Origin of the sequence: Clostridium sp. MCC344, from assembly GCF_018785365.1 — a bacterium.
In the GTDB taxonomy this organism is placed as follows: domain Bacteria; phylum Bacillota; class Clostridia; order Lachnospirales; family Lachnospiraceae; genus Pilosibacter.
On the sequence record NZ_WQPQ01000024.1, the window covers coordinates 1 to 57,671 of the forward strand.

Sequence of the window (57,671 nt, forward strand, 5' to 3'; positions counted from 1 at the left end):
TCGTGAATGCTTTGCCCAACGGGGGAATCGAACGAGAAGCCCCCACTTCAAGCGTGAGCTAAGTGGTGGGAGTATGTCACAAGCGTCAAGGAACAGAGCAAAAAGATCAAAGAGTACGGCTCCAATGCCATGGTCATGACTGTCACTTTATTTGCTGTCGGAATCTTCATGGGAGTTATCAAGGACTCCGGCATGGTGGAAGCGATGGCAGAGACGATCGTCAATGCACTTCCGGCAGCGATCGCACCGCACATGCACTGGTTCATGGCACTCTTCTCCGTACCGCTCCTGATGATCCTTGGAACGGATGCCTTCTACTACGCACTTCTCCCGATCATTATCGGCGTAGTACAGCCGTTCGGCATCACGCCGGAAACGGTAGCGGCAACCTTCCTTTTATCAGCCACAATGGCAACTCCGATCAGCCCGTCCGTTGCAGCTGTATACGTGGGCCTCGGTCTTGCAGACGTCTCCATCAGTGAACATATCCGCTACTCCCTGCGCCTTGTATGGCCGGCGAGCATTGCGGTACTGATCTTATCAACGCTGGTTGGCGTGATTCAGTTCTAAGAAAAAAGACCACCCTGTCTGGCTGAAAAGCCGGATGGAGGTGGTCTTTTTTTATGTAACAGGAAATCCCGAGGAATTTCCTGTTACATAAAAAGGCACTGACGTGCCAAAGATGCGCACTCGCGCGAAGATGTAGACTGTCGCAAGCGACCGCGGGAGGCGCGAGAACGTGCCGAGGCACATTCTTTTTCACTTGTTGTGCAAAAATCGATCTAATTTGTCAGAGTTCTTCTTCCGGATGAAAATCTGCCATGAATCGTTTCAGGAGATAGGTGCAGAAATACGGGAAGGTGTAAGTACAGTTTTCGTGACCAATATTCTGGGATGAAAATTTAAAGCCATAGCGGATATCCGGATAGCGCTCCGAATTAATCAGGGTGTTCATGGATTTTGCTCTTCCGCTGGCAGCTTTCACTTCCAGTGGAATCAGGGAAGTCATGGAGCGGATAAAGAAATCTGCTTCAAGTGTAGATGTTTCTTTTTTATAATAATAAAGCTTATAATGCTGTTTGACTAAAGCTTCCCCGACAATATTTTCATATAAGGCACCTTTGTAGACTCCGAGATTCTTGTTGGCGCGCAGATCTTCCTGGGATTCATCATCCAGCATGGACACAAGAAGACCGGTGTCGGCAAAGTATAATTTAAAAATATCCGGATCATAATTGCCGCCCAGAGGAAGTTCCGGAAACTCCAGACAATAGCAGATATTTACCATACCGGCATCGACAAGCCATTCTGCACACCCGCGGTAATCACGGAACCGCGCACCGGACGCCACTTTTGAAATCTGGAATTTCTTGTTTTCTTTTGCGAGCTGTGGAGCAATCCGGTTGAAAACATTTAAGATTCTCGTCTGATCGATCCCCTGCGCGTATTTACGGATATCTTCTTTATAGTCGGCGATCAGCTGTCTTTGCGTGTCGAGAGAGTTTTCGAAAGTGTTTCTCTGGATATATTCCGCCACTACGGCAGGCATACCGCCCAGAACACAGAAATCAAGAAACAGGGAATGGTACACTTTCATTTCCAGCTCATTAAACGGGCGCAGTTCCCTCATATGAGAAAGCATACTCTGGACAGTTGCATCATCATAGCCTTTTGCCCATAAAAATTCTTCGAAGTCAAGAGAGAACATTTCATAATCTTTCTTATATCCAACACTGTTGCTCTCGATTTTGCGATGGTTTACACCGAGCATGGAACCGCTGCAAATGACGTCAAACCGCCCGTCAATGCAAAAAAATTTCAGAGAGGTAGCAATTTCAGGAAATTCAGTAATTTCATCAAAAAAGATCAATGTTTTTTGCGGAATGAATTTCTTTGACGGATCGATCAGGGAAATATTTTTTATGATATCAGCTGCCTCGTAACCGTCAGAAATGATCCCCTTATACTTCTCGTCTCTTACAAAATTGATCTCTATAATACTTTCATAGTTTTCGGCCGCAAAATGTTTGATGGATTCTGTTTTGCCAACCTGGCGGCTTCCTTTGATGATCAGTGGTTTTCTGTGCGGGTCGGATTTCCATTCACAGAGAAAATTGTCTACCTTTCGTTTTAAATACATGTGTGCACCTCCGTTCTTTATTATGAGTATACACAAAAAAACAGCGAATATCAATTATAATATCACAAAAAAATAGCGAATAATTTTAAATATAACACAAAAATAAATTATATGATGGGTATACGTGTATTTGTCAAGAAAAGCAGACAACAAGAAAGACCGCAGCAATCGATACCTGGATTGCTGCGGTCTCTAAAATTAAGCCAGATCGTCTGATCAACAACAGTCAGCCTGAAATCACTGATCAGCCATGCTTTTCATCGCAATATCTGCACCGATACACCTCATGATCTTTATCATCGAGATAGAAGATATGCGGAAGCTCCTGCTCGATCGAGGTGATGCAGCGCGGGTTCTTGCAGTGGATCACGTTCTTTAAGATCTTCGGGAGATGAAGGCTGCGCTTTTCGGCGATCTTGTCATCGCGGATGATGTTGACGGTGATGTTGTGGTCGATGTAGCCGAGAACATCGAGGTCGATGGCGTCGAGCGGTCCCTCGATCTTGATGATGTCTTTCCGGCCCATCTTGTTGCTCTTCGCGTTCTTGATGATTGCGACGGTGCAGTCCAGCTCGCCTAAACGCAGGTAGCGGTAGATATCCATACTTTTTCCTGCCTGGATATGGTCAAGGACAACACCTTCCCGGATTCCGCTGATATTTAACATGGTTTTTCTACCTCCAGTAATGTCATAATGAGAGCCATACGGACATATACGCCGTTCTGGACCTGTTTAAAGTATGCGGCACGCGGATCATCATCGATTTCGACGGAAATCTCATTGACACGCGGGAGCGGGTGCAGAACGTACATATCCGGTTTTGCGAGTTTCATCTTTTCTTTGTCGAGAATGTAGCAGTCCTTCATGCGGATGTAGTCTTCCTCGTTGAAGAAACGTTCCTTCTGGACTCTTGTCATGTAGAGGATATCGAGGTCGGCGATCGCATCATCCAGGCTTGTTGTCTCTCTGTATTCGATGTTTTTCGCGTCGAGAACGCTCTCCTTTATGTAATCCGGAACTTTTAACTCCGGCGGGGAGATCAGGATAAAGCGGATCCCCTCATAGCGGGAGAGTGCATTGATCAGAGAGTGGACCGTGCGGCCAAATTTTAAATCTCCGCAGAGTCCGACCGTCATATTGGAAAGTCTGCCCTTTAAGGAACGGATCGTATATAAATCAGTTAAAGTCTGTGTGGGATGCTGATGACCGCCGTCTCCGGCATTGATAACAGGAATCGAAGATTTGGTGGAGGCAACATAGGCTGCGCCTTCTTTTGGATGTCTCATTGCGCAGATATCTGCGTAACAGGAAATAACACGAATTGTATCGGAAACACTTTCACCCTTGGTCGCGGAACTGGAATCGGCGGAAGCAAAACCGAGAACGGAACCTCCGAGGTTTAACATGGCCGCTTCAAAACTTAAACGGGTTCTTGTGCTTGGCTCATAGAAAAGGGTTGCTAATTTCTTTCCGTCACACACGTGTGCGTATCGGGAACGGTCTTTCTCAATGTCGGCGGCAAGCTCTAAGAGATTGTCCGTCTCCTCAAGAGAAAAGTCAAGAGGATTTAACATGTGTCTCATGATGTTTGTAATCTCCTTCCAAGTGTTTTGCGTTACCATGCTGGGTAGGAATTTTCTGAACTGAAAATTCCGTACAGTTATAGTAGGGGGAGTGGATTTTGCCGATTCGGAATGCGAAGCATCGGCAAAATCTGTTATCGTTCATGCAGTGCAGGAACGATAACATTTTTATTATTATAGCGAATCCGGAGTGGAATTTCCACTATTTTTTTGAAGAAAATTATGATAAAATGAAGATCAGTGAGTGCAATGCACAAAAGAAAAATAAGCGGATGCCTCTGGAAGGCCTGTGTTTCCGGGAAAAAGGAAGCCGGAGCGAAGGCGCACCGGGCAGAACGGATCGTTGGAGGAACCATGAAAAAGACGATGGAGCAGATCATCCTGGAAGGTCAGGTCGCAAAATGCCGCTCCCTGGAGGAACTTTATGTGCTGTGGGAGCTGATGCAGCAGATGGAGGAAGATCCGGACGGAAAGACCTGTTATCCGGAACTGGATCAGAGAAATTTTCATATTGACGGAATCGTGGACCCGGTGCACTATGACGGGACCCTTTATATATTAAAAGAGACGAACATGCGGAAAATGATCCAGAAAGGCGAGACGATGCCGGTGGTCTCGGATATCCGGGGCGACTTTCTCTCCGGAAAGAGTCCGTCTGGCCGGGTGGAATATCTGGAGTATCTCACTGGCATGCAGAAGGTCCTCTGGGAGGAATGTCATCCGGGGGAAGAGTGCAGACTTACCGGGAAAAAGCTCCGCGAGAAGGCGGCGGTCCTCTATCTCAATAAGCGCGGCGGAAAGGGCGCGGCCGATGAGGTCAGCCTGGATTATGGTCAGTACTATATGGAGTTTATCAAGAAGCAGATCCGGCTTTTAAACCCGAAGACCGTGGTCTGCTGCGGAGAGGACCTCTTCCGCCTGATCGTGATGGAAGTGTTCCAGAATAAGAAACAGAAAAAGAACCGGGAGATCTACATGAAATGGAAAGATCTGATCCAGGGAGATGTCTTTTTTGCAGACCGGGAATACCGTCCGATAAAAGAGGCAAAGAAAGATGAGGCGGCTGTCCGCGTTGTGAGGATGTGGAATCCGTCCTACCGGGTGAATAATGGACAGTATGTGTCGCTGGAGGAGTATCTGAAGGAGTTACGGAGAAGACTTTCCGGCGGGAAAGAGGATGAGCAGGAGAATCTGCAAAGCGCGGAGCCAGATGAGGAAAACACGGAGTCCCCGATGACGGAGGATCCGGCTGTGGAGAAATCAGAATAGTGCAGGGATACAAGGGAATTCTGGAAGTTTGAAAAAATGGACAGAGTTCCTTTTTCTATGACAGAAAATTTCAAAGGAATTTCCCGCTGCACAAAAAATGCAATGTATGAGAGATGTACACTTGTACGAAGAGGAAGGTCTTCGCTGGAGACTGCACAAAGAGCCCGAATGTGACAGGTCATATTTCTGATCTGTAAGAATTGCTTTTCACAGGAAGAAACTTTCTGAACAGATGATTTTAAAACAGACAGGAATCATCATGGATTTCGCCAATCTGAAATATGGTAAGAAATTGTAAGAATAATTAAGTAATTTTATATAGTCAGAACATGATGCAGACAGTATACTTGAGGTACAAAAAGAACTTTGACGTCAAGATGAAACGTCAGGGATGACAGGCGCGGCGGAAAAGAATGCTGTGTAAAAATTGTAGAAAAAGGAGGCGGACGGATGCAGCAGAGCGACGAAGCGGTGATCCGGGTAAAGGATCTGTACAAGGTATACCGCATGGGCGAAGAAAAAGTGTATGCGCTGAACGGGGTCAGCTTTGAGATCCACAAAGGCGAGTTCTGCGCGATCACAGGACCGTCCGGATCCGGAAAATCGACACTTTTAAATATGCTGGCGGGACTGGAACATCCGACAAAGGGCGAGATCGTGATCGCCGGAAAACATATCGAAAAGCTGAATGAGAAACAGCTTGTAACATTCCGCAGGGAGCGGGTCGGGTTTATCTTCCAGTCCTACAACCTGATCGGGACGATGGATGCGGTGGAAAATGTGGCGCTGCCGTTATCATTCCGGGGAATGCCGAGGGCAGCGAGGATCAAGCGGGCGAAACAGTATTTAAAGCTTGTGGGACTTGAAAAATTTATGACCCACATGCCGAACCAGATGTCCGGCGGACAGCAGCAGCGAGTCGGAATCGCGAGAGCCCTGGCGATGAACCCGCAGATCATCTTCGCGGACGAGCCCACGGGAAACCTGGATTCGAAGACAACGATGGAAGTATTAAAACTCATGCAGAAGGTCGTAAGAGAACAGAAACAGACGCTTGTTATGGTTACCCACGACAACAATCTGGCGACCTACGCGGACCGGATCTTTAAGATTATCGACGGAAAGATCGTGAGCATCGAGGAGAATCACCACGAGGTGGATCTTGTGCAGTTAGAGGAATCCATGCAGGCAGCGGCAGAGGCGCAGGCGGAGGGAAAATCTAAGAATCCGGCAGTAGAAGAGCAAATAGAGACAGTTGTGGAAGCAGAAGAACACCGGATAGAGGGAAAGTCAGAATAACAATCGACAAAATTTTGGAATAAACGCAAAAATATGGAAAGCTGGCACAAATAACTAAAATAGAACAGCCAGGAGGAGAGGAACAGTATGAAAATAAAAGGATTACGCTGGATGGCAACATTCCTTGCTGCGTGTATGCTGATGGGCGCAGTCCCGGCAACTGCATTCGCGGCGAAGGAGACAACAGAAGCGGCGGAGACGATCCCACAGGTATACCGGATGGATGACGACAATGATACAGTCCGCCTTGTGATCGGAAAGACGCCGACCTTATATATCGGAAAAAACGGAACCGTCTCCGTGACACTCATGAACATGGAGGACAAAGACTGGGTCGAGACAGAGATCTGGATCGCCTCCGAGGATGATTTCCGGAACCATTATTCCGATGAGATCACAAAGACGGAGGACCGCGACAGCGAGGAGAGCAGCATCGTCCAGTCCATGAAGACGATCTATCCCTTTGAGGTGACGGATTCCTTAAACCGCCATTATAAGGTCGGTCATGTAAACAAAAAAGCGAAAAAGACCGTCAACCTGAATGTCAATGTAAAAAAAGGTCTGGAAGAGGGCTATTATCCGATCCTGATCTATATCTCAAAGCGCGCTCAGGGCGAGGACGGAATGTCCTCCGAGTACGCAAAGACCATAATGGCGTGGATCGAGACAAAGAAGACAACGGGAACCAGCGAGACAGATGAGGACAGCTCCGAGCCGGTAGCATTCGCCCTCGGTGAGAATCAGTCCACCCCGTCCGCGAACTATTCCGAGGTCATGAATTTCGATGTAAACGTGAGAAATACCGGTTATAAGACTGCCTATGATGTGCGCGTCGATATGGAGCTCTCTGAGGATATCACGAAGTTTCCGTTTGAGATCAATGACGGAAATTATGACCGGCAGATGGGAAATATGAATCCGGATCAGACGGTGGCGGTTCCGTTCAGCATGGCGGTGCGGGAAAAGGCGAAATCCGGCTATTATCCGATCAAGTTTAAGATCCGTTACCGGGAAAATGAGAATGGAAACTTTGCTGCTCCTGTTGAGGACACCTTTTATGTGCGGGTCTATGGAAAAGACGAGGCTGATTCTCTGGATTCTGAAGCAGGCGAGAACGAAAGAACAAAGGCGCGTATCATCGTCGACAGCTTTGAGACGGATCCTGCGGAGATCTATGCCGGACAGGATTTTACGCTGAAGGTGCGCATGAAAAACGCTTCCAACAGTATAGCAGCCAGCAACATCCTGTTTACCTTCGAGTCGGAAGCAGTGAGCGACAGTCCGGTATTTACGACGGTGAACGGTTCAAACTCCGTGGTTGTCAATTCTCTGGCACCGGGAGCATCTGACACGCTGACGATAAAATTTTCCTCAAGTCCTACAGCGGAACAGCGTTCCTACACGATCACGATCAATGAGCAGTATGACAGCCCGGAATTCAAGAACGCGAAGGAAGCCGTAAAGATCGCGGTTGGATTAAAGCAGGAGGCACGGTTAAATACCGGTACCATCGAGGTCATGCCGGATGCTATTTCCGTAGGCGAAGAGTCAAACGTGATGTTTTCCATCAACAACACCGGAAAAGTCATGCTCTATAATGTGAACGCGGTCTTTGAGGCAGACTCTATCCAGAAGAATGAGGCTTATGTTGGAAATATCGAACCCGGAAAAAGCGGAAACGTGGATACGATGATCAACGGAATTGCCCCGACCACGGATGATGGAAAGGTAAAACTCTCCATTACATATGAGGATGAGAACGGAAAAGTCTCCACGGTCGAGAAGGAGATTCAGCTTATGGTAAATGAGGATCAGAGCATGGATGAAAGCAATGTTGACGATACCTGGAACAGTGACGATGTACAGCCGGAACCGTCCACGACGGATAAACTGAAACATCTCGCAATTCCGGTGGGAATCGTGGGAGTGGTCCTTGCAGCTGTGATCCTTGTGGTCATCAGACGCAAAAAGAAGAAAGCGGGAATGGACGATGAGATTCTTTGATCTGCTCATCATGAGCATCAATAACCTGCGCAGACGGAAACTCAGGACGGGACTTACCGTTCTGGGTGTTGTCATCGGCACGGCCTCCATCGTAGTCATGGTCTCTCTGGGAATCGGATTGAAGGAAAATACCGTGGAATCCTATGCTTCCTTCGGAAGCCTCACAAGGATCCAGATCAGTTCCGGATACGGGAACCAGTCCGAGGACGATTACCTCGTGGACGCCACGGTGACGAAGCTTGCGAAGATTCCACATGTGAAGAGTGTGTCCCCGATTCTGGAGACAGATGTGAATCTGAAGCAGGGAGTTTATCAGGGATATTCGAACATTGTGGGAATGCCCAGAGAGGAGTTGGAACAGATTCCGCTGGCGGAGGGAAAACTTCCGGACAAGAATGCGGCGACTCTGGAATTTATCGTCGGAAATATGGTTTCCGACAACTTTTATAACAGTAAGACCGGAAAGGGAAGCTGGGATGGCGAGGATCTTTCCAAAGTGGATCTTATACACAAGCCGTTTTTTACCATGCTCCAGAATATGGGAAACGGGGATGAAAGCAGCCAGAAAAAGTATCTTTTCCCGGCCTGCGCTCTGGTGGATGGCGGTGAGAACGGATTTTCTGAGTATGGATACCAGATCTACACGGATATTGATCTGTTAAAGACCCAGCTGAAAAAAATCTACCGGAAGAACCCGATCCCCGGACAGCCGACAAATAAAAAGGGAAAACCCTACAATTATTTTGTCTACAATATGATTTACGTGAATGTGGACGATATGGAGCATGTGACGGAGGTCCAGAAAGCGATCACAGATATGGGCTACGAGGCCTACAGCAGCATGCAGTGGCTCGAACAGGCCCAGCAGCAGACGGATATGATCCAGGCGGTCCTCGGAGGCATCGGTGCTGTATCGCTGTTTGTGGCGGCCATCGGAATTGCAAACACGATGATGATGTCCATCTATGAGAGAACGAAGGAGATCGGTGTGCTGAAGGTTTTGGGATGTGCGCTTGGAGATATCCGGACGATGTTTTTGATGGAGGCAGGATTTATCGGATTTATGGGAGGCGTTCTGGGACTTGGCTTAAGCTACAGCGTCTCTGCGGCCATCAATAAGTTTCTGGGAGCCAGCCTCTCCGGTATGACCGGCGGTTCCGGAGCGATCTCAAGGATCCCGTTATGGCTTTCCGGATCCGCAGTGGTCTTTGCGGTCCTGATCGGCATGCTGGCCGGACTTTTCCCGGCACTGCGGGCGATGAAATTAAGTCCGCTGGCGGCGATCAGAAACGAATAAGATAAATGAGTCCTGGGTGCGTTGACACCTTAAAAATCTGACGTTTTAGCCAGTTTGCAGGCTGGAAAGTAGCAGAAAAACTCCGCAGTAAAGCCGCATATGGAGAGGCGGCTGGTTGACAGACAACAGAAAAATCGGGATTAAAAGATCCGGTAAAACAAAAGACACGCCATCCAGGTTTCACTTAAAACCTGGATGACGTGTCTTTTTTAATTCTTAAAATATCTGATCATTTACCCGGCACTTAAGCCTTGGCCGCCTTCTGTCTGGACAGTGTCTGTACACCTTCAATAACAAGGATGATCGCAAGGAAGATCAGAAGGATTCCGAGGATCGTCTGTGCCCACGGACCCCAGTCAGCGCCGCCTGCGGCAATCATGCCGATCTGGTTCTTAACTGTGAGTGCAAGGGAGGTGATCGTAACGATGATCATGAATGCCATCGGGATCAGGAACATCTTGTTGTTTTTGCCCATGTTTCCGAGCCATGTGGCAACGGCTAAGAGGCCGATACCCGCGAGAAGCTGGTTGGCAGCTCCGAACAGCCCCCAGATCTTTCCATATCCGTTCATGCCGAGAAGAATGCCAAGAACAACCGTGAGGATCGTAGCGAAGTACGGATTTACCATAACCTTTTTCCAGCCCTCTTTGATGTCGGCAGCAGTTTCACCCGGCTCAAGCCAGAATTCCTGGAACATGAAACGCGCAAGACGTGTTGCGGTATCAAGAGAAGTAAGACAGAACGCGGAATATGTAAGTACCAGTAAAGAGTTTAAGATGCTGTAGCTTCCCGGGATGATATCGTCGATCATGTGAGCGATACCGCCTCCGAAGATCGCTGTCGCGCCTTTTAATGCCTGATCCGGATGAACTGCGTTCCACTTGTAAGCATAACCGATCGCGCAGAGAGTTAAAACTGCAAGAACACACTCAAGGAGCATTCCGCCGTAAGCGATCGGCTTCGCGTCAGTCTCTTTGTCGAGCTGCTTGGATGTGGTACCGGAAGATACCAGAGAGTGGAAACCGGAGATCGCGCCGCAGGCAACTGTTGTAAACAGTACCGGGAACATGTACTGAACGCCGTTTCCGTTGTCAACTGCAAAGCTTGTCACAGCCGGGAAGGTGGAGTCGAAGGTCGGATGAGCGACGATGACGCCGAATGCTGCAACTGCTAACATTGCGTAAAGCAGGAAGGAACTTAAGTAGTCACGCGGCTGGAGAAGGATCCATACCGGTGTTACAGAAGCGATGGCGATGTAAAGACCAACGATCCACATCCATGCCTTTGTGGAGAGGTAGATCGGATGAAAGTTCATTCCGATCGCCATGATCAGAACGATCGCAAGAACGCCGAATACGGAAGCGATACCCATCGGCATGTTGCGGCGGTATACACAGAAACCGAATACGATTGCGATCAGGATGAACAGGATCGAGATCATCGCTACGGTTGCCGGAGTCGCGGATTTCGCCATATCAAGTGCGCCGCTCTCATCGTAAACTGCACCGAAGGTGGAAGCAACGATCGAAGCGAAGGCTGCTACGACTAAGATCAGGGTCAGGTAAGAGAAGATGATGAAGAGCTGCTTTGCGCGTTTGCTCATGTTTGCGGAGATGATCTCTCCGATGGATTGTCCTTTGCTGCGGACAGATGCGAACAGTGCGCCGAAGTCATGGACACCGCCGAAGAAAATACCTCCGATGAGGATCCATAAGGTCACCGGAAGCCATCCGAACATAGCGGCGCCGATCGGTCCTGTGATCGGTCCTGCACCTGCGATGGATGAGAAATGGTGTCCCATCAGAACCGGGGCTTTTGCCGGTACATAGTCAACACCGTCTGCCATTGTATGAGCCGGTGTCTCTGTTTTGCTTTCGCCTACGCCCCACTGCTTGCACAGCCAGCCGCCGTAGCAGACATAGCCGATGCCAAGAATGGCAACACAGACGACGAGAAGTACTAATGAATTCATTGTTACTATCTCCCTTTCTTTTAAAATATAATAATGTTGGGGTCAAAAGTTTTTGACCCCTTTGATACCGTATTGTTCCGCACTTTATGCTCTCACAATACTCAAAAACATTCATAATCCGCTCATTTTTCTGCGAAAAATGGCTGCTTATTCATGTTTTTGGCGGGGTCCAAGGTCAAAAAACCTCTTGCAGGCAAGCCTGCATCGGATTTATGACCTTTTCCCCCTGGTATCATATAATACTTTTTTCAAAATTTTCGCAACATGGTGACCGCTTGCGTTTGAAGTGACCTTCCCGTCAGCCACCTCCACCAACGCCGCATGAAAATTCATCCAGCCATGCAGGGAAAAATGAAAACTTTTGTAAATACGGCATTTTTTTAGGGCTTTCCTTGCGTCCTCATCACAGGTATCGCAGACAAAGACTGCCGTAATATAGGAAGCCATATGGCCCGGACCGACATGGATCCGTTTCATGCCGTCAGCATGGATCTCGGATTTTAATTCCTCGAAGGTCTCTAAAGTCAGATGCGGAATGTTGACGAGATAGAGAAATTCCTCGTTTTCCGCGGACCATAATTCTGCCTTTTTTGAGATGACATACTGTCCGGAATGCTCAAAAAAATCGCAGCGGGCTGTGATTGGAGAGCGATCGCCATTGATCATCATATGAATATCGTAAAAAGGTTCGTAGTTTTTTAACAGCCGCTCGATCGCGGACTCTCTTGTGTATTGCATTCGGCTTCCCATTTCTAATATTGATTTTGTGCATGAATTATTATACTTTTATGAAAAATATAAAAATTTTATAAAAAGCTTTATTATTATAACTCTGAATACATAATTATGCAAGTTTTTTACGAGATAAATAGGGAAAGAAACAAAAAATTAGTTTTATAAATTAAGTGGAGGGGAAAATGGATAGGACACCGTGTGCGGGTAATTTGGAAACCAGGAACGCATTTGACAAATATTTGTGAAATTCCTATACTACAATGTAAGTACAGAGTTCCGATCCGGAACCAGGATATATCGGTTAAAGAAGGAGAAAAAGAGATGTTTATAAATTTTTCAAATCATCCGAGCAGCATGTGGGGCGAAAAACAGAAGACGGAAGCAGAAAAGTACGGACTGATCGAGGACCTGCCTTTCCCGGCGGTGAGCGCCCATGCAGACAGGAAAGCGGTTCAGGATCTGGCGGAACACTATGCAGCCATGATCCTTGAAAAGCAGCCGGAATGCGTGATGTGCCAGGGAGAATTCTGCCTCAGCTATCATGTGATCGAAAGACTGAAGAAAGCCGGGGTACGGGTTGTTGCTGCCTGCAGTGAACGTGTGGTGGAGGAAGTATATGGAAAGACGGGAACGGAGAAGAAGAGCGTCTTTCAGTTTATCCAGTTCAGGGAATACTAAAGGGTTCTGTCTGAAGCAGCAAAAATGACTGGCTGTTTTGAAATATGACCAGAAATTAGGAGTAACGATATGAGAAAAAATGAGGAAAACATGACCTGGATGGACATCCCGTATATCACGCTGACGTTTTGTCTGAGATTTTATCAGAGAGTCGCGGTGCCGGAGAACAAGGTTTCCGCGCTGCGAGGAGGTCTTGGGGAGATGCTGCTCCGGAAAAACTGTATTGCGGACCGGGACTGTGAAGCGTGCCGGTTTCAGGACAACTGCATGGTCTGGAATGCTTTTTACACACCGATGCGGCTGAAACCCGGGTATGTGACGGGAAAGGAGAGTCTTGGGTATCTGATCGAATGCGACAATCTGGATACGGTGATGGACGAGGGGCACGGGTTCGTGTTCCGCCTGAAGCTTTTCGGGCGCAATATCCCGCTGTTCGCCCAGTATCTGGATGCGTTCTGGCGCCTCGGACAATGCGGACTCGGGAAAGAACAGGCGAAGTTTGAGATCGCGGCGGTCTACACGGAAGAAGAACAGCTGCTTTTGGATGATACAGAGATCCATATGGAACATTTCCGGGTACACACGGTCGGAGAGTATATCTGGAAGAGAAAATGGGAACTTTCGGGAGAACAGCCGGCGCAGAACGGCGATTATCTGGTCCATTTCCTGAGACCTCTGGCACTGCGGAAGGACCGGATCGATCTGAAATGTTTTGATGCGGAAGCGATCTGGCGCGCGATCCACCGGAAGATCCAGATGATGAGCGCCTTCGATGAGATCGGGACAGAACTGGAAAAACCGCAGACGTGGCCGCAGATCATCGACGCGAGATCGGCAGAGACCTCGGTCAGACGATATTCCAGCACGCACAGAAAAGGAATGGAATTAAGCGGAGTTCAGGGATATGTGATCTTTGAAGAGGTTCCGGAGGAGAGACTGGAAGAACTTCTGGCAGGAGAAGTGTTCCATATAGGAAGAAATAACAGCTTTGATTTTGGGCGGTATGTGGTACAGAGACGATAACCTTTATGCCTTTGCAGGCAGAAAGTGCTGAAAGCCTGTGAGGTGAAGGACATAGCCCAGACACTGGGAAGAGAGCTGGGATATGAGCTGGCCGCAAGCGGAGAAAATAAGGAAAAGATGTAAAAGCACCCGCCGCGCGTCCACCGCATAAAATAAAGTAATGAAGCTTAAGGCGGCTTTCTTTGAAGACATTTCCGAAACCACTGAGCGCGCAGGAAGAGCGGGAATACTTAAGACGCTGCAAAGAGGGCGACCTGGAAGCCAGAGAGGTGCTGATCAGCCGGAACCTTCGGCTGGTCGCACATGTGGTCAAAAAATACCAGCAGTCCGGATATGAGACGGACGATCTTCTGTCAGTTGGAACCATCGGCCTGATCAAGGCAGTCAATACGTTTAATGCGGAAAAAGGATCAAGACTGGCGACCTATGCCGTCAAATGCGTGGAAAATGCTATCCTCTCACGGATGCGTTTATGGTTCCAAACCAGTATCCCCAGAGCCGAAAAGAACCGAGATGGCGTATTTTGGCACAGGTATCCGAGAATATGTATATCCTTTGCTCTGCTTTGGACGGCTGCGTAAGGTATGCACCTATGTATATCCATAGTTTCCGACCGATCGCCCCTCGCAAGATCTTGGAAGCACAGCTGTTCAATCAGCAGTATCAGAACTACGAAGATATTCCCAATGTACCGGACAGGCTCCGTTGGTGCCGTCATCACATGGGCCTGATGCAAAAGGAAGTTGCAGAGCTGATCGGTATCAGCCGTGGACATTACATAGATTTTGAAGTCGGATATGTTGACTACTATCCAAAGGAGATTGTGGACAAGTTGGCAGAGCTATATGGAGTACCGGTGGATGACCTGCTGGATGATTACAATCGCTTCTTATATAAAGGACAAGGAAAGATGATACGAGAATATCGTGAAAGTTTGGGACTAAAAAAGAAACCGTTTGCTCGGCTGATGGGAATTTCACCTAATCTGCTTCGAGCATGGGAAGATCATCAAAAGCGAATGAACATCAATTCCTGGAACAAGTATTTCAAAGGGAAAATAAAAGCATAAGAAAAGCAGGTGAGGGGGCCTTAATCGGTTTGCTCACCTGCTTCCTTTTTTGCGGATGCGATAACCGCACCCAGCAACTCCGCCTTTTGATCGGATGGACAATTTAATTTTTTGATATACTGATTGACCATATCTGCGTGGACACCGGCTACTCGCTCTGCCAATTCACGTTTCCCCTGTTCTGTTTTAGGATAATGGACAATTACATTGATTGGAGCACTCTTTCTTGCGATACCACGCACCTCCCTCGGTATTTCAGTTTATGAGAGAGAAGTTGTCCGCTATAACCACATTACTGCAGCCGCTTTGCTACTTCAAAAAATAGGAATTGATGCTATAATAAAAGGTAAGATATTCGGAACTTCTTTCGTGATATCATTCTATCAAGAAACTGTCAAAGGCACATTGAGTGCCAATTGACCATAAATTGACTACTTTTCGAAGGGAGGGCTGTTTATGGAAAGATGTGATTTCAGTTCAGTCATGACCATTGTTCGACGCTTTATCAGCGACGATTACGATACAAACCAAACTGCATTGTTAGAAGATGTTTTTAGCTCCTTGTTTACCCAAACAAAGGAAACGATTACATTTGATATGGCATTGGTCTGCCGCTGGTTCACCGGGCAGGCAAAAATCAGTCCGAAAATAACGCAGTTTTATTCCAGAGATGGCAATCGTGAAAAACTGGCAGCAGATTTGGAAAACAATGTACTGCTTTCAATGTATGATAGTTCTATGGCTGCACAGGAAGTATACCGACTGCTAATGCAGGATGATACCATTTCGGAACGAGTAAAAAAAGAATGCTCCCGGCACTATCCTTGTGATAGCCGAGAGGATGAAGCATCGTTTATAGCGGATGTTCTTTGCTTCGGCATGGAGCGTGAGTTTATCAAGCGTGACCCAAAGGTAAAGAATCTCCTTGCTGACGGAAAGCTTTCTCCAATTCTCAGTGATTTCATTGCTGATGAAGGAGCACCAAAGCCTTGCCGACATTTCTGCGGACGTGAAAAAGAACTGGAAATGCTTCACGAATTGTTATTGGAGCATGGAAAGGTATTTCTTCATGGCATCGCCGGTATCGGTAAGAGCGAACTGGCAAAAGCCTATGCAAAGCAGCACCGCAAGGAATACACCAATGTTCTGTATCTGACCTATACCGGTAATCTGATGCAGGATATAGCGGATATGGATTTTGCTGATGACCTTCCGGATGACAGCGAGCAGGAACGCTTCCGCAAACACAATCGCTTCCTGCGTACATTGAAAGAAGATACGCTGTTTATTGTAGATAATTTTAATACTACGGCTTCTCAGGACAGCACTCTTTCTGTTGTGATGAAATATCGCTGCCGTATGTTGTTCACGACCCGCTGCAGATTTGATAACTACGATTCCATGGAAGTAACCGAAATTGCAGGCAAGCAGGCGTTATTATCCATTGCCGGTTGCTTTTTCTCGGACGCAGAAAAATACCAGAGTGTATTGGAACAAATCATTGATACGGTTCACAGTCACACGTTGGCGGTAGAACTGGCAGCTCGACTGCTTGAAACGGGTATTCTGGAGCCGATGGATTTGCTGGAAAAGCTGAAAGAAGAAAAAACATCCTTGGATGCTGATGATAAAATCGGCATCACCAAGGACGGTCAGAGCCGCAAGGCAACTTACTATGACCATATCCATACATTGTTTTCCTTGTATCAGCTTGCCGGTGATGAACAGGATATTATGCGGAGCATGGCGTTTGTACCGACAACCGGTATCAGTTCCCGTGTGTTTGCAGGCTGGTTGATGCTTCGGAATATGAATACCATCAACGATCTGGTGGAAAAAGGATTCATACAGACAAAGTCCTGTCATTCGATTGCCTTGCATCCGATGATTCAGGAAGTAGCAATTACAGAAACCAAGCCTTCTGTCCGGAACTGCCACACCCTGCTCAACAGCTTGCAGGAACTTTGTCTACGGCATGGCGAAGAAGTTTCCTATTACAAACAGTTGTTCCAGACGGTCAATAATATCGTGACTTCGATTGAAAAAGACGATACTGCATCCTATCTCCGGTTTTTGGAAGATTCCTTTCCGTATATGCAGAAGTATGGCTATGAATCTGGAATGGAATTGATTTTGACAGAACTGGCTTCTATGCTGAAAGACAATACCATTGGTTCTGTTTCTGACCGTGCTTTGCTTCTGGACTTCCGTGCCGCTAATGAGAAGAAACCGGAAAAGGCAATCAAGCTGGAAAAAGAAGCTGTGACGCTGATCTCCGAAGTGACCGCAGAGAACGCCCTTCTTGCAGCGAATCTCCATGCAAACCTTGGCGGTCTGTATAAGCAGACCAGTAAGTTGGAACTGGCAAAGCAGCATATGGAAACGGGTATTCACTTGCTTGAGCAATACGGCTTGGCGCCTTATCATGACAGTATTCCGCAAATCACCAATTATGCGGTACTGCTGACGGATATGGGTGAGCCGTACCTCGGGTTATCTGCATTACAAAGGCTGTCTCGTGTCATCAAAGAATCTAACTCTGATGTGTCCGGTGATTATGCCGTTGTACAAGAAGCTATGGGCAATATCTGTCTGTCAATCGGCGATGTGCTGCAAGCTACCACACACTTTAAGAACGCTCTGGCTATCTATGAGGTGCTGTTTGATGCTGAACCGGAACTGATTGAAGAAAAGAAGCAGGACATATTAGAAACTTATACTCAGGCTGGGGTGCAATTAGGTAGACAGTGGTTGGATGCGAAAAATTGAATTTTGTGAGGTGTTGGCATGAGTGAATTCATGAAATTAGCGATTGTATTTATTTCAATGTTGGTTTTGTTTTATTTTTTATGGGTCAACGGATATATGATTTTGAACGCAAAACGAGCCTTATTATTTGTTGTTTCACTCAGAGGGAAAAATAAATGCGAAGTTTCTTTTTCATCTTGTAGCGGATATGTAAAAAAGGTAATAAAATTTAACGAAAGTCGTTAATATACTTTTAAGTTGGATGGCGATGTCTCAAAAGGAAGTATCCATGTTATTGTAGAAAATGAAAATAAAGAGACCATATTAGATTTGACACCAGAGATAAAAACCGGTATGTTGACTGTCGATGAAAAATGTAGATATTTTCTAATACTATAAATGAGCAAATTTGAAAAATTGCACAAAACTACGCTATAGATTTCATAAAAGTGCTAAAGTCATGACTTTCCTTTGCACATCGGAAAAGATAATGATACTTTTCCAACTGGATAAGGGAGCTATAGAAAATATTGATGAGCGATTAAAAGAAAGTTTGTCAATTTATTTAAAAAGAAAAGAAAAGTTACAATTCCTGAAAAAAGCATTGTATTTTGCACCTACATTAACTGAGACAAAACAACACATTTTGCTTTCAATATGCCACATGCTCTGTAACCGCTTAACTGGAAAGAGAAATTTAGAAGCAAAATATCTGCAACTAATCAGGATTGCTATTCGAACATTAAAGAAACGTGAAGAGTTTTTTAATAAGTTATAGTATAATTTTTGCTTAAAAGTTGCAAGGAGCAAATTAAAACCAGGAGGATAATTATGGGACATTTTTATATGGAGAATATATGCACGATGGACGAACAAAGGAAATGTGAATTAAAAATAATTGCCGGCAAAATAGGATGGATCTTATTGATTGCGTATTTGGGTTCGCTAATACTTATGCGAATAATGCCGATTTTTGCTGAAAATATGGCTTTTTATATATTTTGGGCTGGTATCGTATGGGTGGGAATGAAAAAATGGGGAAGGTTGTCTTTGCTGGATACATGTTATTCTAAAAACAAATATGAATTATCCGTATTGGAAAAAGGTTTATTAACGGCATTTGTAATATTTTTATCCCATGTTTTTTGTGCATTCTTTTTGTTTTTGTATGCAAAAGTATTTCAAGACATCGTAATGATGAATGATAAAAGTTTACACAGTGGTTTAGATATTTTCACAGGTGTAATACTGGGACCTCTGGTAGAGGAATGGATTTTTCGGGGAATTCTATGGTCTAAGCTGAAGTCTTATGGGGAGGGATTTGCAATTTTAGCAACAACTATACTGTTTGCTATAATGCATGGTCAGGGGTTATTATTAATATTTCTTTTGATTGGTTTTTTTTCAGGTGTTTTGGTCTGCCTCACAGGAAATTTATGGTATGCTATTACTTTTCATGTTATTCATAATCTGGGGATTTTCTTGTGGGAAAATAAATTGTTTTCCTTTTCAATGAATATGGTTTTAACCATGTTATTAAATGCAGGACTCTTTTTAATGCTTTTAATCCTGCTATTGCTCTGTAGTAAGAAGAATATACTTTTACATTTGTATTATTGTAAAAAGAAATTATTAGAAAAAATTATTTCTGAAAAAAGTAGATTAGTAGTTTTTTTTAATACAGCTGGAATTATGTCATTTGTTTTTTATTTTGGAGTTTCATGGCTGATATCGTTGGTTTCTTTTGGACTAAATTTATAAAGGTAGGTGTTATTTCATGAAAGGTAGTGAGTCGCAGAAATGGTCTGTCAACTTTATTGATGGCTATTTTGAGTATATTTTGAGTTTATATAAAAAAGAGGAATCATCACCCAAATGCTATATGGATTTGCTTATTATTATTTCGGATGCAATAGATTATCTAAAGGATCCTGTTTGGGAAGAAGTTGGTTATTCTATATGTAAAAAAATATAGGTTCCTTTGCAAGTGCAACACATATAATGGACAAATGACATCATCAGCCAGTATCTCTGGATTCCTTTTTGGGAACGCAGCTGATATTTATCCAGACCAAGCTTTTTCTTGCTTTGTCGGAAAAACAGTTCAATTTGCCAGCGTTGGGTATAAAGTCTCAGGATTTCCTGCGTGGATAATGCTGCATTCGTTGAAACAAAGATCCGCAGTGCTTTTGGAATCCCAAAACATGGTGTTGGATAGCTCAGTAGAACCACTGTATTGGGAACATCATTCAGATTCCCTTCATACCGATATACGTAAAACTGCCTTTTATCAACGGTCACAAGGCTGATGTTTGGATCTGTTTTCCGCAAGTGAAGGGCAAATGCACTGGCTTTCTGACGGATTCCGCAAGGATAGAGGATTCGGTTGGTTTTTAAAGCCCCTATGGTGTAGAATCCTTTTTAGCAAAGCAATCCATGACTTTGGCTGAAGTATACCAGCTGTCACAAAGGAAGTAGGAAACTATCGGTGCAATAGGAAGTTCTGCAGCAATATCCTGTATGATCTGGATCTTTGATTTTGTTTTATCATACAGAATAACGGCATAATTCAGAGTGATTCCATTGCAGAAAGCATGACGGACACGATCTGGTGCCCATAATCCTGTCTGCCTTTCAGATGAGATTGATGAAAATACGCAGCTTCGATTGGATGCAAAGCCTGTGACGAAAGCTTTGTATGGGAAGCAATCGTATCATCCACAATGCAAAAGATAGGCTGACCGGAAATAGTCGCCTCCCGGTAGATCAAATATGCAACGCTGTTTCTTAGGGCATCCTGAAAAAGGAAATCATTCCACTTTCCCTGATTCAGGAAGTGAGCCACAATCGTTCTATGATGTTGGCTGGTCAAGGCGAAATCCGTTGTTTTGCCACGGTATCCACGCAAAAAGGTAGAAAGAATGATAGCCATAAAATGCTGCAGGTAAATATCGGATAAAAAACAGTTGAGGTTGAGAACTTTAAAGTAATTGTAAATCTTATTGGAATGATGTATAATGTTTGCAATAGGCACCCCCTTGTTTGAATGAGTAGGTTGTTGGTCGCACTTCAATTATACATCATTCAGCAGAGGGTGTCTTTCTTTTGTGCAAAATTTAGGATTTACTCATTTATAGATCTAATACTTAAATTTGAAAAAGCAGATGGCAAGATTAAGTTACAATGGGATTAGTGGGTATATAGTTTATAAAATCATCATTTTTCAAATCGCAGTCTGTCGTAGCCTCAAATTAAATAAAGAACTGCCTTGGGCAGCCATGTACTTAACGGTGTGTGGCTGCTTTTCCTTTGTTGAAACAGAATAAAACAATGAGAGAATACAGGGATAATATCCTGATTGAAGCATATAATAGGCTTTAGAACGGAAAACTGTGTTAAGTTGCAAAAATCTTTCCTAAAACCGGTTATACATATTGATTTGAAGGTTGCGATATGGTAATATAGAACAGAAAACTGTATTAAGTTGCAAAAATCTTTCCTAAGGAGGTTATCGTATGGAGATTCGCAGAGATTTTTACTTAGACAAATTGATTAGAAGAAAGAACAATGGATTGATTAAGGTAATTACAGGTATTCGCAGATGTGGAAAGTCCTATCTGCTGAATAATATTTTCTATAATCACTTGTTAGAGTCCGGTGTCCCTGCTGACCATATTATTCGTTTTGCGTTTGATTCCGCAGATGACCTGTATTTGATTGGAGAAAGCCTTATCAAAATTGAAAAAGAAAAACGTGGAGTTGATCCGGAGAAATTTATGGCATATATCCGTTCCCAAGTTACCACGGATGGAATGTATTATCTGCTTTTGGATGAAGTTCAGCTGATGGACTGCTTTGAATCTGTATTGAATGGTTATCTTCGCAAAGATAATATGGATGTATTCGTAACCGGAAGTAATGCAAAATTCCTGTCCAAAGATATTGTTACGGAGTTTGCCGGACGTGGAGATGAAGTCCATATGTATCCACTGAGTTTTTCGGAATTTATGTCGGTTTTCAAAGGCGACAAGTATATGGGATTGTCTGAATATATGCTTTACGGAGGCATCCCGCTGGTCGTTCTTCGTGAAAGTAGCAGCGATAAGGCGGCAGCATTGCAAAACCTGTTTAGCGAAATTTATATTCGAGATATTTTCAAACGTAACCGGATTAAAAATATTGGAGAACTGGAAGACCTGCTGAATATCCTTTCCTCTGCTATTGGTTCTCTGACCAATCCTGAGAAGTTAAAGAATACCTTTAAGACTGTAAAAAAATCTAAAATCACTTCAAAAACGATCAAGAAATATCTGGATTGTTTTGAGGATTCTTTCCTGATTGAATCAGCACAGAGATATGACATCAAGGGTAAGGCATATATTGAAACTCCAAAGAAATACTATTTCTCTGATCTTGGGCTTCGCAACGCAAGGATTAACTTCCGTCAGTTTGAGCAGACACATTCCATGGAAAATGTGATTTATAACGAACTGCGTATGCGTGGATACAGCGTGGACGTTGGTGTTGTTATTATTGCGGAAAAAGACCAAGAAGGAAAGGTAACCCGTAAACAGCTGGAAGTTGATTTTGTATGCAATCTCGGTTCTTCCAGATATTATATCCAGTCAGCTTATTCATTACCTGATGAAGCGAAACGTACTCAGGAAATCAGACCGTTTAGAAAGATAGACGATTCTTTCAAGAAGATTGTTATTACAAAAGATATTGTACAGCCGTACTATGATAACTATGGTATTTTGACCGTGAATATCTATGATTTCCTTCTTGACCCGCAAATTCTTGAAAAATAGTACAATGTAAACTCTTGTTGCGGATATGCAAAGTCGGTGTGGTGGTGAATTATAGTGATTTTAAGTACAATGAAGTCACCAAGCAAAGGAGGATTTCATATGAAACTATCTGATAAAATTGTAGGACTGAGAAAGTCCAATGGAATGTCTCAGGAGGATTTGGCTGAAAAACTGGATGTATCAAGACAAGCTATTTCTCGTTGGGAATCAGGAGCTGCGATGCCTGATGCAAATAACATTCTTCAACTTAGCAAGCTGTTTGATGTTACAACAGATTACTTACTGAACGATGATTACCAAAGTGATAATGACTTGCCGAAGATAAAAGAAGTTCAAAACGATAATCTCGGTCAGATTATGATCTATCTGGTGACACTTGAAGTGATGATACTTTTGATGCAGTTTATGACAATGTTCATTCTTCAAAATGTGTTTTTTGCATTTCTAAGTTTCCTGCCGTTTGTTGCAGCCATTGGCGGGTTTGAATATGCGTATCAGAAGAAAGTATCCAGTGCAACAGAAAAAACAAAGAACTTCCGTAGAAAGTTTTACAAAATTTCTGCTTGGTTGGGACTTTATTTCCCGATTAGATTTATCGTAAGTGTTGCGGCAGGATTCTACCCTCGTCCGTATAATACTTTGGTATTAGAGGCTATTATTTTAGTAATCTATATTGCAGTAGCAACTTGTGTTAATCTTTCAATAGACAAAAGTTATTTGCCAAAAGAATAAAAGGAAAAATGATTTTGTATAGCAGTCATGCACTACGGTGTGTGGCTGCTTCTTTTTTTGCTCAATTTCCACTCAATCCACGCTCAATGTGCTTTTGCCCTCTTTCCAGTAGAATGAAATTGCAATGAAAACAGCACCAAATTCAAAAATCCGGTGCCACTTCAAAGCAAACCTACTGAAAAGAGGGCATTTTTTATGACTATCAAATTTTTTGAGGAGGAATTAAGCAAATGAAAGAACTGAAAAGCATCAAAATTATCGCCGTAGATCATGGCTACGGCAACATCAAAACAGCAAACACCGTCACCCCTACCGGCATTACTGCCTATGACACAGAACCGATTTTCTCCGGTAACATTCTGGAATACAACGGCACCTATTACCGCATCGGAGAGGGACACAAGGAATTTATTCCGGACAAAGCCATGGATGAGGACTATTATCTTTTGACTCTGATGGCAGTTGCCAGAGAGCTGAATGCGTATGGCATCCGTGAAGCAGATGTTCATCTGGCTGCCGGTCTGCCGCTGACCTGGGTTCGCAAACAGCGTGAAGATTTCCGAACTTACCTGCTCCGCAATGAATATGTATCTTTCCATTTCAATGGTAAGGAGTACAAGCTCCATTTTGTCGGATGCAGTTTGTTCCCTCAAGGTTATCCCGCTATTGTCAGCAGATTGGGCGATTTCAAGGGAACCAATCTCCTTGCAGACATCGGAAACGGCACCATGAACATTCTCTATATCAACAATAAAAAGGCGGTGGAGAGCCGTTGTTGGACAGAGAAGTTTGGTGTGAACCAGTGTATGATCGCTGCTAAAAATGCCGTGCTGGACAGCTTTGGTGTCAAAATCGAAGAAGTCACCATTGAGCAGGTGCTTCGCTATGGAACAGCGGACATCGGCAAGCCTTATCTGGACTGTATCACTGCCATTGCGAAAAGGTATGTAGCGGATATTTTCGCCACACTCCGCCGCTATGAATACAATCCGGAACTGATGCGACTGTATATTGTTGGCGGTGGTGGCTGTCTGGTCAGAAACTTCGGGCAGTACGATGAAACCCGTGTAACCATTCTGGATGATATTTGTGCGACTGCTAAGGGATATGAATATCTCGCCCATGCCAGCCTTCGCAGGAAGGAGTAAGCATGAGTGAGAATATCCGCAGCACAAATCTTCGTTTCAATCTGGACAAGGATGTGCAGAACCGGGCGTGGCAGTATCTGCAAACGATGGATAAAAAGAAATTCAAATCCTACAGCCAGATTATCGCCATTTCTCTGGTGGACTACTTTGACCGTTACTACAAGAAGCAAGATGAGCCGTATCTGGAAACCAGAGAGCGTGAGGAACGCTTCGTGGAGCAGATTGTAACAGCGGTGGAAAATGCCATGAACAGGACCCTACCGGTATATTTGGCAGGCTGTATGGTTGGTATTGCTCAGATTACACCGCAGGTAGCTGTTGCAGCATCCGAACCGGAAGATGCAGACCTTGACTGGGATTTTCTTGGGGAATAACCGGTATCTATTCTGACAACGGAAGGAGGTGAACGCATGACACAGTTTCTAATAAAGGATACCCTGATACCGCCGTATATGGCATTTCCACGATTTTTACTGGATATGGAGCAGCTGAGTGAAACCGCAAAAATACTGTATGTACTTTTGTTGGATAGAGCAAGACTTTCACAGAAAAACGAAGGCTGGGTAGATGAGCGTGGGCGTGCGTTCATATTCTTTCCAATCAAGGATTTGGCAGAAACCATGCACAAAAGCGAAATGTCTGTTAAGACCGCTCTGGCAGTTCTGGAAAAAACGGATTTGATTTTCCGCAAGCGTCAGGGACCGGGATTGCCAAACAAAATCTATGTAAAAGTCCCACCGGAATATCTGGTGCAGACGGACAGAAATCTTTCCCTGATACAGACAGAAACCTATCCGTCTGACGGACAGGAAACTGTCTCTGTAAGGGAAAGAAAAGTGTCCGGAAGTAATAATGAAAAGAACAATAACAAGATAAAGAAACAAGGGAGTAAGGCTGACCGCACCGCTTACGGAAAATATCAAAATGTTTTCCTGAATGAAAAGGAGCTGGCACAGCTTCAAAAGGAAATACCATTATACCGGGAATATATCGAAAAGCTGTCTGGCTATATACGTTCCAGCGGGAAGCGGTATCAAGACCACGCTGCTACGATTCACAGCTGGTATACGCAGGATCACCCGGCTCCCGTAAGACGCAGCTATGAATGTAAGGAGGATGAAAGCCTATGAACCAAATCACTGGCACCATTCAGAATATCTTTTCTGACCGCCCTTTGCAGGAAGATGAATACCGCAATGAATCAGACAACCTCATCCACTGCGCCAAATGTAAAACACCCAGGCAGCACCATGTGGTTGTTCTTGGAAAGGAAATGGTGGTTCCCATTCGCTGCCGCTGTCAGCAGGAAGTCCAGGATAAAGAGGAAGCGGAGAGAAAGCACCGTGAATTTCTGGATCAGGTGTCCCGTCTGAAAGCCAACGGCTTACAGGACAAGTCCCTGCGGGAATACACCTTTGCCAATGATAAGGGTTACAACCCGGAAATGCAGAAAGCCCATGACTATGTTGTCCATTGGAGCGAAATGAAGGCAAAATCCATCGGCTTGCTTCTCTGGGGCGATGTGGGAACCGGAAAATCCTTTTTTGCCGGATGTATCGCCAACGCTCTGCTGGAGCAGGGTGTTCCGGTGCTGATGACCAATTTCTCCCGGATTCTCAACGCCCTGTCCGGGCTGTATTCCGAGGAGAAGAACCAATATATCGACAGCCTGAACCAGTACAGTCTGCTGATTATTGATGACCTGGGAATTGAGCGCAGTACGGAGTTTGCCTTGGAACAGGTATTCAATGTCATTGATAGCCGATATCGCAGCAAATTGCCACTGATTGTGACAACTAATATGACCTTGGAGGAACTGAAAAATCCGCAGGATCTGACTCGCTCCCGTATCTATGACCGAGTATTGGAACGGTGTGTGCCGCTGAGAATCAACAATCAGAATATCCGGCAGAGAAATGCCGCTGAAAGCATGAAAGAAGCACGGAAAATACTGGAAAGCGGTACTGGAACGTAAGACCGGCGGTGCCGGATTGTCTCCTAATCAGCGGTGCATTGATAATTCCGCTCATGCAGCAACAATCCCGGCACCATTCTTTTCTAAAACAAGTACCAAATAAAAATCAGTTAGACCGGATATGGTCAGAAAGGACGTAAATATGACCGAGGATGAAAAGAAATTATTGCAGGCGAAACACAGACAGGAAGCGGTTGAAGCCAGAAACCGTCAGAAAGAGAGAAAACAGCGCACAAGAAGATTGATTCAGCAGGGAGCTATTCTGGAAAACGTATTCCCGGAAGCACAGATAATGGACTTGGATAATCTAAAAATGGAGCTGGAAAGACGATTAAGTGCAGAAGTTACGGAAAAACATTGAGGTACGAAAGTATCTCTATTCCCGAAGGGCGCACTTACTCACCACCCGATAACATCGGGCGGTGGTATCCCCTTCGGGGCCGTGCGCTCTGCGAGGCGGATGCGGCTCCTGCGGGAGCCTTATGGACAATGCCACAATCCTGCGAGCTTGCTGTCATTGTCCACGCAGCTGGTGGTCGGTGTTACCACCTATAAAAAATACCGTCGCTTTAACCGACGGTATTCCACCAACTGTCTGCAAAAACCTGCCACCGGCAGCTTTGTTGCAGAGATGGGCATTGTTGCCAAGCCCCATTTGCTTTTTCTAAAAAGCAACAAAAACAAAAGCGAAAGGACGGTGATGAAGAATGGCAATCTATCATCTGGAAGCAAAGGTCATCAGCCGTGGAGCCGGGCGCTCCGCTGTGGCGGCTTCCGCATATCTGAGCTGTTCACAGATATACAACGACTACGATGGGATTCAGCATGATTACACCAGAAAACGAGGGCTTGTCTGGCAGGAAGTATTTCTTCCGCCAATCGCTCCGGCTGCGTGGAGTGACCGAAGCATTCTGTGGAATGCGGTGGAGGAAAACGAAAAGACCAAGGACAGCCGCCTTGCCCGTGAATTTGTGGTAGCACTTCCCATAGAACTGGGAAAGACAGACTGGCAGAGCCTTCTCACAGAATTTATTCAGGACAATTTTGTGGCCGAGGGAATGTGTGCGGATGTTGCAATCCATGACCCATATCCGCCCGGACACAATCCACACGCCCACATTATGCTGACGATTCGCCCCTTACAGGAAAACGGTAAATGGCAGCATAAAACCGAAAAAGAATATCTGTGCGTGAGGGATGGCGCAGAATGGGGATTTACCTCTGCTGAATATAAGATCGCACAGGCGGAGGGCTGGGAGAAACAGTATCAATATCTGGTTGGCGAGCGAAAGGTGTATATGGCACCTTCAGAAGCTGAGAAGCAAGGTTATGAACGAGCCAACAAGTATCCCAAAAGTACAAAGTATGGCAGACAGAATCCAATTTCTCAGCGTTGGAACAGCGATGAACAGCTACTCATCTGGCGGGAAAAATGGGCAACCGTTACCAATCGGCATTTGGCACAGTATCCGGAGATAGATGCCCGGATCGATCACCGCAGTCACGCCGCACGGGGATTGGATGAACTGCCAACCATCCACGAGGGCTATCACGCACGAAAGCTGGAAGCGATGGGTATCGTTTCTGACCGCTGCGAAATTAATCGCCAGATCAAGGCGGACAACGCCCTTCTCCGGGAGCTGAAAGCGAAGGTCAAAAAGCTGGCTGCTGCAGTAAAAACTTCGATTCCGGAGCTGGCAAATGCACTGGAATCCCTGCGTGAGAATATGATTGTTCTTATGTACCGCATCAGCCATATCCGTATCAGCAAGCAGAAAATCTCTGACTATGTGGATGCTGTAAAACCGGTCGTGGAACGATATACGGAAATCAAACAGGAAATCAAAGAGAAAAACACAGAGCGAAAGCAGCTCCGTGCAGAACAGGATTCTCTACCCTTTATTCATGTGATAAAGCATCAGAAATTGTCGGAGCAGGTTGCTACGCTGACTGAGGATTTGGAGGAATTGAAATCCGAAAAGTCCATGCTTCTGAACAGTATGGAATGTGCGGATGATGCAGCCTTCTCCAAATTCAAAAAGGAAGTCAAGAATCTTGATACACAGATGGACGCACTGGAACAGGCAGAAAATAAATTCACTGCCGAACTGGACAGAACACTGGAGAGATACAGGGATTTGGAAAAAACCGTTGCCGATGTGGATGCAGGCGAATTGACCGACACCAGAATGGAGCTTCGCACTGGCAAAGAGCAATCCGCAGCCAGTCAGCTTCAAAAAATCTACGGCGTTAAATATGATTATGATATGATGCGTCAGAGCAAGCTGGAAGTGAAGAAAATGCTTGGGGAAGTTACCAGAAAGCCTTCTATTACTCAAATGCTTCAGCGCAAAGAACCAGAATCACAGATGCAAAAACCTCCCAAAAGAAAGCAAAAAGATTACGAGCGATGATAACAAAATCCACCATTACCACTCCGATTTTGGAATGGTAGTGGTGGATTGCTGCTCTACAATATATCTGAGCCAGTGAAAAATATACTGTCCTTCCTGTGTACATATCGTACTACACAGTATTTTCAACAGAAAAAATACCATCGCTGCTACTTTGGAAGTATCTGCGATGGTATTCCTTTACTAAGGATGCAATAATTATATTTGACATTGTACTTGGACAGTTATCGAATTTCAAATTCTACTGCCAGATAATGAGTATGGATTTCATCTTCTATCGTTTCATATATTTTCTTTATGATGCGATATTTACCGTCTGACAAGTCGCCATACCACGTTTTCCAATTCGTAGAAAAAGCCGTAATTTCTCCCGCTGGAATCTGGTATAGAGTATCTGTCCACAATCCATCCGTCAGCTGATCCAGCCTGTGTCATTCACCGTTTTCCCACTTCTGAATATCATACCATTCCCAGGTTTTCAGTCCTTTTCCACTTTGATTTGAAATTTCAATATCGCCTTCCCGGGATTTATACTTTTCCATCATCATAGTCACGTTAGGCAAGGTATTCATCGCTATATGCCTTTTTTCCAGTAACTGTTTTCTGTTCTCCGGTATTGCCGTTGGTTACAGCAATGCTGGCAATCTTAGAAGCATCCACCATTGAAACTCCTGCCACTACTGATGTAGTTTCTCCCGACTCAGCTCCGTTTGATCCGTTAACATCTCCATCAGCAACAGGAAATTGAATATCCTGTCGCACTTCTTCAGTAGCAAAGATGCACCATTTACCATCCATGTAGATTTCAATGGTTCCTTCGGCAGCACCGTACTGATATGCGTATCCCTCGCCAAAATTCGATTGATCATTTACGGTAGGCTTGGTGTTCCCGTGAACAGAGGATGTGATCTTGCCATTCATCACATCGTGGTGAGCATCTGTATTTTCAAATCCTGTGTACAGATAGAGTGTGTCATTCACCATAACCATCGGAATCACAGCACCACTATCTGCTGAGTGAGAAGTATGTTCCGAATTTTCATTGCCCAAGTTGGTACTATCAAATGAAGCACGAATCACGATTGCATAATCTACATTTTCCAATCTTTCAGGTTCATTGACAAGCACTTCGGGACTAAATACCCTCACTCCATTTCCCACATCAAATACCATAGCTGCCAAAATTTTTTCCGCCTCGGATTGGATTAGAATAGGTTTATTCAACTCATAACCGTTGCAGCTCCATCCGAGGATGGAATAATTCTCAGGGAATGCAAAATATGTGATGAAGGAACCACCATGTTCGTTGGTATCGACTTGAATATCAACACCTACTGAATGACCGTTTTCACGACGAACATCCAATAAGATGTTTATCTCATCGACTTCACTCGTTAATACGGCAGGCGTAGATTTTGTGCAAGTGCCATTACTCCACTGCTCGGCATAAACAGTGCCGCTCATTACACTTTGACCAAAGGTAGTATCATAGGTAAAAGTATTACCATTTCCGGGTGTAGACTGTTCAACAAGTGTTATAGAATCACCAATCGTTTTGGGATTTGTCAGGAAACAAACCGCCGTAACGATAGCAGCAATTATTGCTACGACAACAATCCAGAACGCAGGCTTTTTATAATTCAACACACGCTTCACCCTTTCTTTTACGCCAACCTCGCCAAAGGCAAGCGGGCAAACCAAAATCGTTCTTCTATTTACGCTACAAGAGAGTAATGTTTCGGAATAGGAAATAGACTCGCTCTGATTTAATTCTCGAATGACTTTCTCGTCGCAAGCCAACTCAATATCTCTGCAAAGTAAAATATACGCAATCCATACAAGCGGATTGAACCAATGGATTGCTAAAACCAGATACCCCAGCGGCTTCCACCAGTGGTCACAGCGTTTTAAATGAGCGTTCTCATGGGCGATGATATGGGGAAGCTGCACTTCATCCGTTCCGGACGGAATGTAGATTTTTGGCTTAAAGCAGCCTAGGATAAATGGTGTTTGGATATCATCGCAAATCCAAATGTTGTCCCGCACATTTAACGATGGACGAACCTTGTTGTGGATTTTTCGGTAGCTCACAAGAGCAAATACAGCAAAAGTGAAAATGCCAACTATCCATGCAACACTGAGAATCGTTGTTATGTTAGCTCCGTTGTTTGCAGGAACCGTCACACCTTCAAAGTAGCGGTCGCCAAGGTAATCATTGATTTGTGTATCTACGATATTGAAACCTGTATTCACATCAAAGGATGGTCCGGAAACGACCTCATTCGGAAAAACCTCTGCGCTTGGCACCATGCTCAAATTGCTTTCGATGGTAATCGGGCATAAGAGTCGAATTGCAACAGCACCCCAAAGCAGAACATTGATCCACTTAGGTGCCTCTCTCAAAACTACACGCAAAAGTACGACCGCAAGGATCAGCCAAGATGCGGCGATACTCATATTTACAATTTTCAAAAAGAGTGAACTCATAGATTACTCCTTTCCGGCGGCTGCATCAATCATGTGTCGAATCTCCGCAGCTTCCTGTTGAGAAATACCCTTCCTTTGTGTAAAAGCCGCAATGAAAGCAGGGAGGGAGCCTTCAAAGGTTTCATCTACAAACTGCTCGCTCTGAACAGCATAGAACTCGTTCTTGGTCAGCACAGAGGAAACAGTTCCTCCGTTGTTTTGGAAAATCCCACGCTCACAGAGTTTGCGTAACACGGTATAAGTGGTAGAACGGTTCCAATTCAGTTCCTTCTCACAGAGCTTTACCAAATCTCTGGAGTGCAAAGGCTCATTCGCCCAAATAATATCAGCGAAGTGGGATTCCACTACGCCCATTTTAATCTCAGCCATAAAGATTTCTCCTTCCAGTTGATAGTCAATAAACTAATTATAGTTTACTCTCAATAAACTGGAATATCAATAGGAAACAGTCATGTTCATAATAGTTTCACAAGTATTTAGGTTTCTGCATTTTCTAACTTTCCGACAAGCTGGTGGGATGTCAAAAAAACTTCTGTCCAACTCGGATTCAAGGGAAAAGAGAGAACTTGTACCCATGATGTGTACAAGCTCTCTCCCTTGGCGTTAGCAATATATTAGTTCATTCAAAACAATTTCCTCCGCAGCATTGCGGATGTTATTGCAGGCACCTACCCAGATCATCTGATCAAGAGCTTTTAATTCCTCGTTTACACCATGCTGCTCCTGCATTTGTCGAGTCAGCAGCTCCATCCGTTGACGAGCCGTATCATCAATGTCGTTCAAGTGTGATACCAGCTTTCCGTCGAACAAAAGCTCCGTATACAACCCCGGGCGATGCTCTTTTATGTAATTCATTCGCATACGACCATACTTACCGTAATGTGGTTCTTCTTCAACCGGAAGCTCCAGGTTCGGATAATACATTCCGTCCTCGCCTAAAGTGTAGGTGCCGCCTAATTCTTCAAAAATCGATTTCATAGAAAACCCTCCTGTCATGTTTACTTGGTGCTTACTTTATGTTATAATAGCACATGATACATCACATAGCAAGAGAAGGAGGAAAAGCAGATGCGACAAAATGAAGATGTTATCGCCCTCTATTCCCGTAAATCAAAATTTACAGGGAAAGGCGAGAGTATTGGCAATCAGGTTGAACTTGGCAAAGAGTATGTTCGTGTGCATTTTGGTGATGCCGCTGTAGATAAAATCGTAGTATATGAAGATGAGGGATTTTCCGGAGGGAATCTGAACCGTCCGGCATTCAAACGAATGATGGATGCAGCAAAAAAGCGACAGTTTAAGGCAATCATTGTCTATCGTCTTGACCGTATCAGCCGTAATGTCAGCGACTTCTCTGGATTGATTGAAGAACTTGCCCGTTTGGATATTTCTTTTATTTCCATCAAGGAGCAGTTTGACACCAGCACCCCGATGGGACGAGCCATGATGTATATTGCATCTGTTTTTTCTCAGTTGGAGCGTGAAACCATTGCCGAGCGTATCCGTGACAATATGCATGAGCTGGCAAAGACCGGACGCTGGTTAGGTGGTACAACCCCTACCGGCTTTGAATCCGAAGCTATAAAAAGCATTACAGTGGACGGAAAGACAAAGAAAGCCTGCAAGTTGAAACTTGTTCCGGAAGAAGCAGATATAGTCAAAACGATTTTTGATTTGTATGTGGAAACGGATTCTTTGACTTTGACAGAAGCGGCGTTGATTAAGCAAGGGTTCAAGACAAAGAACGGAAAATATTTTACCCGTTTCTCGGTCAAAGCGATTTTGCAGAATCCGGTCTACATGGTCGCTGACCAAGAGGCGTATGATTTCTTTATAAAGAATGATACAGACCTGTTCTCCGAGCATGATGCCTTTGACGGTGTTCACGGCATGATGGCATATAATCGTACCGATCAGGAAAAAGGCAGAGCGAGTATCTCGTTACCGCCGAGTGAATGGATTGTGTCCGTTGGCAAACATCCCGGACTAATTCCCGGCAAGGTGTGGGTGCAGGTTCAAGAGTCATTGGAACGCAACAAGTCCAAGTCTTTCAGAAAACCACGCAGTAACGAAGCGTTGCTGACCGGTCTGCTGTTCTGCAGCTGCGGTGAGCGTATGTATCCGAAGATGAGCAAGCGAAAAACTGCTGACGGCAAGGTGATTTACACCTATGTGTGCAAAATGAAAGAGCGCAGCCAGCGTACCGTGTGCAACAGCAAAAACGCAAACGGCAATACACTGGATATGGCAATCATCGAACAGGTAAAAATGCTTGCAGATGATAAGGAGACTTTTGTCAGTCAGTTGGAGCAGAGCCGAAAATTCTATACCGGCAATCGCATGGACTACGAACAGCGGATTTCCGATATGAGAAAAGAGAAGGCAGAAACAGAGAAGAAAATCAATTCACTGGTGGATTCTCTCGTGGAAATGGGTGACAGCCCTGCCAAGGCTCATGTAACAAAGCGAATTGAGCAACTGAACGAAGAATACCAGTCCCTTGAAAAACGTATTCAGGAGCTGGAAGGACTGACTACGCAGCACGCTCTCAGTGATGTTGAATTTGACTTGATGCGCCAGCTGCTGACTGTCTTTAAGGACGGCATTGATGAAATGACCATAGAACAGAAACGAGCAGCCATCCGCACCATCGTGCGTAAGGTTATCTGGGACGGAGTCAATGCCCATGTGGTTCTGTTCGGTGTGCAGGACGATGAAATCGAATACCCGGAAATCGCTTCTGCTGCTTCTGATAATACAGACGATGAGGACGATAATGATGAATTGGTGGCATTTTCCGATGTAGATTACGAAGATGATGATACGGAGGATGACCGCCTGGGAAAAACTAATCCCCTCAGTGCATCAAAAACGCATTGGGGGGAGGATAGCAAATGAGATCCTGATGATGTTCCGGTCGGGGAAAAAGTTCTCCAGGGAAGTCTCCATCTATGACCCGATCGGTGCGGATAAAGACGGGGAGACGGTGAGTCTGTTTGATGTTCTGGAATCCGGAGACCGGGAAGTGCTGGAGACGGTCATCATCGGACAGGATGTGAAGATACTCTATGAGGCATACCGGGACCGTCTGACGGAGACGGAAAAAAAGGTGATTCGGATGCGCTACGGCCTGTTCGGGGAAGATGAGCACACGCAGCGGGAGATCGCCGGACAGCTTGGAATTTCCCGATCCTATGTATCCAGGATCGAGAAAAAGGCGGTTGCCCGCATGCGGGAGGCGTTCGGATACGGAGAGTGAAACGGACGGTATGAGTCCGGATCATGGAAAAACAAAAGACAGGATCGGGAGAACAGCATGATGGTCTGGAAAAGGATCATTGTGCTGTTTTTGTTTGGAAAGAAATTATAAAAATGCAAAAAAGAATAAAAAACCCTTGCATAAATATACATATAGGATTATAATTATGCATAATTATTCAGAAAATATTCAGCTTTATGCATCTGCCCCCACAAAAACACGCAGAGAAGAAAAGCTCCGGTCCCTTTTTTAACACGGACCGGAAGGAAAGCTGACTGGGATCCAGCAAATTATGACCGAGAGGAGAAACGATTATGAAGCCAAAGGTATACATTGACGGAAAAGAAGGAACCACCGGACTCCAGATTTATGAGAGACTTGCATTGAGAGACGATATTGAACTCCTGCTGATCGATGAGGCAAAGAGAAAAGATGCGGATGAGAGAAAGAAACTCATCAACGCCGCGGATATCACGTTCCTCTGTCTGCCGGATGCGGCGGCAAAAGAGGCGGTGAGCTTTGTGGAAAAAGATTCCGCAAGGATCATCGATGCATCGACGGCACACCGGACAGCTCCGGGCTGGGCATATGGAATTCCGGAACTTTCCGACGCACATAAGGATGCGATCGTTCATGCGAAATATACGGCAAACCCGGGCTGCCATGCATCGGGATTTGTGATCCCGGTCTATCCGCTCGTTGCGGCGGGGATCATCCCGAAGGAGACACCGCTCACCGTATTCTCCCTGACCGGCTACTCCGGAGGCGGAAAAAAGATGATCGCGGAATACGAATCTCCGGAGAAACCGACTCTCTACAATACCCCGAGGATCTACGGCTTAAGCCTGAAACATAAACACCTGCCGGAGATGCAGAAGATCTGCGGACTCGACGTTCCGCCGGTGTTCTGCCCGATCGTGGATGACTACTATAAAGGAATGGCGGTCACTGTGATGCTGCAGAATTCAATGTTAAAGGGAAATCCGACTGCAAAGGATATCCATGAGGCACTTGCAGCTCATTATAATGGAAAGAACGTTGTAAAAGTCCATCCGTTCGGCTGGGACGATCCGATGATCGCGGCGGGAACTATGGCCGGAAAGGACAGCATGGAAATCGTGGTCAACGGACATGAGGACCAGACGATCATCACGGCGCTGTTTGACAATCTCGGAAAAGGCGCATCTGGTGCAGCTGTCGAGAACATGAACCTGATGCTCGGATTTGAGGAGACGGCAGGATTAAATCTGTAAAAAGGAATGGATGTCTGCAGAAAAAAAGATGCAGGCGAGTCCGAAACAGTCAGAAACGTGATATAGATGATAAGAGGGGAGAAAAACGTTATGGAAAATCTGAAACCGGAAACAAGAGCTGGCGTTCTCGTTGAGGCGCTCCCATACCTTCAGGATTACTATGGAAAGATCGTGGTCGTCAAATACGGCGGAAATGCCATGATCAATGAAGAATTAAAACAGGCGGTCATCCGCGACATTGTTCTTTTAAATCTGGTCGGCATCAAGGTCGTTCTGGTTCACGGCGGCGGTCCGGAGATCGGGGAACTCTTAAAGAAGACAGGAAAAGAGTCCAAATTCATCAAGGGACTCCGCTACACCGATCAGGAGACCATGGAGGCAGTCCAGATGGTCCTCTGCGGAAAGCTCAATAAGAACCTTGTGACGCTCTTAAAAAATGCCGGAGGAAAAGGCGTCGGCTTAAGCGGTATGGACGGCGGATTATTTGAGGCAGTCAAATTAAATGATCCGGACGGCACCGAGTACGGCTATGTGGGCGATATCGTAAAGACAAACCCGCAGATTGTTCTCGATATGCTGGAAAAAGGCTACATTCCGGTTGTCACCTGCGTTGCAGCGGGAATCGATGACACCTGCAACTACAATATCAACGCGGATACGGCGGCGGAGAAACTGGCGATCGCGCTGAAGGCGAAAAAGCTGATCATGCTGACTGACGTGCGCGGACTGTTAAGAGATCCGTCCGATGACACGACACTTATCAAGCGCCTGAAAGTTTCGGATGTTCCGTCCCTGGTCAAGGAGGGCGTCATCAAGGGAGGAATGATCCCGAAGGTCAACTGCTGCGTGGAGTGCGTCCGTCAGGGCGTAGAGCGTGCGAACATCCAGGACGGCCGTGTGCCGCACTCGATCTTAATCGAGCTGCTCACAAACGAAGGCGTTGGAACCATGTTTTCATAGGAGGAACAAGGAATGACTGCAGAAGAGATCAAGAAAAAAGATTCAGAATATATCATGCATACCTACGGACGGTTTGACATCGTCCTTGACCACGGAAAAGGCGCGACGCTCTGGGACGCAGACGGAAAAGAGTATGTGGACCTCACGTCCGGGATCGGCGTCAACAGCCTGGGACATGGAAATGAGAAGATCGTCGGTGCGATCACAAAACAGGCGGAAAAGCTCATGCATGCGTCAAATCTCTACTACACGGAGCCGATGGTGAGTGCTGCTGAGAAGCTTGTGACGGCAACCGGCATGGGAAAGATCTTCTTCGCAAACTCCGGAGCAGAGGCGAACGAGGGCGCGATCAAGGTTGCGAGAAAGTATTCCTTCGATAAATACGGGGCAGGGAGAAACAAGATCGTGACACTGATCCAGTCCTTCCACGGAAGAACCGTGACGACCTTAAAGGCAACCGGACAGGAGAAGTTCCACCAGTATTTTTTCCCGTTCACGGAAGGTTTTGACTATGCGAAGGCAAATGACCTGGCGGATGTAACCGCAAAAGCGGACAAGTCCTGCTGCGCGGTCATGATGGAGATGATCCAGGGCGAGGGCGGTGTTCTCCCGCTCGACAAAGAGTTCGTCCAGGGGGTTGCAAAGTTCTGTAAGGAACATGACATCCTTCTCATCGTGGATGAGGTCCAGACCGGCATCGGAAGATGCGGAAGTCTTTTTGCATACGAGCAGTACGGGATTTCCCCTGACATCGTGACGATGGCGAAAGGACTCGGCGGCGGACTTCCGATCGGCGGCGTGCTCACATCTGCAGCATGTGCCGACGTGATGGGACCTGGAACCCATGGTTCCACATTCGGAGGAAACCCGGTGAGTGCAGCGTCCGCAAATGTCGTTCTCGACACGGTGAATGATCCGGAATTCTTAAAAGAAGTTCAGGAAAAAGGCGCTTACATCAAGGAAAAAGTCCTGGGATTCCACTCCTCGGCAGTCAAAAATGTCCGCGGCATGGGACTCATGCTCGGCATCATCGTAGATCCGGAAAAGCGTGCCGGATACGTTTCAAAGCTCATGGAAAAGGGCATTCTCGTGCTGACAGCTGGAACGGACGCGATCCGTCTGCTTCCGCCGTTAGTCATTACATATGAAGAGATCGATAAGGCACTTGAGGCCATGAAGGAGGTATTTTAAATCATGAATCATTTATTAAAATTACTGGATCTGAGTACGGAGGAGATCACCGGGATCCTGGATCTCGCGGACCAGTTAAAATATGAGAGAAAGCACAACATTCCGCACAGACACTTAGAGGGACAGACTCTGGGAATGATCTTCCAGAAGTCTTCCACAAGAACGAGAGTTTCCTTCGAGACAGGAATGTATCAGCTGGGCGGACATGCCCTGTTCCTCTCATCAAAAGATTTGCAGATCGGCCGCGGAGAGCCGGTTCAGGATACAGCGCGTGTATTATCCCGCTATCTTGACGGCATCATGATCCGTACCTTCGAACAGAAGGAAGTCGAGGATCTCGCAAAATTCGGCTCCATCCCGGTCATCAACGGTCTGACTGATTTCTGCCATCCCTGCCAGGTACTTGCAGATCTTATGACGATCCGTGAGAAATTCGGAAGCTTCACAGGTCTTAAGATGTGCTACATCGGCGATGGCAACAACATGGCAAACTCCCTGATCGTCGGCGGCTTAAAGGTCGGCATGAATGTTGCAGTTGCGACACCGGACGGTTATAAGCCGGACGGAGAAGTCCTTGAGTTCACAAAGGGCTACGCAGATAAATTTGCCCTGGAGACAGACCCGTTCATGGCAGCATCCGGCGCGGATATCGTGATCACGGACACATGGACTTCCATGGGTGAGGAAGCGGAGAAAGAGGAGAGAAAGAAAGTATTTAAGGATTATCAGGTCAACAAACAGCTCCTCGCAGCCGCAAATGCAGGTGCGATGGTCCAGCACTGCCTCCCGGCTTACCGCGGACAGGAGATCACAGAGGAAGTCTTCGAGGAACATGCCGACGAGATCTTCAACGAGGCGGAGAACCGTCTTCATGCACAGAAGGCTGTTATGGTCAAGCTGATGAAGAAAGACTGAGCGGAAAAATAAAAATCAGAAAGTTCCCTGTGGGTGCGGGAGTACCTGCGGGGGATTTTTTGTTCAACAGGAAAGTTCGATGGAACTTCCCTGTTGAACAAAAAGGCACTACGTGCCAATGATGCGTACTCGCGCGAAGATGAAGATCGTCGCGAGCGACCGCGCTCGGCGCGAGAATGTGCCGAGGCACATTCTTTTTTAGGTTTATATAAACTTTATGAAATTTTAACAGATGTTTCCTGGGGAAAATACGGTATGCGTGTTATACTTATAGATAAGCTGAACACGTATGAAAACTGGCGGGGCATTGATCCTGACCGGAGACCGGATCCCGTCTGCGGATCCTGCCGACGGCAAAAAGATCTGGTGTGAGGAGGGAGAAAAATGGAAATTCATGAATTTTATATTCCGTCCAGCAGTGGGATCGCGAATCTTCACTGTATGGAGTGGATCCCGAGCGGTGAGGTGAAAGCGATCGTTCAGATTGCCCACGGAATGATGGAACATGTCGGAAGATACCGGGAGTTTGCGGAATTTTTAGCGGGACACGGGATCTATGTCCTTGGAAATGATCATCTTGGACACGGAAAGACCGCAGCGGCAGCGGAAGACCGCGGATACTTCGGGGAGCATGGCGGAGCCGTCTCGGTGATCCGCGATATGCGCCGCGTGACGGTCCACGCGCAGAGAAAATATCCAGGTGTGCCGATCTTCCTTCTGGGACACAGCATGGGATCATTTTTCGCGAGACGATATCTGACTGTCTATAAAGACGGGATCGACGGAGTGATCTTACTCGGGACCGGAGCTCCGAAGGACGCGGAGGTCCGGCTTGGCTATCTGCTGGCGGACACGATCTGCAGACAGAGAGGAACACGCTGCCGGAGCAAACTGCTCTATGAGATGTCCCTCGGAAATTACAACAGGAAATTTAAACCTGTGAAGACGCCGTACGACTGGCTCTCCAGGGATGAAAAGAAAGACCGGGATTTTGGAGACGATCCGCTGACAGATTTTATCTTCACAGCCGGGGCGTACCGTGACTTCTTTGAGGTGATCTTAAAAACGGCAAAGCTTGAAAAAACCGGAAAAATGCGGACAGATCTCCCGATCCTGATCCTGTCCGGAAGCAAAGACCCGGTGGGAGAGGAGACAAAAGGCGTGCGCCGCGTCTATGAGCGATACGACAAGGCAGGAGCGGAGGATCTCTCCATCGGCTTCTATGAGGATGCGAGACATGAACTTTTAAACGAACTCAACCGCGACCAGGTATCCGCGGATATCCTGGAGTGGATCGGGGAGCATGAGGGCTGATTCCTGTCAATGACGGCGAAAACATGGATGAAAGCTCAAATGGTAAGGCCACGCGGCGGGTGTTTGCCCGCGCGGTGGGAGGACGATGCATATGGGGCTGGCGGAAATAGGAAGGAATCCTCCGCCGGACGCCCCATATTTGAGAGGGAATCCGCTCTCTTCTGCAGGCGTGAGAGGGGAACGGATACAGGGTTCACAGTCTAAATTCTTAAAATTCTTAAACCATATCTATTTTATCAAAAACGGTGAAAATATTCTCGATTTCAGGGATGATTTCAACTAACAACATCAAGGATTCTCCTATCTCTATAGGTGGTGAGATGACAACCAAAGACTGGAAAGGAGTATTTTTTGTTCAGCAAGATCAACAGCATATATCTCCTCGGAATGGAGGGGAAAAACGTGACCGTGGAGGCGGACGTCAGCGACGGACTTCCGGGGCTGATCCTTGTGGGATATCTGGCCTCGGAGGTCCGGGAGGGCGGAGACCGGGTGCGGACGGCGATCAAGAATCTTGGACTCTCCCTGCCGCCAAAGAAGATCACGGTCAATCTGTCTCCGGCAGATTTTAGAAAGGAAGGAACCGGCTTTGATCTGGCGATCGCCGCGGCGATCCTGTCATCATACGGAGGATTCCAGGCAAAGGACCTGGAGGATGCGGTATTCTTCGGGGAACTGGGGCTGGACGGGACTGTGCGGGGGATCCCGGGCGTTATGGCGCTCACGGCACAGGCACGGGAGAGTGGATTCCGACGGGTATTTCTTCCGGCTGAGAACGTGAAGGAGGCATCCTTTATCGGCGGGATTTCGCTCTACGGTGTCCGGGATCTGAAACATCTGGTGGATATGTTATCCGGAAAACAGTCGATGCGCCCGGAACCACCGGTAAACATGAAGGAGCTGCAGGATACGATGAACCGCTATGATGTGGATTTCGCGGAATTATCGGGACAGCCGCTCCTTAGGCGGGCGGCGGAGGTGGCAGCCGCCGGAAAGCACAACCTTCTGGTCGTGGGACCTGCGGGGGCCGGAAAGACCATGCTTGCGAGGAGAATGCCGACGATCATGCCGGGAATGGACGTGGCGGAGAGCATCGAGATCTCGAAGATCTACAGTGTGAGCGGACTTCTGACGGAGAAAGAGCCGCTTGTAAAGATCAGGCCGTTCCGCGCACCCCACCACACGGTATCGGTCCAGGCACTGACGGGAGGCGGGAGGAGACCGAAGCCGGGTGAGATCTCGCTTGCCACCGGCGGGATCCTGTTCCTCGATGAATTGCCGGAGTTTTCCAGAGCGGCACTCGAGACACTCCGGCAGCCGCTCGAAGACCGGGAGGTGACAGTCTCGAGAGTGGAGGCCACGGTGACATATCCGGCCAACTTTCAGCTTGTGGCTGCGATGAACCCATGTCCCTGCGGTCATTTTCCGGACCTTGCGAGGTGCCGGTGCACGGAGGGACAGATCACGCGGTATCTACAGAAGATATCGGGACCACTGCTGGACAGGATCGATCTCTGTGTGGAGGCATCCCCGGTTACTTACGGGGACATCAGAGGCGGCGGAGAAAATGAAGCTTCCGGCGCGATCCGGGCGCGGGTGGAGCAGGCAAGAGAGATCCAGAAAGAGCGGTTTATGGAGGAAAACATCCGCTGCAACGGGGAGATGGCGGGGCGGCATATCCGGAAATACTGCGTTCTGGGGAAGGAGGAGGAGACCTTTATGGAGGAGATCTTCGAAAAGCTTGCGCTTTCCGCCAGAATGCATGACAGGATCTTAAAAGTCGCAAGAACGACGGCGGATCTTGCAGGTGCGAGTGAAATCCGGCTTTCAGATCTGTGCGAGGCGGTGTCCTATGTGAAGAGCCGGGAGAAGTTCTGGGGGAATTAATGCCTGAAAACGAAGCTTGTCCGGAACTTTTTGGGTGCGGAACAGTTCTATGAATGAAAGGAAAGGGGTACATAAGATCATGGCTTACAACACACTTACCGAGCGGGAAGCGTTTTACTGTCTCTGCCATGTTCCGGGGTTCGGCAGTGCGACGATCGGGAAGTTAAGGGAAAGGTTCGGAACATATCAGGAGGTCTGGACGGCAAAGGAACAGGAAATCCAAAAAGCGGGAGTTCTCACAGAGAAGCGCGTGACGGTCTTTTTGCAGGCAAGAGAGCAGGAATCTGCATGGCTGAAGGAATTTTATGGGCTGGAACGGACGGGGATCCGCTTTATCGCTGAAGGAGACACAGACTATCCGGAACGTTTCCTTCCATATAAAGACCGCCCGGCGGCGCTTTTCGTAAAGGGAAATCTTCCGGAAAACGAGGTCCCGGCGGTTGCCATTGTCGGCGCCAGAGCCTGCACGGAATATGGGAAGGAGGCGGCCGGATTTTATGCCGGGGAACTTGCCAATGCGGGAGTCAACATTATCAGCGGCATGGCGGCGGGAGTGGATGGCTGTGCCCACAGGGGCGCGATCGAGCGCGGGAAACCCACCTACGCGGTTCTGGGATGCGGGGTAAATATCTGTTATCCGCGGGAAAATTACATAATTTTTCATGCCATGGAGGAAAACGGCGGTATCCTCTCAGAGTTCGTCCCGGGGACCCGCCCTGTGGCAATGAACTTTCCGCTGAGAAACCGGATCATCAGCGCTCTTGCTGACGCGGTCATAATAATAGAAGCGAGGGAGAAGAGCGGATCGCTGATCACAGCGGATTTTGCTTTAGAACAGGGAAAGGAGGTTTTCGCCCTTCCGGGACGTGCAAATGACCCGTTGAGCGGGGGCTGCAACCGCCTGATCCAGGGCGGTGCGAGCCTGCTTTTGAGCCCGTCGGATGTGCTGGAATTCCTCGGGATGAAATACGAAAGAAAATTAACGATTCATAAATTTTCACAAAATAGGCTTGCCAAGAACGAAAATTTGGTGTATGCTTCGGTTGATTCGCGCCCCAGACATCTGGAAGAGGTCGCCGCATTGAGCGGACTCTCTGTGACAGAATGTATGGAAGCCCTTTTAAAGCTGGAGCTTGCGGGACTTGTTTTTGGAACCGGGAATCAATATTATAAAGCGGAATGATTGCAGAAGGATGTGAAAAATATGGCGAACAGTCTTGTGATTGTGGAGTCTCCTGCAAAGGTTAAAACAATTAAAAAATTCCTGGGAAGCACATATGAGGTGGACGCGTCCAACGGACACGTAAGAGATCTTCCGAAGAGCCAGCTCGGAATTGATGTGGAAAATGATTATGAACCGAAATATATCACGATCCGGGGCAAGGGCGATATCCTTGCGAAACTCCGGAAAGAAGTGAAAAAAGCAGATAAGATCTATCTCGCAACTGACCCTGACCGTGAGGGAGAGGCGATTTCCTGGCATTTGATGAAAGCGCTGAAGCTCGATGAGGTAAAAGATAAAAAAGTATACCGAATCAGCTTCAATGAGATCACGAAAAACGCGGTAAAGGCGTCCTTAAAGGCACCGAGAGATATCGATATGAATCTTGTGGATGCCCAGCAGACGCGGCGTATCCTGGACCGTATCGTGGGCTATAAGATCAGCCCGATCCTCTGGGAAAAGGTAAAACGCGGACTGAGTGCCGGTCGTGTCCAGTCGGTGGCACTCCGAATGATCTGTGACCGTGAAGAGGAGATCTCCGCGTTTATTCCGGAGGAATACTGGAGTCTCGATGCGATGTTGAAAGCACCGGGGACAAAGAAGCCGGCAGCGGCCCATTTCCATAAAGATAAGGATGGAAAGACAGAGATCAGGAGCCGTGCCGAGCTGGATGCCCTGTTAGAGTCCTTAAAGGGACAGAAATTTATCGTAAATGATATCAGGAACGGTGAGCGCACGAAGAAGCCGCCGCTTCCGTTTACAACGAGTACCATGCAGCAGGAGGCGTCCAAGGCGTTAAACTTCTCCACCCAGAAGACGATGCGTCTCGCACAGCAGCTCTATGAGGGCGTTGATGTGAAAGGACACGGCACGGTCGGTCTGATCACTTACCTGCGTACCGATTCCACCCGTGTCGCGGAGGAAGCGGAGAAGATGGCAGGCGAATTCATCGCTGAGAACTATGGGGAAGCATATCTGTCAACGGGAGAGAATTCAAAGAAGAATAACGGAAAGATCCAGGATGCGCACGAGGCGATCCGTCCGACGAATCTTTCTCTGACACCTGTCAAGGTGAAGGAATCTCTTTCGAGAGATCAGTTCCGTCTTTACCAGCTGATCTGGAAGCGGTTTACCGCGAGCCGGATGTCTGCAGCTGTCTATGAGACGACTTCTGTTAAGATCATGGCGGGCGGAAATGAATTTACGATGACAGCGTCCAGACTGAAATTTGACGGCTTCATGTCTGTCTATATCGAGGCGGATGAGAAGGAAGAGAAGAATCAGATCCTCTCGAAGCTGGAAAAGGGCGAGGAGCTGGAGCTTGCCGATCTTGTAAATGCCCAGCACTTTACCCAGCCGCCGGCCCACTATACGGAGGCATCGCTTGTAAAGGCGATGGAGGAACAGGGCATCGGACGTCCGAGTACCTACGCTCCGACGATCACAACGATCCTTGCACGCCGGTATGTGGTGAAGGAAAATAAAAATATTTATGTGACTGAGCTCGGCGAGGTTGTCAACCGGATCATGAAGCAGTGCTTCCCGAGCATCGTGGATATCGCTTTCACGGCGAACCTGGAGTTCCTGTTAGACAGCGTCGGAGAGGGACTGACCCCGTGGAAGACGATCGTCAGAAACTTCTACCCGGATCTCATGGCAGCGGTGGATGAGGCCCAGAGAACGCTTGAGACGGTTCATATCGCGGATGAGGAATCGGATGAGATCTGTGAGGTCTGCGGAAGACGGATGGTCATCAAGTACGGTCCTCACGGTAAGTTCCTCGCATGTCCGGGATTCCCGGAGTGCCGGAATACGAAGCCGTATCTGGAGAAGACCGGCATCCCGTGTCCGAAGTGCGGAAAAGAAGTCATCATCAAGAAGACGAAAAAAGGCAGAAAGTATTACGGCTGTGAGGCCAACCCGGACTGTGATTTCATGTCCTGGCAGAAACCGTCCACTGAGAAATGTCCGGAATGCGGAAGCTACATGGTGGAAAAAGGAAACAAACTCGTCTGCGCAAATGAGCAGTGCGGTTTTGTGATGCCGATGAAGGAAAAGGAAGAGGAAAAGACTGCAACTGAATAATCTGCTGCCGGTTACAGGATGAACGGCAGTGATAAAAAGGCTCTGGCGGGATGTGCGAGACACATTTGCCGGATGTTTCTTGTAAGAGCTGTGAATCAAACCTGCATACGGCGGATGTTTGGAAGAAGATGCAGGCATCGGGTCAGCTGGTGTGGAAAGGTGAAATGTCTCTTCTGACAGTGAAATTTGCCGATAAATGCACTGAACTGCATAATTATCGCTACAAATGATACAATTCAGACAGTTTGAACTTCAAAAAATTGATAAGGACTTGACAATTTATTTCGATTTATCCTAATTATCCGAAAAAGTCTTGAAATTCTGGAAATATCGTGTTACAATTTAATCGATCAAATATTATTCGTACGATATCAGAAAGTAAAGGAGGTTTTCGGAAATGAGTGTTGAATTATTGGATAAGACCAGAAAAATAAACAAACTGCTCCACAACAACAATTCGCACAAGGTCGTATTTAACGACATCTGTAAAGTTTTAAGCGAAATTTTGCTGTCGAACATTCTCGTGATCAGCAAGAAAGGAAAAGTCCTGGGTGTAAGCATCTGTCCTGGTGTCGATGAGATCCATGAGTTGATTGAGGACAAAGTTGGCGGCTATGTCGATAAAATGTTTAACGAACGCCTCTTAAGTGTCCTTTCCACCAAGGAAAATGTAAATCTTGCGACTCTCGGTTTCGCTGAGGAGAACGTGAAGAAATACCAGGCGATCATCGCTCCGATCGATATTGCGGGAGAGCGTCTTGGAACTTTATTTATGTACAAATCCGACGAGCAGTATGATATCGATGATATTATTCTCTGCGAATACGGTACTACGGTTGTCGGCCTTGAGATGATGCGTTCTGTAAATGAGGAGAACGCGGAGGAGACAAGAAAGGTACAGATCGTGAAATCTGCGATCAGCACGTTATCGTTCTCCGAGCTGGAGGCAATTACCCATATCTTCGAGGAGCTTGACGGAAACGAGGGAATTCTTGTTGCCAGCAAGATCGCAGACCGGGTTGGTATTACAAGATCCGTTATCGTGAATGCGCTCCGGAAGTTTGAGAGTGCGGGTGTTATCGAGTCGAGGTCTTCGGGTATGAAGGGAACATACATTAAAGTTTTGAATGATGTGGTGTTTGATGAGCTGAAGGCGTTGAAGGCGGTTAATGCGAAATAGCTGATAGAAGTGGTTTTGGTTGTAATTGAAGAAGATGTAAAAAGAGGTGCGGCGGGATTTAGGGCTGCGCCTCTTTTTTGGGTGGAATAGGGGAGAATGTCTTTTGAGGTGTCTTGGCGAAAGGTACGCGGTGAGCTCCCGCGCGCTAAGAGGAAGCCAGATCCCCGGATCATGCACACCAGCCCGGAAGCTCACCGCTGGGTAACGCGAGACGCAAAAAAAGACACAAAAAAAGTTGGAAAAATAATAAAAAAGTACTTGCAGGGGAAATTGACTTATGATATAGTGAAAAAGCTGATATTATGCACGTCTGCGGATTCTGCAAGTGGTGCCTGAGTTTTTCAGGTGGTTGTGGAAGTGAGATGCAGGCGGAAGTAAATAACCAAATGGAGGAAAATAACATGAGCGTAATTTCAATGAAACAGCTTCTGGAAGCCGGCGTACATTTCGGTCACCAGACAAGAAGATGGAACCCGAAAATGGCACCGTACATCTACACAGAGAGAAACGGTATCTACATCATCGACCTTCAGAAATCTGTAGGTAAAGTTGATGAGGCTTACAAGGCAGTTGCTGATATCGCAGCTGAGGGCGGCACAATCCTTTTCGTTGGTACAAAGAAACAGGCTCAGGATGCAATCAAGGCTGAGGCTGAGCGTTGCGGAATGTACTATGTAAACGAGAGATGGCTTGGCGGTATGCTTACAAACTTCAAGACCATCCAGTCCAGAATCGCTAGATTAAAAGCAATCGAGAAGATGTCTGAGGACGGAACTTTCGACGTTCTTCCGAAGAAGGAAGTTATCGAGTTAAAGAAAGAGTGGGAGAAGCTTGAGAAGAACCTTGGCGGTATCAAGGAAATGAAGAAGATCCCGGACGCTATCTTTATCGTAGATCCGAAGAAGGAAAGAATCTGTGTTCAGGAAGCTCACACACTTGGAATCACTCTGATCGGTATCGCTGATACAAACTGCGATCCGGAAGAACTTGACTATGTAATTCCGGGTAACGACGATGCTATCAGAGCCGTTAAGCTTATCGTTTCCAAGATGGCAGACGCTGTCATCGAGGCTAAGCAGGGCGAGGCTGAGGCAGCAGAAGCAGCTGAGGAGAACGCAGAGGCTTAAGTTGTTATAAGGAATCCGGAAGGTGCTGTCAGTGGCAGCACCTTCTTCTGAAAAGACACGTTTTATTTTGATTCTTTAATATGATTCGGAGGAAATGAAACATGGCAGCAGTTACAGCTAAAATGGTAAAAGATTTAAGAGAAATGACAGGCGCTGGAATGATGGACTGCAAGAAGGCTCTTGCAGCTACAGACGGCGACATGGACAAGGCTGTTGAGTTCTTAAGAGAAAAAGGACTTGCAGGCGCAGAGAAGAAGGCTGGACGTATCGCAGCTGAGGGTATCGTTGACACAACTATGACAGCAGACGAGAAGAAAGCTGTTATCGTTGAGGTTAATGCTGAGACAGACTTCGTTGCAAAGAATGCAAAGTTCCAGGCATACGTTGCTCAGGTTGCAGCTCAGGCTCTTACAACAACAGCAGCAGATATGGATGCATTCATGGATGAGAAGTGGGCAGCAGACGAGAGCCTTACTGTTAAGGAAGCTCTTTCCTCCCAGATCTCCATCATCGGCGAGAACATGAGCATCCGTCGTTTCAAACAGGTTACAGAGGAGAACGGTTTCGTTGCTTCCTATATCCATGCCGGCGGAAGAATCGGTGTTCTTCTTGACGTTCAGACAGACGTTGTAAATGACGCTGTTAAAGAGATGGCTAAGAACGTCTGCATGCAGGTTGCAGCTCTTAATCCGAAATACACAAGCCGTAATGAAGTAAGCGCAGACTTCATCGAGCATGAGAAATCCATCCTTATGGCTCAGATCCAGAACGATCCGAAGGAAGCATCCAAGCCGGAGAAGGTTATCCAGGGTATGATCCAGGGACGTATCAACAAAGAGATGAAAGAGATCTGCCTCTTAGACCAGGTTTACGTAAAAGCAGAGGACGGCAAGCAGTCCGTAGCTCAGTACGTAGCTCAGGTTGCAAAAGAGAATGGCGCTAACATCGAGCTTAAGAGCTTCGTTCGTTTCGAGACTGGTGAAGGTCTTGAGAAGAAGGAAGAGAACTTCGCTGAGGAAGTTGCAAAACAGATGGGCAAATAATAAAAGTTTGTATTCCGATACAGACGTTTATAAGCCGCATGGTCCTGAAATACGGGACTGTGCGGCTTATTTTTTCCCGGACAAACCCGGCAACGAACGGCATACGGCTTTTTAGATGATAAAGCAGCCCTCTATGGATCTGGCAGGTCCATGGAGGGCTGCTTTCATTTGTTTGTTTACAGTGGAAATGTATGCACAGATGCGGACAGTCATAGAAAGCGGTTTACTGAATTTATTCCGCCTCACGGAAAACCTGCAAAATACGAATAAAAATGAAGAAAATATCGGAAAAAATCCTTCTTGGCATACAGAAGATGTTGACTTTTTTTAAACGAAAAGAGTATGATAAGAACAGTTAAACGGGCAATGTCTGTAAAGAGGACGCTGCCTGTTGCTATGGGGAAATGAAAAAGCTTTGCAAAGGGAAGAGAAAGGCAGATACTTTGCAAAGGAGTGAAAATAAGATGGGGATCTATCAAAAGATGGGCAGACGCTGGATCAGTCTTCTGCTCGTATTTCTGATGGTTTTTTCGCTTGTGCCTGTGGATGAGCTGATGCAGGTTTTGCAGCGGAAAAACCCGCCATAACAGTGGGCTGGAAACCTCAAAAGAAAGAGGTGCCTTCCGGCGAGAATGGCGAGATAACGCTAAAGGTGGAAATTGATCCGGCGCAGGTGGAAGATGTAGGATTGCAGATCCGCCTGACAGAGGAGGAGGCAGCGGCATTCGTCGAGTTCACGAAGAATGAGGACGGAGTTCTGACCTATGAACATGGAGATCATGTGTGGACACTGGAAAAAGAACCGGAAGGGGACTGGAATTTCTGGCTTCTCTCCCTGAAGGGAACAGTTGAAAGCCACACATTGGAGGAAAAATTTACAGTCTGCATGCCGAAATCAGCAGATGATCAGACGATCGATGTGGATTCAGAGACAGATGTGATCCTTTCCTACAATGGAAAGAGCGACAGCCGGTATACAGATTCAGATCCGGTGAAGAGCACAGCGTCCAATTCCTCTGCATCGGGAAATACGAAAAACATCATGACGGATGAGAATGGGATCAAGATCAGTATCGAGACGGTACCGATCCGTTTTCTTGCGGTAGAATTGACGGAAACTGCAGTGCCGGAAGTCAGTGCTGCGCAGGAGAAACTCGCTTGTGTGGACGGAGTCGAAAATCCGGATGCAGTCTTTGAAATGAAGCTGCCGGATGCCGGCCTTACGTATCATGCGTCCGTGACATTGAATGGAGATCTTTCCTTCCCAAAGGCTGCGGCGACATCCAGCAATGCACTTTACAGAGATGACAGTGGGAAAAAACTGGCAGAGATCGTGGGACTTTCTTCGGAAATGAAGGTGACAGAGTTTTCTGCAGATGGAGATACACTGAAGTTCCGGATCATTCCGGTCTCAGACACAGCGGATAAGTCTGTGGAGAGCGATGAAACCGGAGATGACGATTCAATCGCGGTTGTGAAAAAGACGGTCGATTTTCAGCTGAAGATCGATCCGGACAGTCTGGTCTGGGCAAAAAAGCAGGAGAAGCAGGGAATTCTGGAACTGCTTACGGGGAATGAAAAAGAACGTCTCCGGGCAACGGAAGATGCAGAAGTGTTAAAGGGAAGCATCACGCTCCGCGCCGGTGCGGAAGGCGGAGCAGACGCAGAGGCTGTGATCCGGATTTCGAGAGCTGCCGGAGGGGGTGTGACCGTTCTCCGGAGACAGGCTGTGCTCGGTCCGCAGACGGTATTCTGGATCGACAACGGAAATAACGATGAAGGAATCCGGCCTTCGGAAATCATGCCGGAACTCTCCTATAAATTGGTTGCGCAGGATGCGGACTGGGGAGACGGCGACGGAACAAAACTGGAGCCGGGGGCATCTCTTGCGGGTGTCGGACTGACAGAAATGCCGCAGCCTGCAATCACAAAAAATGAAGGGAACAGCACCTGGCAGATTTCATACAGCAATCTTCCGAGCACGGTTGTGAAAAACGGAAGCGAATACCGGGTACTCTGGAAATGGTCGCAGCCTGCCGTTGACGGATATGAACGGAAGGAAATCAATGACGACAATATTGGTGAGTATGAGGGGACCGTTGATCAGTGCGGATGGTACTATCTGATCCGCAGGACCGTCATATTGAAGACGGATATCCGCCAGGGATATACCGATTATTACGATATCACAAAGGATGAAGCGGCAAGATACTTTAAACTGTGCATTTATCAAGTGACTTCCGGAGGTCAGGTGAGTGAAAATCCGGTAGAAGTCGTAAGGATTGACGACCTTTTGGAGAACGGAACTCTGAAACTGATCGGAGACAGGAATGCAAAAGGTGACGGAGAATATGTGATCGATATGGGCTGGCGGTATAATCTGGATGGGAATCCATTTGTGTATACGATCGAGTGGGCCGGAGATACCGACGAGAACGGAAACCCGTTAAACCGTTTCCGTGTGGATGGCATGGAAGAGGGAGACTATATCCAGATCTCCTACGACAACTCTGCAACTGTGGGATATCAGGAGCGGACCGACAGGCTTTACAGCGGAGGAACTCTGGTCCTGACACTTACCGGAACGAGAGGATACGAGGCGACAAAGATCTGGGCGGAAAATCGTACGGATGTCTCGGAGGACGAGAGACCAGAGGGAGAGTTTGAACTCTGGCGTTATCCGCAAAGACATGAAGACTACACGAAAGCAGCTCCGGTGTATGGGGAAGACGGAAAGACAATGAGCCTGCCTCTGGACCGACATCCGGAAAATAATACCCAGGAGATTCGGTTCGGCTATGGGGAAAATGGTGAAAAGACACTTCCGAAGTATGATACGGACGGATATGCTTATGCGTATGTTACAAAAGAATATTTCACAAATGATGACAGCAGAGGCTATGAACAGCTGTTCGGAGCGTACAATGACCAGACTGGTTATTATGACGACGTATTTATCAAGGGAGACGGAACGAGGGTAAGCACGGAAAACAAAGACGGAAAACGTGCAGATGTCAATAACATTTATCTCTACGATGGAGGAACGCTCTATAACCGTAAAATCGATACTGTCACAGTGCCAGTATCCAAAACATGGGAAGCGGCCGCATTCCAGGAAAACCTCCAGGACGTAAAGGTAACGTTTGGACTGCAGTCCAGGATCAAAGAGCAGAAAGACCCGGATGGAAATACGGTGACGCCTGCCGGAGCGTGGACGGAAGTTCCGGGAGAGGAGCTGTCACTGGACGGTTTCAATGCGGTCAATGTCACCAGAAGCGGAAGCAGAACCATGCCGAAATATGATATTTACGGAAATGAGCTGGAGTACCGCTTTGTGGAGCGGGAGATCACCCAGAATGGAATCAGACGGGAGATCGAATATCCGGAAGGCTCTGAAAACGGAACGTTTACCCTCACTCAGAATGGCCGCCAGGTGGCATATGAGTCGATCTGTGAGACTGCAAGTGCTTCCGATGCGGAAAACAGAACGGTGATCGTAAACCGGATCAAGGATACGGTCGACTACGATGTTGTCAAGAACTGGGAGGGAAATCCACCCGCGGGCGCAACCTTGAAATTCCGCCTGTATCGTCTCTACAGCGGAACATCGGTTGCAGATATGATAGCGGGAAATGCTTACCTGACATTTGAAGTGACCGAAAACGGCGGGAGGATCACGGATTTTCCGACCGATGAGGGCAGTGAAAATATCGGGATCTGTGTGCCGGAACAGGCGGACCCGTCTGCATGGAGTCATGTGCGGATCTACGGTCTTCCGGAATTTGACCGTTCCGGACATCAGTATGAATATATGCTGATTGAGGAAGAGCCGGATGGATATCACGCAGCGGACATCCGGACGGAAAAGTTCAACGGAAACCTGGATTATAGAAGTACGCTGACAAATGCGGTGGGAACAGGAAATGATAACCGCATCCTCGTCATGAAAGAATGGCTGGATGACGGAGATATCCAGCACCGGAGAAATGTTGCGGTGCAGGCATACCAGAACGGAACCGGGAAACCGGTGGGATTACCTGTCATCCTCGGACCGGGATCTATCTGGTATACCTATGTGGATCTGGGAACAGTCCAGGCAGATGATGTCTACATTCTGGAAACAGAGATTTACGGAACGGATAGCGAAGAGTCGCAGTTTACAGTGACAAACCCACAGATCTCAAGTGTTTCCGATTACGACGGAGCTTACGGGAGTGTGGACCTGAAGCACCACTGCTATGAAGTCTCCTATGAAAAGACAGCGATTGGAAAGGATCCAGTATTTGTTGTGAAGAACCGCCGTATCGCTCAAATTGATATTGATGTGGAAAAACGCTGGAATGATGGAAGCGGTGCGCTCCGAGATGCAATGAAAAAAGCACTGGATACATACAATGCCCAGCATACAGATGCTCCGCTGGAACTGTCCATGTATCTTGACTTTGATGATCCGGCCGGAACCGCTTCCGGTGGGCAGATCACGAGAAATGCGGGAAATGCGGGAGATACGATCCTGGTGGATGGACACAACGTCGAAACGATCTACGACTCAGATCGCCGGGAATCGGCAAAATCTGTCCAGACGATGTCGCTGGAGAGCCGTCAGAATGACGATTCTGTGATAAGAAGTGACCACTATGCATTTTATGGGGTTCCAAAGTACAATGCAAAAGGACAGGTCATCCGGTATCAGGTAAAAGAAGCGTGGGTGACAAAGGGAACGGAAGAGGAAACTCCGGTATACCGGAAGGTTTCGGATGTAAAGTCGATCCTTGAGACGATCCCGGCTCAGAATCCTGTTACCGGTGTGATAGAATCCAATTTGTGGGATCTCTGGAGTACATATCTCCGGACCACTTCGGAAACATATACGGTTGCGCTGGATGCACCGGAAAATCAGGAGGTTACGCGCAATGACCATCAGGTTGTCACCGTTAGCAACAGCCTTTCTGGAGTCAAGACGGTTCATTGGAAAAAACAATGGAATGATGCATATTCCAGAAAACAGAATACCCGCCCGGATATTTATCTGACGATCTTAAAACGTGAAGCGGATGCAGACGGAAATCTGAAAAAGGAACTGAGCCCGTCTGATGTCGTGGTAAAGGATTACCGGTGGGTCAAGACCGATCAGGATTCAGATGAACAGCATTGGACTGCAACAATCAGGAATCTTCCAAAGTACAATGCACAAGGATACGAGATCTATTATTATGCGTTCGAGCGGACGGAGGTAGATTCCAATGCGCTCGATTATGCGATCGCGGAATATGCGGTTCCGAGCGCGAGCAATGCGGACAAGACCGATATCATCGGAACATCAGGAGGAGTCGGAAAACCGGGGGATACGAGCTTTGCAGAGTATGATCCAACGGAGAAAAATGTCGTGTTGAACCCGATCGACCAGTCTGGAAGTGATGGACTTCCGGATTATGCGGGAAAGTATGCCCTGATCGAGAACGGAACGATCATCAACTCACTCTTAAAAGATGCGAGAATTCTCGGATCCAAGAGCTATAAGAGCCTGCCAAACAATTATCCGGCAAAAGACTATCCGGAGATCACATTTGTGCTTGACCGATATCTTGGAACTCCGGGGCAGGATGGAGTCCTTGATCAGGCGAAAATTTCAGAATTGACCGTCAAAGACTGGACAACCATCACAAAAAACGCAGACGGTTCCTATCCGATCGAGATCAGCAGAATCGGAAAATATGTGTATCAGCTTGCTGCTGACGGAAACACAGGAGAAACTGTTCCGGTTTCTGAAGACCAGACTCCGGGAAAAGGGGAGGAACTCCCGCGTTACGATGAAAACGGAGAGAGATATACCTACATTTTGCGAGAGAAGAGTGTGAAAGGTGCCGACGGAAAGGAGTTGCTTGCCGGGGCTGCAGACGCAGCAGTCGGAGGAATGGGGCTCTATGTCAGAGATGACGACGGCAGCACGACAGCTTCCCACGTGATCACGAATACCTACGAGGGTCCGAAGGGAAAACTGAAGGTTCGGAAACTCATGAAACTTTCCCAAAATGGGGATAAGGTGACATTCCCGGCCGTGAAGTTTGAGCTGACAAGATCCTATACATCCTATGCGGATGGAACATCGAAGGTCGTGGAGGATACAGGGTTTGCGAAACAGGTGAAGATCCTTTCTTCCGCGGAGGTTCAGGCTGCCTATAAGGCTGCCGGGGCGCAGGCGGGAGCTCAGGTTTCCCTGGAATGTGTCTTCGACAACCTGGATCTTTATGCGCCGAACGGAACGGACTATCTGTACACGGTGACGGAGCTCAAGGACGGATTCCTGGAAGGCTTTGACACCTGGGCAGTAAAGGGGGATTATACTTCCTTTGACCAGGTTGCGACTGCCTCGAACGCAGGGACCAAGGTGGAGCATGTAACAGCGACCGCCTCCAATGCGTCAGAAGGAGATGGGATGACCACAGAGTCTCTGGCGGCAAAAGTCGGACAGGTGATCTCAGGACTTTTCGGACGCAGCAGTGCAGGAAATACAGAAATTCCGGCAGCAGCAACGTTTGCAAACCGGAAATGGAACACGCCTCAGGAGGATGGAAAGGACAAGGTACAGCTTGTCTTAACAAAAAACTGGGCTGACTTCAACAATCAATTCGGGACAAGACCGGATACGCTGGAGCTTACACTGGAGCGAAGAGCGGATGCACAGCCTGGACAGTCGAATGCGATCGCCTGGACAACGGTGACGGACAGTACGCCGACGGAAGATAAGTCTGTGATCAACCAGTGGAAGTACATCTGGAGCGGACTCGACCGTTACGCGCCGAACGGGATGCCGTGGATCTACCGCGTCAGCGAGAAAAAACCAGCGGCTTATCAGGCGTCAGGAAACGGCAGTGTCCAGTTTGGCAGCACGGGAAATCCGTCCCAGACAGCAGAGATCACGAACTCCTTACAGACGACTGCAAAATTCACGAAGCAGTGGACGGACAAGGCAGGAAAAACTGTGACGAACGACTATCTCGGATATGACCTGACAGCTTCCTTTAAGCTGCAGGCGGCGACGTCCAGTGATGCTTCGTTTGATGCCGGAAGCGCTTCCTGGATGGATGCGGACGCTCTGTTTACGGATGGAAATGCGAGATCAGCGATCCTCAATGCAAACGGAGAAAATCCGTCTGCATACTGGAGCGAGCGGATCGCAGCACCGTCACTTACAGGAAAGATCAATGCTGCTGTATGGAAAAACGGGAAAACGGTAAAGCTCCCGGCGGCCATGAAAGAAAATAGCACACTGGTTTATCTGCATTACCGGTATGTGGAGACAGGTGTGAGCTATACAGTTCCCGGTGAGACACCGGACACAGCTACGCAGACAGTGACCAGACAGGCAGACGGCAGTTATCTGATTACCGGAACCGGTCTTTTACAGTCTGTCACAGATACGGTGACATCCGGAACGAGTACGATCACAAACCAGACAAACCTGAAGGACTTCTCAGTTTCCAAGGTATGGAGTGACAATGACAATGCCTACGGAACGAGATCGGTACAGACACAGATGATCCTGTTCTTCCGGGCAGGAGAAAACGAAGACTGGAAGCTCTTTACGATCAGTGGAAATCCGGTCATTGTGACACTTTCGGAGAGTAATGGCTGGAGCACATCGATCTCCGGTCTCCCGGGTGAGTGCGAGTACCGGATGCGGGAACTTCCACTGACCGGGTGGGATGGATCGACCTGGATTGATGACGGAGGAACCTTCACAGGCGGAACGGATTACCAGGTCAGCTACAATGATCAGGCGGATTCAACGACGGTGACAAACACGCTGAAAACGAATCCGGATCCGGATGACGGGGCCAAGAAGATCACTCTCTATGTAGAGAAAACGTGGGGAGGAACAGAAAATGCTCCGATCACCCTGAAACTCCAGCACCAGGTTGCAGAAGACAACGAAGATCATCAGCTCCACGAGGACAAGTGGGCAGATGTCGGGACAAAGACGTATGCGATGGATGGAACAGCGGATGCGTCCGGCAACGGAGCATACTGGGAGTTTGATTCCTGGAAGTTTAAGATCACGAATCTTCCGGCATTCCGGGTCGGAAAGGCAATCTCTTACCGTGTCATCGAAGTCGTGCCGGATGGGTTCGTCCAGATAGCACAGACGGAAAGGACGATCACGGATACAGAATTTGATCCAGCCGGAACCAGACAGACTGCATCCCTGTTTACCTTTGTAAACGCAAAGAAAAATTCCTTCAAAGTGACGAAAAAATGGGTTGGACCGAGTCCGAGTGCCGCTGAGGTCACCGTGAGTCTCCACAGGAAATACCGGAAAGCCGGAGAGAACGAAACGGAGGAACCGGTGGATGGAACAACGGTCCAGCTGAACGAGGCAAATCACTTTGAGGCGGAGTGGAAGGATCTTCCGGAAACTTCCGCTGATGGTGATGTTTACAGCTACTATGCGAAAGAAGTAAATGATCCGGCTGTGACAGGATACCGCGCAGAGTACGGCGCAGTGGAAGCTGCGGCGGACGGAACATGGAAGCAGACGATCTACAACATTCCGCTGACATCTGTTTCAGGCACAAAGGTCTGGAAGGATGAGAAGAATGCGGATGGTCTGCGTCCGGGTACAGTCGGTCTGATCCTGGAGCGCAGTACCGATTCGAATGCATGGAAAAAAGTGGACATCGATGCGGACGGTTCGACTGTGTCCCTGACATGGGACCAGACGACGGATCCGGATCAATGGACCTACCGTTTTGACGGACTCGACCTTTATTCCATAGCAGGAGAGAAGTATCAGTACCGTGTGACTGAGGAGCCGGTGACGGGCTACCATGCAGTCTATACGGGAAGCAA

At 47.2% G+C, this 57,671-nt stretch carries 50 protein-coding genes and 1 pseudogene (1 of these 51 running past the window's edge); 39 read left to right on the top strand and 12 right to left on the bottom strand.

The window, feature by feature from the left end; translation table 11 throughout:
* Positions 1 to 135: 135 nt before the first annotated feature.
* Positions 136 to 570, top strand: a complete 435-nt coding sequence (locus GPK90_RS07955) for an anaerobic C4-dicarboxylate transporter family protein (protein ID WP_275950575.1) — start codon at positions 136 to 138, stop codon at positions 568 to 570.
* Between the two features lie 220 nt (positions 571 to 790).
* Here the strand turns inward: GPK90_RS07955 and GPK90_RS07960 are convergent, their stop codons facing one another.
* From GPK90_RS07960 to pyrB, 3 genes are all read right to left on the bottom strand, one after another.
* Positions 791 to 2,140 (bottom strand): ATP-binding protein, encoded by a 1,350-nt coding sequence (locus tag GPK90_RS07960; RefSeq protein WP_215702682.1) that lies wholly within the window; start codon positions 2,138 to 2,140, stop codon positions 791 to 793.
* Positions 2,141 to 2,384: 244 nt separating this feature from the next.
* The gene (locus GPK90_RS07965) at positions 2,385 to 2,807 is read right to left on the bottom strand and encodes an aspartate carbamoyltransferase regulatory subunit (protein WP_142410475.1); all 423 of its coding nucleotides are present in this window, start codon (positions 2,805 to 2,807) and stop codon (positions 2,385 to 2,387) included.
* The gene (gene pyrB, locus GPK90_RS07970; RefSeq protein ID WP_215702683.1) at positions 2,801 to 3,724 is read right to left on the bottom strand and encodes an aspartate carbamoyltransferase; all 924 of its coding nucleotides are present in this window, start codon (positions 3,722 to 3,724) and stop codon (positions 2,801 to 2,803) included. The genes GPK90_RS07965 and pyrB overlap by 7 nt, the downstream gene beginning before the upstream one ends.
* A gap of 354 nt (positions 3,725 to 4,078) precedes the next feature.
* Here pyrB and GPK90_RS07975 point away from each other — a divergent pair, with 354 nt between their 5' ends.
* The 4 genes from GPK90_RS07975 to GPK90_RS07990 all read left to right on the top strand — a co-directional run bounded on the left by GPK90_RS07975 (position 4,079) and on the right by GPK90_RS07990 (position 9,593).
* Entirely contained in the window at positions 4,079 to 4,993 is a 915-nt protein-coding gene (locus tag GPK90_RS07975) for a hypothetical protein (RefSeq protein WP_215702684.1), read from the top strand.
* Positions 4,994 to 5,443: 450 nt separating this feature from the next.
* Complete coding sequence (locus tag GPK90_RS07980; protein ID WP_215702685.1) at positions 5,444 to 6,292, top strand: ABC transporter ATP-binding protein; 849 nt, start codon at positions 5,444 to 5,446, stop codon at positions 6,290 to 6,292.
* Positions 6,293 to 6,379: 87 nt separating this feature from the next.
* Positions 6,380 to 8,296, top strand: coding sequence for a COG1361 S-layer family protein (locus GPK90_RS07985; protein ID WP_215702686.1), 1,917 nt, complete (start codon positions 6,380 to 6,382; stop codon positions 8,294 to 8,296).
* Positions 8,283 to 9,593, top strand: a complete 1,311-nt coding sequence (locus tag GPK90_RS07990) for an ABC transporter permease (protein ID WP_215702687.1) — start codon at positions 8,283 to 8,285, stop codon at positions 9,591 to 9,593. The genes GPK90_RS07985 and GPK90_RS07990 overlap by 14 nt, the downstream gene beginning before the upstream one ends.
* 244 nt (positions 9,594 to 9,837) lie before the next feature.
* On the opposite strand, the gene GPK90_RS07995 is transcribed toward GPK90_RS07990, so the two are convergent.
* Positions 9,838 to 11,565 carry a carbon starvation CstA family protein gene (locus GPK90_RS07995; RefSeq protein WP_118529622.1) on the bottom strand — a complete coding sequence of 576 codons (1,728 nt, stop codon included), beginning with the start codon at positions 11,563 to 11,565 and terminating at the stop codon, positions 9,838 to 9,840.
* 210 nt (positions 11,566 to 11,775) lie between these two features.
* The gene (locus GPK90_RS08000) at positions 11,776 to 12,303 is read right to left on the bottom strand and encodes a DUF8052 family protein (RefSeq protein WP_118529623.1); all 528 of its coding nucleotides are present in this window, start codon (positions 12,301 to 12,303) and stop codon (positions 11,776 to 11,778) included.
* Positions 12,304 to 12,621: 318 nt separating this feature from the next.
* Between GPK90_RS08000 and GPK90_RS08005 the strand changes: the two genes are divergently transcribed.
* From GPK90_RS08005 to GPK90_RS08020, 4 genes and pseudogenes are all read left to right on the top strand, one after another.
* Complete coding sequence (locus GPK90_RS08005) at positions 12,622 to 12,978, top strand: CRISPR-associated protein (protein ID WP_118296935.1); 357 nt, start codon at positions 12,622 to 12,624, stop codon at positions 12,976 to 12,978.
* A 69-nt stretch (positions 12,979 to 13,047) separates the two neighbouring features.
* Positions 13,048 to 14,001 (top strand): CRISPR system precrRNA processing endoribonuclease RAMP protein Cas6, encoded by a 954-nt coding sequence (cas6, locus tag GPK90_RS08010; RefSeq protein ID WP_215702688.1) that lies wholly within the window; start codon positions 13,048 to 13,050, stop codon positions 13,999 to 14,001.
* A gap of 182 nt (positions 14,002 to 14,183) precedes the next feature.
* A pseudogene (locus GPK90_RS08015) lies at positions 14,184 to 14,471 on the top strand (sigma-70 family RNA polymerase sigma factor); the annotation flags it as partial.
* 122 nt (positions 14,472 to 14,593) lie between these two features.
* Positions 14,594 to 15,070 carry a helix-turn-helix domain-containing protein gene (locus GPK90_RS08020; RefSeq protein WP_158553078.1) on the top strand — a complete coding sequence of 159 codons (477 nt, stop codon included), beginning with the start codon at positions 14,594 to 14,596 and terminating at the stop codon, positions 15,068 to 15,070.
* A gap of 20 nt (positions 15,071 to 15,090) precedes the next feature.
* Here the strand turns inward: GPK90_RS08020 and GPK90_RS08025 are convergent, their stop codons facing one another.
* Positions 15,091 to 15,234: a hypothetical protein gene (locus GPK90_RS08025; RefSeq protein ID WP_233430165.1), complete on the bottom strand. Its 144-nt coding sequence runs from the start codon at positions 15,232 to 15,234 to the stop codon at positions 15,091 to 15,093.
* A 292-nt stretch (positions 15,235 to 15,526) separates the two neighbouring features.
* On the opposite strand from GPK90_RS08025, the gene GPK90_RS08030 reads away from it, so the two are divergent.
* From GPK90_RS08030 to GPK90_RS08045, 4 genes are all read left to right on the top strand, one after another.
* Positions 15,527 to 17,839, top strand: a complete 2,313-nt coding sequence (locus GPK90_RS08030) for an NB-ARC domain-containing protein (protein WP_215702689.1) — start codon at positions 15,527 to 15,529, stop codon at positions 17,837 to 17,839.
* A gap of 469 nt (positions 17,840 to 18,308) precedes the next feature.
* Positions 18,309 to 18,596, top strand: coding sequence for a hypothetical protein (locus tag GPK90_RS08035; RefSeq protein ID WP_107000094.1), 288 nt, complete (start codon positions 18,309 to 18,311; stop codon positions 18,594 to 18,596).
* Positions 18,597 to 18,649: 53 nt separating this feature from the next.
* Positions 18,650 to 19,579 (top strand): CPBP family intramembrane glutamic endopeptidase, encoded by a 930-nt coding sequence (locus GPK90_RS08040; protein WP_117504970.1) that lies wholly within the window; start codon positions 18,650 to 18,652, stop codon positions 19,577 to 19,579.
* A gap of 16 nt (positions 19,580 to 19,595) precedes the next feature.
* A complete protein-coding gene (locus GPK90_RS08045) occupies positions 19,596 to 19,793 on the top strand; it encodes a hypothetical protein (RefSeq protein WP_146143894.1) in 198 nt (65 codons plus the stop codon).
* Here GPK90_RS08045 and GPK90_RS08050 read toward each other — a convergent pair.
* Positions 19,769 to 20,224 carry a transposase gene (locus GPK90_RS08050; protein ID WP_346011228.1) on the bottom strand — a complete coding sequence of 152 codons (456 nt, stop codon included), beginning with the start codon at positions 20,222 to 20,224 and terminating at the stop codon, positions 19,769 to 19,771. The genes GPK90_RS08045 and GPK90_RS08050 overlap by 25 nt on opposite strands.
* A gap of 163 nt (positions 20,225 to 20,387) precedes the next feature.
* On the bottom strand, positions 20,388 to 20,750 hold the full coding sequence (locus GPK90_RS08055) for a hypothetical protein (protein ID WP_117566377.1): 363 nt from the start codon (positions 20,748 to 20,750) through the stop codon (positions 20,388 to 20,390).
* A 583-nt stretch (positions 20,751 to 21,333) separates the two neighbouring features.
* Here GPK90_RS08055 and GPK90_RS08060 point away from each other — a divergent pair.
* From GPK90_RS08060 to mobQ, 8 genes are all read left to right on the top strand, one after another.
* Entirely contained in the window at positions 21,334 to 22,629 is a 1,296-nt protein-coding gene (locus GPK90_RS08060) for an ATP-binding protein (RefSeq protein WP_107000090.1), read from the top strand.
* Between the two features lie 99 nt (positions 22,630 to 22,728).
* Entirely contained in the window at positions 22,729 to 23,361 is a 633-nt protein-coding gene (locus GPK90_RS08065) for a helix-turn-helix domain-containing protein (RefSeq protein WP_107000089.1), read from the top strand.
* Between the two features lie 230 nt (positions 23,362 to 23,591).
* Positions 23,592 to 24,509: a ParM/StbA family protein gene (locus tag GPK90_RS08070; RefSeq protein WP_107000088.1), complete on the top strand. Its 918-nt coding sequence runs from the start codon at positions 23,592 to 23,594 to the stop codon at positions 24,507 to 24,509.
* 2 nt (positions 24,510 to 24,511) lie between these two features.
* On the top strand, positions 24,512 to 24,883 hold the full coding sequence (locus GPK90_RS08075) for an adenylate cyclase (RefSeq protein ID WP_117504976.1): 372 nt from the start codon (positions 24,512 to 24,514) through the stop codon (positions 24,881 to 24,883).
* Between the two features lie 36 nt (positions 24,884 to 24,919).
* Positions 24,920 to 25,639 (top strand): replication initiator protein A, encoded by a 720-nt coding sequence (locus GPK90_RS08080; protein ID WP_107000086.1) that lies wholly within the window; start codon positions 24,920 to 24,922, stop codon positions 25,637 to 25,639.
* Positions 25,636 to 26,484, top strand: a complete 849-nt coding sequence (locus GPK90_RS08085) for an ATP-binding protein (RefSeq protein ID WP_107000085.1) — start codon at positions 25,636 to 25,638, stop codon at positions 26,482 to 26,484. The genes GPK90_RS08080 and GPK90_RS08085 overlap by 4 nt, the downstream gene beginning before the upstream one ends.
* Before the next feature lie 142 nt (positions 26,485 to 26,626).
* Positions 26,627 to 26,845, top strand: coding sequence for a DUF3847 domain-containing protein (locus GPK90_RS08090; RefSeq protein ID WP_107000084.1), 219 nt, complete (start codon positions 26,627 to 26,629; stop codon positions 26,843 to 26,845).
* Positions 26,846 to 27,191: 346 nt separating this feature from the next.
* On the top strand, positions 27,192 to 28,898 hold the full coding sequence (mobQ, locus tag GPK90_RS08095; protein ID WP_117504978.1) for a MobQ family relaxase: 1,707 nt from the start codon (positions 27,192 to 27,194) through the stop codon (positions 28,896 to 28,898).
* A 224-nt stretch (positions 28,899 to 29,122) separates the two neighbouring features.
* Here the strand turns inward: mobQ and GPK90_RS19765 are convergent, their stop codons facing one another.
* The 4 genes from GPK90_RS19765 to GPK90_RS08110 all read right to left on the bottom strand — a co-directional run bounded on the left by GPK90_RS19765 (position 29,123) and on the right by GPK90_RS08110 (position 32,363).
* Complete coding sequence (locus GPK90_RS19765; protein ID WP_416346971.1) at positions 29,123 to 29,302, bottom strand: immunoglobulin-like domain-containing protein; 180 nt, start codon at positions 29,300 to 29,302, stop codon at positions 29,123 to 29,125.
* A 151-nt stretch (positions 29,303 to 29,453) separates the two neighbouring features.
* The gene (locus tag GPK90_RS19015; protein WP_233430164.1) at positions 29,454 to 31,385 is read right to left on the bottom strand and encodes a M56 family metallopeptidase; all 1,932 of its coding nucleotides are present in this window, start codon (positions 31,383 to 31,385) and stop codon (positions 29,454 to 29,456) included.
* Positions 31,386 to 31,388: 3 nt separating this feature from the next.
* A complete protein-coding gene (locus GPK90_RS08105) occupies positions 31,389 to 31,754 on the bottom strand; it encodes a BlaI/MecI/CopY family transcriptional regulator (RefSeq protein WP_107000083.1) in 366 nt (121 codons plus the stop codon).
* Between the two features lie 234 nt (positions 31,755 to 31,988).
* Positions 31,989 to 32,363, bottom strand: coding sequence for a TnpV protein (locus tag GPK90_RS08110; RefSeq protein ID WP_107000082.1), 375 nt, complete (start codon positions 32,361 to 32,363; stop codon positions 31,989 to 31,991).
* Between the two features lie 90 nt (positions 32,364 to 32,453).
* Between GPK90_RS08110 and GPK90_RS08115 the strand changes: the two genes are divergently transcribed.
* The 18 genes from GPK90_RS08115 to GPK90_RS19555 all read left to right on the top strand — a co-directional run.
* On the top strand, positions 32,454 to 34,283 hold the full coding sequence (locus tag GPK90_RS08115) for a recombinase family protein (protein ID WP_107000081.1): 1,830 nt from the start codon (positions 32,454 to 32,456) through the stop codon (positions 34,281 to 34,283).
* Between the two features lie 7 nt (positions 34,284 to 34,290).
* Complete coding sequence (locus tag GPK90_RS08120) at positions 34,291 to 34,644, top strand: sigma factor-like helix-turn-helix DNA-binding protein (RefSeq protein WP_346011223.1); 354 nt, start codon at positions 34,291 to 34,293, stop codon at positions 34,642 to 34,644.
* A 23-nt stretch (positions 34,645 to 34,667) separates the two neighbouring features.
* Positions 34,668 to 34,808 carry a hypothetical protein gene (locus GPK90_RS08125; protein ID WP_215702691.1) on the top strand — a complete coding sequence of 47 codons (141 nt, stop codon included), beginning with the start codon at positions 34,668 to 34,670 and terminating at the stop codon, positions 34,806 to 34,808.
* 150 nt (positions 34,809 to 34,958) lie between these two features.
* Positions 34,959 to 35,897 (top strand): N-acetyl-gamma-glutamyl-phosphate reductase, encoded by a 939-nt coding sequence (gene argC, locus GPK90_RS08130; protein ID WP_215702692.1) that lies wholly within the window; start codon positions 34,959 to 34,961, stop codon positions 35,895 to 35,897.
* 90 nt (positions 35,898 to 35,987) lie between these two features.
* Entirely contained in the window at positions 35,988 to 36,857 is an 870-nt protein-coding gene (gene argB, locus GPK90_RS08135; RefSeq protein ID WP_118515053.1) for an acetylglutamate kinase, read from the top strand.
* A gap of 12 nt (positions 36,858 to 36,869) precedes the next feature.
* Entirely contained in the window at positions 36,870 to 38,048 is a 1,179-nt protein-coding gene (locus tag GPK90_RS08140; RefSeq protein WP_215702693.1) for an aspartate aminotransferase family protein, read from the top strand.
* A gap of 3 nt (positions 38,049 to 38,051) precedes the next feature.
* Positions 38,052 to 38,963, top strand: a complete 912-nt coding sequence (gene argF, locus GPK90_RS08145) for an ornithine carbamoyltransferase (RefSeq protein WP_118515049.1) — start codon at positions 38,052 to 38,054, stop codon at positions 38,961 to 38,963.
* Positions 38,964 to 39,347: 384 nt separating this feature from the next.
* The gene (locus GPK90_RS08150) at positions 39,348 to 40,277 is read left to right on the top strand and encodes an alpha/beta fold hydrolase (protein WP_215702694.1); all 930 of its coding nucleotides are present in this window, start codon (positions 39,348 to 39,350) and stop codon (positions 40,275 to 40,277) included.
* Positions 40,278 to 40,368: 91 nt separating this feature from the next.
* Positions 40,369 to 40,560, top strand: coding sequence for a hypothetical protein (locus tag GPK90_RS08155; protein WP_215702695.1), 192 nt, complete (start codon positions 40,369 to 40,371; stop codon positions 40,558 to 40,560).
* Positions 40,561 to 40,628: 68 nt separating this feature from the next.
* Positions 40,629 to 42,164, top strand: a complete 1,536-nt coding sequence (locus tag GPK90_RS08160; protein ID WP_118529630.1) for a YifB family Mg chelatase-like AAA ATPase — start codon at positions 40,629 to 40,631, stop codon at positions 42,162 to 42,164.
* 49 nt (positions 42,165 to 42,213) lie between these two features.
* Entirely contained in the window at positions 42,214 to 43,347 is a 1,134-nt protein-coding gene (dprA, locus tag GPK90_RS08165; protein ID WP_252197392.1) for a DNA-processing protein DprA, read from the top strand.
* A 21-nt stretch (positions 43,348 to 43,368) separates the two neighbouring features.
* Positions 43,369 to 45,471 (top strand): type I DNA topoisomerase, encoded by a 2,103-nt coding sequence (topA, locus tag GPK90_RS08170; protein WP_215702696.1) that lies wholly within the window; start codon positions 43,369 to 43,371, stop codon positions 45,469 to 45,471.
* A 397-nt stretch (positions 45,472 to 45,868) separates the two neighbouring features.
* On the top strand, positions 45,869 to 46,651 hold the full coding sequence (codY, locus tag GPK90_RS08175; RefSeq protein ID WP_118296924.1) for a GTP-sensing pleiotropic transcriptional regulator CodY: 783 nt from the start codon (positions 45,869 to 45,871) through the stop codon (positions 46,649 to 46,651).
* 401 nt (positions 46,652 to 47,052) lie between these two features.
* A complete protein-coding gene (gene rpsB / locus GPK90_RS08180) occupies positions 47,053 to 47,778 on the top strand; it encodes a 30S ribosomal protein S2 (RefSeq protein ID WP_147557269.1) in 726 nt (241 codons plus the stop codon).
* Between the two features lie 101 nt (positions 47,779 to 47,879).
* Positions 47,880 to 48,821 (top strand): translation elongation factor Ts, encoded by a 942-nt coding sequence (gene tsf, locus GPK90_RS08185; protein WP_215702697.1) that lies wholly within the window; start codon positions 47,880 to 47,882, stop codon positions 48,819 to 48,821.
* A gap of 133 nt (positions 48,822 to 48,954) precedes the next feature.
* Positions 48,955 to 49,152, top strand: a complete 198-nt coding sequence (locus tag GPK90_RS08190; protein ID WP_215702698.1) for a hypothetical protein — start codon at positions 48,955 to 48,957, stop codon at positions 49,150 to 49,152.
* 133 nt (positions 49,153 to 49,285) lie between these two features.
* Positions 49,286 to 49,408, top strand: coding sequence for a hypothetical protein (locus GPK90_RS19390; protein WP_275950572.1), 123 nt, complete (start codon positions 49,286 to 49,288; stop codon positions 49,406 to 49,408).
* A gap of 2 nt (positions 49,409 to 49,410) precedes the next feature.
* Positions 49,411 to 57,671: the 5' portion of a Cna B-type domain-containing protein gene (locus GPK90_RS19555; RefSeq protein ID WP_215702699.1), read on the top strand. Its footprint extends 1,132 nt past the window's final position; only the first 8,261 of its 9,393 coding nucleotides appear in the window; the start codon lies at positions 49,411 to 49,413; its stop codon lies off the right edge, out of view.

Excerpts from the sequence above, each read along its gene's own strand:
- GPK90_RS07955 (WP_275950575.1), top strand. The coding sequence starts at position 136 with ATGACTGTCACTTTATTTGCTGTCGGAATCTTCATGGGAGTTATCAAG.
- GPK90_RS07960 (WP_215702682.1), bottom strand. The coding sequence starts at position 2,140 with ATGTATTTAAAACGAAAGGTAGACAATTTTCTCTGTGAATGGAAATCC.
- GPK90_RS07965 (WP_142410475.1), bottom strand. The coding sequence starts at position 2,807 with ATGTTAAATATCAGCGGAATCCGGGAAGGTGTTGTCCTTGACCATATC.
- pyrB (WP_215702683.1), bottom strand. The coding sequence starts at position 3,724 with ATGAGACACATGTTAAATCCTCTTGACTTTTCTCTTGAGGAGACGGAC.
- GPK90_RS07975 (WP_215702684.1), top strand. The coding sequence starts at position 4,079 with ATGAAAAAGACGATGGAGCAGATCATCCTGGAAGGTCAGGTCGCAAAA.
- GPK90_RS07980 (WP_215702685.1), top strand. The coding sequence starts at position 5,444 with ATGCAGCAGAGCGACGAAGCGGTGATCCGGGTAAAGGATCTGTACAAG.
- GPK90_RS07985 (WP_215702686.1), top strand. The coding sequence starts at position 6,380 with ATGAAAATAAAAGGATTACGCTGGATGGCAACATTCCTTGCTGCGTGT.
- GPK90_RS07990 (WP_215702687.1), top strand. The coding sequence starts at position 8,283 with ATGAGATTCTTTGATCTGCTCATCATGAGCATCAATAACCTGCGCAGA.
- GPK90_RS07995 (WP_118529622.1), bottom strand. The coding sequence starts at position 11,565 with ATGAATTCATTAGTACTTCTCGTCGTCTGTGTTGCCATTCTTGGCATC.
- GPK90_RS08000 (WP_118529623.1), bottom strand. The coding sequence starts at position 12,303 with ATGCAATACACAAGAGAGTCCGCGATCGAGCGGCTGTTAAAAAACTAC.
- GPK90_RS08005 (WP_118296935.1), top strand. The coding sequence starts at position 12,622 with ATGTTTATAAATTTTTCAAATCATCCGAGCAGCATGTGGGGCGAAAAA.
- cas6 (WP_215702688.1), top strand. The coding sequence starts at position 13,048 with ATGAGAAAAAATGAGGAAAACATGACCTGGATGGACATCCCGTATATC.
- GPK90_RS08020 (WP_158553078.1), top strand. The coding sequence starts at position 14,594 with ATGTATATCCATAGTTTCCGACCGATCGCCCCTCGCAAGATCTTGGAA.
- GPK90_RS08030 (WP_215702689.1), top strand. The coding sequence starts at position 15,527 with ATGGAAAGATGTGATTTCAGTTCAGTCATGACCATTGTTCGACGCTTT.
- GPK90_RS08035 (WP_107000094.1), top strand. The coding sequence starts at position 18,309 with ATGATACTTTTCCAACTGGATAAGGGAGCTATAGAAAATATTGATGAG.
- GPK90_RS08040 (WP_117504970.1), top strand. The coding sequence starts at position 18,650 with ATGGGACATTTTTATATGGAGAATATATGCACGATGGACGAACAAAGG.
- GPK90_RS08045 (WP_146143894.1), top strand. The coding sequence starts at position 19,596 with ATGAAAGGTAGTGAGTCGCAGAAATGGTCTGTCAACTTTATTGATGGC.
- GPK90_RS08055 (WP_117566377.1), bottom strand. The coding sequence starts at position 20,750 with ATGGCTATCATTCTTTCTACCTTTTTGCGTGGATACCGTGGCAAAACA.
- GPK90_RS08060 (WP_107000090.1), top strand. The coding sequence starts at position 21,334 with ATGGAGATTCGCAGAGATTTTTACTTAGACAAATTGATTAGAAGAAAG.
- GPK90_RS08065 (WP_107000089.1), top strand. The coding sequence starts at position 22,729 with ATGAAACTATCTGATAAAATTGTAGGACTGAGAAAGTCCAATGGAATG.
- GPK90_RS08070 (WP_107000088.1), top strand. The coding sequence starts at position 23,592 with ATGAAAGAACTGAAAAGCATCAAAATTATCGCCGTAGATCATGGCTAC.
- GPK90_RS08075 (WP_117504976.1), top strand. The coding sequence starts at position 24,512 with ATGAGTGAGAATATCCGCAGCACAAATCTTCGTTTCAATCTGGACAAG.
- GPK90_RS08080 (WP_107000086.1), top strand. The coding sequence starts at position 24,920 with ATGACACAGTTTCTAATAAAGGATACCCTGATACCGCCGTATATGGCA.
- GPK90_RS08085 (WP_107000085.1), top strand. The coding sequence starts at position 25,636 with ATGAACCAAATCACTGGCACCATTCAGAATATCTTTTCTGACCGCCCT.
- GPK90_RS08090 (WP_107000084.1), top strand. The coding sequence starts at position 26,627 with ATGACCGAGGATGAAAAGAAATTATTGCAGGCGAAACACAGACAGGAA.
- mobQ (WP_117504978.1), top strand. The coding sequence starts at position 27,192 with ATGGCAATCTATCATCTGGAAGCAAAGGTCATCAGCCGTGGAGCCGGG.
- GPK90_RS19015 (WP_233430164.1), bottom strand. The coding sequence starts at position 31,385 with ATGAGTTCACTCTTTTTGAAAATTGTAAATATGAGTATCGCCGCATCT.
- GPK90_RS08105 (WP_107000083.1), bottom strand. The coding sequence starts at position 31,754 with ATGGCTGAGATTAAAATGGGCGTAGTGGAATCCCACTTCGCTGATATT.
- GPK90_RS08110 (WP_107000082.1), bottom strand. The coding sequence starts at position 32,363 with ATGAAATCGATTTTTGAAGAATTAGGCGGCACCTACACTTTAGGCGAG.
- GPK90_RS08115 (WP_107000081.1), top strand. The coding sequence starts at position 32,454 with ATGCGACAAAATGAAGATGTTATCGCCCTCTATTCCCGTAAATCAAAA.
- GPK90_RS08120 (WP_346011223.1), top strand. The coding sequence starts at position 34,291 with ATGATGTTCCGGTCGGGGAAAAAGTTCTCCAGGGAAGTCTCCATCTAT.
- GPK90_RS08125 (WP_215702691.1), top strand. The coding sequence starts at position 34,668 with ATGGAAAAACAAAAGACAGGATCGGGAGAACAGCATGATGGTCTGGAA.
- argC (WP_215702692.1), top strand. The coding sequence starts at position 34,959 with ATGAAGCCAAAGGTATACATTGACGGAAAAGAAGGAACCACCGGACTC.
- argB (WP_118515053.1), top strand. The coding sequence starts at position 35,988 with ATGGAAAATCTGAAACCGGAAACAAGAGCTGGCGTTCTCGTTGAGGCG.
- GPK90_RS08140 (WP_215702693.1), top strand. The coding sequence starts at position 36,870 with ATGACTGCAGAAGAGATCAAGAAAAAAGATTCAGAATATATCATGCAT.
- argF (WP_118515049.1), top strand. The coding sequence starts at position 38,052 with ATGAATCATTTATTAAAATTACTGGATCTGAGTACGGAGGAGATCACC.
- GPK90_RS08150 (WP_215702694.1), top strand. The coding sequence starts at position 39,348 with ATGGAAATTCATGAATTTTATATTCCGTCCAGCAGTGGGATCGCGAAT.
- GPK90_RS08155 (WP_215702695.1), top strand. The coding sequence starts at position 40,369 with ATGGGGCTGGCGGAAATAGGAAGGAATCCTCCGCCGGACGCCCCATAT.
- dprA (WP_252197392.1), top strand. The coding sequence starts at position 42,214 with ATGAATGAAAGGAAAGGGGTACATAAGATCATGGCTTACAACACACTT.
- topA (WP_215702696.1), top strand. The coding sequence starts at position 43,369 with ATGGCGAACAGTCTTGTGATTGTGGAGTCTCCTGCAAAGGTTAAAACA.
- codY (WP_118296924.1), top strand. The coding sequence starts at position 45,869 with ATGAGTGTTGAATTATTGGATAAGACCAGAAAAATAAACAAACTGCTC.
- rpsB (WP_147557269.1), top strand. The coding sequence starts at position 47,053 with ATGAGCGTAATTTCAATGAAACAGCTTCTGGAAGCCGGCGTACATTTC.
- tsf (WP_215702697.1), top strand. The coding sequence starts at position 47,880 with ATGGCAGCAGTTACAGCTAAAATGGTAAAAGATTTAAGAGAAATGACA.
- GPK90_RS08190 (WP_215702698.1), top strand. The coding sequence starts at position 48,955 with ATGGATCTGGCAGGTCCATGGAGGGCTGCTTTCATTTGTTTGTTTACA.
- GPK90_RS19390 (WP_275950572.1), top strand. The coding sequence starts at position 49,286 with ATGGGGATCTATCAAAAGATGGGCAGACGCTGGATCAGTCTTCTGCTC.